The 57671-nt window shown below is 73.0% G+C and carries 49 protein-coding genes, 1 other RNA gene and 1 pseudogene (1 of these 51 running past the window's edge); 14 read left to right on the top strand and 37 right to left on the bottom strand.

What is annotated here, in order from left to right; all coding sequences use genetic code 11:
- Positions 1-1445 carry the 3' portion of an MFS transporter gene (locus VH969_RS28885; protein WP_331979917.1) on the top strand. It extends 70 nt beyond the left edge of the window, so only the last 1445 of its 1515 coding nucleotides appear in the window; its start codon lies off the left edge, out of view; it ends in the stop codon at positions 1443-1445.
- A gap of 4 nt (positions 1446-1449) precedes the next feature.
- On the opposite strand, the gene VH969_RS28880 is transcribed toward VH969_RS28885, so the two are convergent.
- Complete coding sequence (locus VH969_RS28880) at positions 1450-3003, bottom strand: alpha/beta hydrolase (RefSeq protein ID WP_331979941.1); 1554 nt, start codon at positions 3001-3003, stop codon at positions 1450-1452.
- 167 nt (positions 3004-3170) lie between these two features.
- Between VH969_RS28880 and secA2 the strand changes: the two genes are divergently transcribed.
- Both secA2 and VH969_RS28870 read left to right on the top strand, forming a co-directional pair.
- Positions 3171-5498 (top strand): accessory Sec system translocase SecA2, encoded by a 2328-nt coding sequence (gene secA2 / locus VH969_RS28875; protein ID WP_331979939.1) that lies wholly within the window; start codon positions 3171-3173, stop codon positions 5496-5498.
- Positions 5499-5836: 338 nt separating this feature from the next.
- Positions 5837-7540: an NAD+ synthase gene (locus VH969_RS28870; protein WP_331979915.1), complete on the top strand. Its 1704-nt coding sequence runs from the start codon at positions 5837-5839 to the stop codon at positions 7538-7540.
- Positions 7541-7543: 3 nt separating this feature from the next.
- On the opposite strand, the gene VH969_RS28865 is transcribed toward VH969_RS28870, so the two are convergent.
- Entirely contained in the window at positions 7544-8185 is a 642-nt protein-coding gene (locus tag VH969_RS28865; protein WP_331979913.1) for a DUF4232 domain-containing protein, read from the bottom strand.
- A gap of 256 nt (positions 8186-8441) precedes the next feature.
- On the opposite strand from VH969_RS28865, the gene panB reads away from it, so the two are divergent.
- Positions 8442-9320, top strand: a complete 879-nt coding sequence (gene panB, locus VH969_RS28860; RefSeq protein ID WP_331979911.1) for a 3-methyl-2-oxobutanoate hydroxymethyltransferase — start codon at positions 8442-8444, stop codon at positions 9318-9320.
- 147 nt (positions 9321-9467) lie between these two features.
- Entirely contained in the window at positions 9468-10091 is a 624-nt protein-coding gene (locus tag VH969_RS28855; RefSeq protein ID WP_331979909.1) for a dihydrofolate reductase family protein, read from the top strand.
- A gap of 7 nt (positions 10092-10098) precedes the next feature.
- On the opposite strand, the gene VH969_RS28850 is transcribed toward VH969_RS28855, so the two are convergent.
- Positions 10099-11025: a glutathione S-transferase family protein gene (locus tag VH969_RS28850; protein WP_331979907.1), complete on the bottom strand. Its 927-nt coding sequence runs from the start codon at positions 11023-11025 to the stop codon at positions 10099-10101.
- Positions 11026-11104: 79 nt separating this feature from the next.
- Between VH969_RS28850 and pip the strand changes: the two genes are divergently transcribed.
- Positions 11105-12058 carry a prolyl aminopeptidase gene (gene pip, locus VH969_RS28845; RefSeq protein ID WP_331979905.1) on the top strand — a complete coding sequence of 318 codons (954 nt, stop codon included), beginning with the start codon at positions 11105-11107 and terminating at the stop codon, positions 12056-12058.
- Positions 12059-12073: 15 nt separating this feature from the next.
- On the opposite strand, the gene VH969_RS28840 is transcribed toward pip, so the two are convergent.
- Genes VH969_RS28840 through VH969_RS28825 form a run of 4 tightly spaced genes read right to left on the bottom strand, consistent with a single transcriptional unit; the run spans position 12074 to position 15319 of the window.
- A complete protein-coding gene (locus tag VH969_RS28840) occupies positions 12074-12835 on the bottom strand; it encodes a helical backbone metal receptor (protein ID WP_331979903.1) in 762 nt (253 codons plus the stop codon).
- A complete protein-coding gene (locus VH969_RS28835) occupies positions 12822-13223 on the bottom strand; it encodes a DUF4326 domain-containing protein (RefSeq protein WP_331979901.1) in 402 nt (133 codons plus the stop codon). The genes VH969_RS28840 and VH969_RS28835 overlap by 14 nt, the downstream gene beginning before the upstream one ends.
- Positions 13223-13891, bottom strand: coding sequence for an NADPH-dependent F420 reductase (gene npdG / locus VH969_RS28830; protein WP_331979937.1), 669 nt, complete (start codon positions 13889-13891; stop codon positions 13223-13225). The genes VH969_RS28835 and npdG overlap by 1 nt, the downstream gene beginning before the upstream one ends.
- A 21-nt stretch (positions 13892-13912) precedes the next feature.
- Positions 13913-15319, bottom strand: coding sequence for an RNB domain-containing ribonuclease (locus VH969_RS28825; RefSeq protein WP_331979899.1), 1407 nt, complete (start codon positions 15317-15319; stop codon positions 13913-13915).
- A gap of 124 nt (positions 15320-15443) precedes the next feature.
- Between VH969_RS28825 and VH969_RS28820 the strand changes: the two genes are divergently transcribed.
- Positions 15444-16151: a hypothetical protein gene (locus tag VH969_RS28820; RefSeq protein WP_331979897.1), complete on the top strand. Its 708-nt coding sequence runs from the start codon at positions 15444-15446 to the stop codon at positions 16149-16151.
- On the opposite strand, the gene VH969_RS28815 is transcribed toward VH969_RS28820, so the two are convergent.
- The 13 genes from VH969_RS28815 to VH969_RS28755 form a co-directional block, all read right to left on the bottom strand.
- On the bottom strand, positions 16148-16609 hold the full coding sequence (locus VH969_RS28815; RefSeq protein WP_331979895.1) for a hypothetical protein: 462 nt from the start codon (positions 16607-16609) through the stop codon (positions 16148-16150). The two genes, VH969_RS28820 and VH969_RS28815, sit on opposite strands and share 4 nt — an antisense overlap.
- Before the next feature lie 14 nt (positions 16610-16623).
- Positions 16624-17631: a C40 family peptidase gene (locus tag VH969_RS28810; protein ID WP_331979893.1), complete on the bottom strand. Its 1008-nt coding sequence runs from the start codon at positions 17629-17631 to the stop codon at positions 16624-16626.
- On the bottom strand, positions 17631-18275 hold the full coding sequence (locus tag VH969_RS28805) for a hypothetical protein (RefSeq protein ID WP_331979891.1): 645 nt from the start codon (positions 18273-18275) through the stop codon (positions 17631-17633). The genes VH969_RS28810 and VH969_RS28805 overlap by 1 nt, the downstream gene beginning before the upstream one ends.
- 1 nt (position 18276) lies before the next feature.
- A complete protein-coding gene (locus tag VH969_RS28800; protein WP_331979889.1) occupies positions 18277-20409 on the bottom strand; it encodes a magnesium transporter in 2133 nt (710 codons plus the stop codon).
- Positions 20406-23402, bottom strand: a complete 2997-nt coding sequence (locus tag VH969_RS28795; protein ID WP_527249173.1) for an ATP-binding protein — start codon at positions 23400-23402, stop codon at positions 20406-20408. Before VH969_RS28795 ends, VH969_RS28800 begins: the two co-directional genes overlap by 4 nt.
- A gap of 148 nt (positions 23403-23550) precedes the next feature.
- Positions 23551-24072, bottom strand: coding sequence for a hypothetical protein (locus tag VH969_RS28790; protein WP_331979887.1), 522 nt, complete (start codon positions 24070-24072; stop codon positions 23551-23553).
- 36 nt (positions 24073-24108) lie between these two features.
- A complete protein-coding gene (locus tag VH969_RS28785) occupies positions 24109-24378 on the bottom strand; it encodes a hypothetical protein (RefSeq protein ID WP_331979885.1) in 270 nt (89 codons plus the stop codon).
- A gap of 529 nt (positions 24379-24907) precedes the next feature.
- Positions 24908-25291: RNase P RNA component class A (rnpB, locus tag VH969_RS28780), an RNA gene on the bottom strand.
- Between the two features lie 17 nt (positions 25292-25308).
- On the bottom strand, positions 25309-26424 hold the full coding sequence (locus VH969_RS28775) for a bifunctional RNase H/acid phosphatase (RefSeq protein WP_331979933.1): 1116 nt from the start codon (positions 26422-26424) through the stop codon (positions 25309-25311).
- A 16-nt stretch (positions 26425-26440) separates the two neighbouring features.
- Positions 26441-27178 carry a zinc ribbon domain-containing protein gene (locus VH969_RS28770; RefSeq protein ID WP_331979883.1) on the bottom strand — a complete coding sequence of 246 codons (738 nt, stop codon included), beginning with the start codon at positions 27176-27178 and terminating at the stop codon, positions 26441-26443.
- Entirely contained in the window at positions 27175-27978 is an 804-nt protein-coding gene (locus VH969_RS28765; protein ID WP_331979881.1) for a Nif3-like dinuclear metal center hexameric protein, read from the bottom strand. The genes VH969_RS28770 and VH969_RS28765 overlap by 4 nt, the downstream gene beginning before the upstream one ends.
- Complete coding sequence (gene cobC / locus VH969_RS28760; protein ID WP_331979879.1) at positions 27975-29015, bottom strand: Rv2231c family histidinol phosphate aminotransferase CobC; 1041 nt, start codon at positions 29013-29015, stop codon at positions 27975-27977. The genes VH969_RS28765 and cobC overlap by 4 nt, the downstream gene beginning before the upstream one ends.
- Positions 29012-29797, bottom strand: coding sequence for a helix-turn-helix transcriptional regulator (locus VH969_RS28755; protein WP_331979877.1), 786 nt, complete (start codon positions 29795-29797; stop codon positions 29012-29014). Before VH969_RS28755 ends, cobC begins: the two co-directional genes overlap by 4 nt.
- Before the next feature lie 48 nt (positions 29798-29845).
- Between VH969_RS28755 and VH969_RS28750 the strand changes: the two genes are divergently transcribed.
- The 4 genes from VH969_RS28750 to VH969_RS28735 are packed head-to-tail and all read left to right on the top strand — an operon-like array spanning position 29846 to position 32457.
- Positions 29846-30256, top strand: coding sequence for a PTH2-like family protein (locus tag VH969_RS28750; RefSeq protein WP_331979875.1), 411 nt, complete (start codon positions 29846-29848; stop codon positions 30254-30256).
- Positions 30257-30266: 10 nt separating this feature from the next.
- Positions 30267-30725, top strand: a complete 459-nt coding sequence (locus tag VH969_RS28745; RefSeq protein WP_331979873.1) for a low molecular weight protein-tyrosine-phosphatase — start codon at positions 30267-30269, stop codon at positions 30723-30725.
- Entirely contained in the window at positions 30722-31555 is an 834-nt protein-coding gene (locus VH969_RS28740) for a fructosamine kinase family protein (RefSeq protein WP_331979871.1), read from the top strand. Before VH969_RS28745 ends, VH969_RS28740 begins: the two co-directional genes overlap by 4 nt.
- 20 nt (positions 31556-31575) lie before the next feature.
- A complete protein-coding gene (locus tag VH969_RS28735; RefSeq protein WP_331979869.1) occupies positions 31576-32457 on the top strand; it encodes an SURF1 family cytochrome oxidase biogenesis protein in 882 nt (293 codons plus the stop codon).
- 80 nt (positions 32458-32537) lie between these two features.
- On the opposite strand, the gene VH969_RS28730 is transcribed toward VH969_RS28735, so the two are convergent.
- The 8 genes from VH969_RS28730 to VH969_RS28695 all read right to left on the bottom strand — a co-directional run bounded on the left by VH969_RS28730 (position 32538) and on the right by VH969_RS28695 (position 41894).
- Positions 32538-33476, bottom strand: coding sequence for a cobalamin biosynthesis protein (locus VH969_RS28730; protein ID WP_331979931.1), 939 nt, complete (start codon positions 33474-33476; stop codon positions 32538-32540).
- A gap of 237 nt (positions 33477-33713) precedes the next feature.
- Positions 33714-34691: an NAD(+) diphosphatase gene (gene nudC, locus VH969_RS28725; RefSeq protein ID WP_331979867.1), complete on the bottom strand. Its 978-nt coding sequence runs from the start codon at positions 34689-34691 to the stop codon at positions 33714-33716.
- Positions 34688-36049 carry a M16 family metallopeptidase gene (locus VH969_RS28720; protein ID WP_331979865.1) on the bottom strand — a complete coding sequence of 454 codons (1362 nt, stop codon included), beginning with the start codon at positions 36047-36049 and terminating at the stop codon, positions 34688-34690. The genes nudC and VH969_RS28720 overlap by 4 nt, the downstream gene beginning before the upstream one ends.
- Entirely contained in the window at positions 36046-37329 is a 1284-nt protein-coding gene (locus VH969_RS28715; RefSeq protein ID WP_331979863.1) for a M16 family metallopeptidase, read from the bottom strand. The genes VH969_RS28720 and VH969_RS28715 overlap by 4 nt, the downstream gene beginning before the upstream one ends.
- A 334-nt stretch (positions 37330-37663) precedes the next feature.
- Positions 37664-38356, bottom strand: coding sequence for a hypothetical protein (locus VH969_RS28710; protein ID WP_331979861.1), 693 nt, complete (start codon positions 38354-38356; stop codon positions 37664-37666).
- Positions 38353-39672 carry a WXG100 family type VII secretion target gene (locus tag VH969_RS28705; RefSeq protein ID WP_331979859.1) on the bottom strand — a complete coding sequence of 440 codons (1320 nt, stop codon included), beginning with the start codon at positions 39670-39672 and terminating at the stop codon, positions 38353-38355. The genes VH969_RS28710 and VH969_RS28705 overlap by 4 nt, the downstream gene beginning before the upstream one ends.
- Positions 39672-40103 (bottom strand): YbaB/EbfC family nucleoid-associated protein, encoded by a 432-nt coding sequence (locus VH969_RS28700; RefSeq protein WP_331979857.1) that lies wholly within the window; start codon positions 40101-40103, stop codon positions 39672-39674. The genes VH969_RS28705 and VH969_RS28700 overlap by 1 nt, the downstream gene beginning before the upstream one ends.
- A 75-nt stretch (positions 40104-40178) precedes the next feature.
- Positions 40179-41894, bottom strand: coding sequence for a DUF2207 domain-containing protein (locus VH969_RS28695; RefSeq protein WP_331979855.1), 1716 nt, complete (start codon positions 41892-41894; stop codon positions 40179-40181).
- Positions 41895-41983: 89 nt separating this feature from the next.
- On the opposite strand from VH969_RS28695, the gene VH969_RS28690 reads away from it, so the two are divergent.
- Entirely contained in the window at positions 41984-43279 is a 1296-nt protein-coding gene (locus VH969_RS28690) for a neutral zinc metallopeptidase (RefSeq protein WP_331979853.1), read from the top strand.
- On the opposite strand, the pseudogene VH969_RS28685 reads toward VH969_RS28690, so the two are convergent.
- From VH969_RS28685 to VH969_RS28660, 6 genes and pseudogenes are all read right to left on the bottom strand, one after another.
- Positions 43276-44206: pseudogene (locus VH969_RS28685) on the bottom strand (IS481 family transposase). The gene VH969_RS28690 and the pseudogene VH969_RS28685 sit on opposite strands and share 4 nt — an antisense overlap.
- A 122-nt stretch (positions 44207-44328) precedes the next feature.
- Positions 44329-44814: a hypothetical protein gene (locus tag VH969_RS28680; RefSeq protein WP_331979851.1), complete on the bottom strand. Its 486-nt coding sequence runs from the start codon at positions 44812-44814 to the stop codon at positions 44329-44331.
- A 37-nt stretch (positions 44815-44851) separates the two neighbouring features.
- The gene (locus VH969_RS28675; protein ID WP_331979929.1) at positions 44852-45919 is read right to left on the bottom strand and encodes a potassium channel family protein; all 1068 of its coding nucleotides are present in this window, start codon (positions 45917-45919) and stop codon (positions 44852-44854) included.
- 107 nt (positions 45920-46026) lie between these two features.
- Positions 46027-46503, bottom strand: a complete 477-nt coding sequence (locus VH969_RS28670) for a hypothetical protein (protein ID WP_331979849.1) — start codon at positions 46501-46503, stop codon at positions 46027-46029.
- Between the two features lie 348 nt (positions 46504-46851).
- Positions 46852-50082 carry an ATP-dependent helicase gene (locus VH969_RS28665; RefSeq protein WP_331979847.1) on the bottom strand — a complete coding sequence of 1077 codons (3231 nt, stop codon included), beginning with the start codon at positions 50080-50082 and terminating at the stop codon, positions 46852-46854.
- A 166-nt stretch (positions 50083-50248) separates the two neighbouring features.
- On the bottom strand, positions 50249-53467 hold the full coding sequence (locus VH969_RS28660; RefSeq protein ID WP_331979845.1) for an ATP-dependent helicase: 3219 nt from the start codon (positions 53465-53467) through the stop codon (positions 50249-50251).
- Positions 53468-53507: 40 nt separating this feature from the next.
- Here VH969_RS28660 and VH969_RS28655 point away from each other — a divergent pair, with 40 nt between their 5' ends.
- The gene (locus VH969_RS28655) at positions 53508-53795 is read left to right on the top strand and encodes an MGMT family protein (RefSeq protein ID WP_331979843.1); all 288 of its coding nucleotides are present in this window, start codon (positions 53508-53510) and stop codon (positions 53793-53795) included.
- A gap of 17 nt (positions 53796-53812) precedes the next feature.
- Here VH969_RS28655 and VH969_RS28650 read toward each other — a convergent pair whose 3' ends face one another.
- Positions 53813-54802, bottom strand: coding sequence for a pirin family protein (locus VH969_RS28650; protein WP_331979841.1), 990 nt, complete (start codon positions 54800-54802; stop codon positions 53813-53815).
- A gap of 90 nt (positions 54803-54892) precedes the next feature.
- Here VH969_RS28650 and VH969_RS28645 point away from each other — a divergent pair, with 90 nt between their 5' ends.
- Complete coding sequence (locus tag VH969_RS28645; protein WP_331979839.1) at positions 54893-55423, top strand: hypothetical protein; 531 nt, start codon at positions 54893-54895, stop codon at positions 55421-55423.
- On the opposite strand, the gene VH969_RS28640 is transcribed toward VH969_RS28645, so the two are convergent.
- Positions 55410-56198, bottom strand: a complete 789-nt coding sequence (locus VH969_RS28640) for a TIGR02569 family protein (protein ID WP_331979837.1) — start codon at positions 56196-56198, stop codon at positions 55410-55412. The two genes, VH969_RS28645 and VH969_RS28640, sit on opposite strands and share 14 nt — an antisense overlap.
- 129 nt (positions 56199-56327) lie before the next feature.
- Positions 56328-57506 carry an adenylyltransferase/sulfurtransferase MoeZ gene (moeZ, locus tag VH969_RS28635; RefSeq protein WP_331979835.1) on the bottom strand — a complete coding sequence of 393 codons (1179 nt, stop codon included), beginning with the start codon at positions 57504-57506 and terminating at the stop codon, positions 56328-56330.
- Positions 57507-57671 lie beyond the last annotated feature (165 nt).

Here is a 57671-nt window from a genome sequence, read left to right as displayed (position 1 = left end):
TCGCGGTCCTTCTGGGCGCGCTGGACACCTACGTCGTGGTCAGCCTGCTGCGCCAGGTCATCGACGACCTGCAGATCCCGGTGAACCGGCTGGAGCGGATCACGCCGGTCGTCACCGGCTACCTGCTGGGCTACGTCGCCGCGATGCCGCTGCTCGGGCAGGCGTCGGATCGGTTCGGCCGCAAGCTGCTGCTGCAGGCGTGCCTGGCGGGCTTCCTCGCCGGCTCGGTCGTCACCGCGGTGTCCGGCGACCTGTTCCTGCTGGTGACCGGCCGGGTGATCCAGGGCGTGGCGAGCGGCGCGCTGCTGCCGGTGACGATGGCGCTGGTCGCGGACCTGTGGGCGGAGCACCGCCGTTCGGCCGTGCTCGGCGCTGTCGGGGCGGCGCAGGAGCTCGGCTCGGTACTCGGCCCGCTGTACGGGATCGCGATCGCCGCGGTGGCCGGGTGGCGCGGGGTCTTCTGGGTGAACGTGCCGCTGGCGCTGCTGGCGATGGCGGCGGTGCAGTTCACGGTGCCGGCCCGGCGGGTGCCGCGCGCGCCCGTGGACGTCGTCGGCGCAGCGCTGCTCGCCGTGTGCCTGGGGCTCGCGGTGGTGGGGCTGTACAACCCGTCGCCGCGCGAGACCGTGCTGCCGCCGTGGGGCGTGCCGCTGCTCGCGGCCGCGCTGGTCGTGCTCGTGGCGTTCGTGGTGTGGGAGTACCGGGCGCGCACGCGGCTGATCGACACGCGCGGGGTGGCGCTGCGGCCGTTCCTCGCGTGCCTGGGGGCCAGCCTCGCGGCCGGGGCGGCGCTGATGGTCACGCTGGTGAACGTGGACCTGTTCGCGCAGACGCTGCTGGGGCGTGACGACCGCGGCAGCGTGCTGCTGCTCGTGCGGTTCCTGGTGGCGCTGCCCGTGGGTGCGCTGCTCGGCGGCTGGCTGGCGGCACGGTTCGGCGACCGGTGGCCGGCCGTCGGTGGCCTGCTCGTGGCGGCGCTGGGGTTCCTGCTGATCTCGGGCTGGCCGGTGGACGTGCTCACGGCGCGCCACTCGTTCGGGTTGTTCTCGCTGCCGCGGCTCGACGTCGACCTCGCGGTCACGGGCCTGGGGCTGGGCCTCGTGATCGCTCCCCTGTCGGCCGCGGCGCTGCGCGTGGTGCCGGCGGCGCAGCACGGGGTCGCGGCCGCGGGCGTGGTGGTCGCGCGGATGACCGGCATGCTGGTCGGCGTGGCCGCGCTGGCGGCATGGGGCCTGCACCGGTTCCACACGCTGACGGCGTCGCTGAACACCCCGCTGCCGTTCGGCAAGTCGCCGGCGGAGGCGGCGCGCGAGGTGGCCGCCTACCGGGCGGCGGTGAACGACGCGCTGCTGACCCAGTACACGGAGATCTTCCTGATCACGTCGTTCGTCTGCGTCGCGGGTGCGGTGGTGGCCCTGTTGATCGGCGGCCGACGTACCGGCTGACCCGCTACGGCTCGCAGCGGGTGCCTTCCTTCGGCAGCCGCAGGTCGATCAGGTACTTCGCGCCCGCGTCGTCGACGCAGCTGTTGCCCTGCAGGAAGATCGTGTGCTGGGTGGCCTCGTAGGTCAGCAGGCCGCCCTTCAGCGCCTTCGCGAGGGCCACGCCCGCCTGGTACGGCGTCGCCGGGTCGTTGGTCGTCGAGATGACCAGGACCGGGGGCACGCCCTCGACCTTCGGCACGTGCGGCTTGGAAGTCTCCGGCACCGGCCAGAACGCGCACGCGTCGCGCGCCGTGCCCGGTGGGTTGCCGTCGTCGAGGAACGGGGCCGCCTTCTTGTACCGGGTGTTCAGGTCCTTGATCTGCTTCGGGTCGGTGATGCGCGGGTCGTCGACGCAGTGGATCGCGGTGAAGGCGTCCTGCGTAGTCGTGTACGTGCCGTCCTGGCCGCGTTCCAGGTACAGGTCCGCGAGGAACATGAGCGTGCGGCCCTGCTGGTTGCGCAGCTCGTTCAGCCCGGTGTTCAGGTTCTCCCACAGCTGCTGGGAGTACAGCGCCTGCACGACGCCGGTCGTCGCGTCCTCATAGGACAGCGGGCGGCCGTCGACGTCGACCGGGTGCTCGGCGAGCGGGCGGATCAGGTCGGAGAACTTGCCCTGCGCGGCGTCCTTGTCGCTGCCGAGCGCGCAGTCGTCGCGCTTGACGCACCACGCCACGAAGTCGCCGAACGCCTTCTCGAATCCGGCGCCCTGCGCGACCGTGGAGTCGATCTGGTTCTGCGTCGGGTCGACGGCCCCGTCGAGGACGAGCGCGCGCACGTTCTTCGGGAACGCCTCGGCGTACGCGCTGCCGATCCGGGTGCCGTAGGAGAACCCGACGTAGGTCAGCTTGTCGTCACCGAGGGCGGAGCGCAGCACGTCCATGTCCTTGACGACGTCGCGCGTGCCGATGTTCTCGAGCATCTCCTTGCCGTACCTGGTGCGCTCCACGCACTTCCCGGCGTAGTCCTTCGCCTGCCGCTCGACCTTCGCGGTGCCGTCCGGCGACGTGTCGAGCTCGCTGTCGTCGGCGCGCTCGGCGTCGGTCTCCTCGTCGGTCAGGCACTCGATCGTGGGCTCGCTCGAGCCGACCCCGCGCGGGTCGAAGCCGACGAAGTCGAACCGGGCCGCCAGATCCTCGTTGGCCTTGGCGGTCGAGACCGCGGTCGACAGGCCGGCCACGCCCGGGCCACCCGGGTTGACCAGCAGCGAGCCGATCCGCTCGGACCGCGAGGTGGCCGGCTTGCGCAGCACGCCGACGCGGATCGTCGGCCCGCCCGGGTCCGCGTAGTCCAACGGAACCGTGAGATGCGTGCACTGAACGGACTTGTCGGACAGCGGCTCGGCGTCGTAGTCGCCGGTCGCGTACTTCTTGCAGCCTTCCCAGGTCAGCTTCTGTCCGTAGAACTCGTCCAGCCCGTCCGGCACGGCCCCGGCGGGGCCCTTGGTCTCGGCGAACGGCAGTCTTGGCCCCGACGTTCCCGCCACCGTCGACGTGCAGCCCGCCGCGAGGGCGACGAGCATGAGAACGGCAGCGAACCGGCGGGATGTGGTCACGGGCCCGATCCTCCCATCGGGGTGTGAATAGGCTGTTGGGTTGGTTGGAACCATTCAGGTCGGTTCCACCGTTACCGTCAGGGCAGTACAGGTAATCGGGACAGCGAGGAGGTGAGCGTCGGGTGGCGGCGTTCATGCGGCGCGTCAAGGACCGGTTCAGCCGGTTCCTGGATCGTCCGGCCACCGTCGACATCTCCCACTACAAGGAGCTGCTCAAGTCCGTCGAGTGGCGCGAGGAGAAGGTCGGCAAGCTGTCCGACTCCGAGCTCACCGCGGCGGCGGCGAAGCTGCGCGAGGCCGACCCGTTCGGCGAGAAGGAGCTGGCCGAGCTGTGTGCGCTCGGCCGGGAGGCGGCGGTGCGGGCGCTGGACGAGCGGCCCTACGACGTGCAGCTGCTCGGCGCGATGGAGCTGCTGGCCGGGCACGTGGTGCAGATGGCGACCGGTGAGGGCAAGACGCTCGCGGGCGCGCTGGCCGCGGCCGGGTACGCGCTGCAGGGCCGGCCGGTGCACGTGATGTCGGTGAACGACTACCTGGCCCGCCGCGACGCGGAGTGGATGGGCCCGGTCTACGAGCTGCTCGGCGTCTCGGTCGGCTGGGTCGGCCAGACCTCCACGCAGGAGGAGCGCCACGCGGCGTACGCGAAGGACGTCACGTACGGGTCGGTCAGCGAGATCGGCTTCGACGTGCTGCGCGACCGGCTGTGCACGGACGTCGCGGACATGGTCGGCCGGGACCCGGACGTGGTGCTGGTCGACGAGGCGGACTCGGTGCTCATCGACGAGGCCAAGGTGCCGCTGGTGCTCGCGGGCTCGGCGGAGGACACGCAGGCCGACCCGGAGGTCGCCAAGATCGTCCGCACGCTGCGGCCCGGTGCGCACTACGAACGGGACGAGGACGGCCGCAACGCCTGGCTCACCGCGCGCGGCGCGAAGATCGTGGAGAAGGCGCTCGGCGGGGTCGACCTGTACTCGGGCGAGCACAGCGACCGGCTCGCCGCGGTCAACGCCGCGCTGCACGCACACGCGCTGCTCGAGCGCGACGTCGACTACATCGTCCGGGACGGCAAGGTCCATCTGATCAACTCCTCGCGCGGGCGGATCGCGTTGCGCCAGCGGTGGCCCGACGGGCTGCAGGCGGCGGTCGAGGCCAAGGAGCGGCTGCGGCCGACGGAAAGCGGCGAGGTCCTGGACTCGATCAGCGTGCAGGGCCTGATCAGCCGGTACCGGACGGTGTGCGGGATGACCGGCACGGCGTCGGCGGTGGCCGAGCAGCTGCGTGAGTTCTACGAGCTGCGGGTCGCGGTGATCCCGCCGAACAAGCCGTGCGTCCGCGAGGACGAGGCGGACCGGATCTACGACACGGTCGAGCACAAGGAGAAGGCGATCGTCGCCGAGATCGCCTCGACGCACGCCACGGGGCGGCCGATCCTGATCGGCACCGCCGACGTGGCGGAGTCCGAGCGGCTGGCGAAGATGCTCGCCGAGGCCGACGTGCAGTGCGTGGTGCTGAACGCGAAGAACGACGCGCAGGAGGCGGCGATCGTCGCGGAGGCCGGCGCGCACGGTGCGGTCACCGTGTCGACGCAGATGGCCGGGCGCGGCACCGACATCCGGCTGGGCGGCACGGACACGCCGGAGGACCACGACAAGGTCGCCTCGCTGGGCGGGTTGCTGGTCATCGGGACCGGGCGGTACCAGTCGTCGCGGCTGGACGACCAGCTGCGCGGGCGGTCGGGGCGGCAGGGCGACCCGGGCGGGTCGGTCATGTTCGCGTCGCTCGCCGACGACCAGGTCGTGCAGTACGCGCCGGACGCCACCGCGGGCGACAAGCCGGACGACGACGGCCGGCTCGCGGACCCGACGACGCAGCGGTTCGTCGACCACGCGCAGAAGGTCTCCGAGGGCGTGCAGCTGGAGATCCACCGCAACACGTGGCGGTACACGCGGCTGATCGAGCACCAGCGGAAGGTGCTGCTGGAGTACCGCGACGAGCTGCTGCGGACCGACCTGGCGGCGACCGAGATGGCGGCCGTGGCGTCGGAGCGCTGGTCGGAGCTGGCGGAGTCGCACGACGACGACGTGCTCGAGCGGGCCGCGCGGCAGATCATGCTGTTCCACCTGGACCAGCGGTGGACCGAGCACCTGGCGTTCCTGGCGGACGTGCGCGAGTCGATCCACCTGCGCGCGCTCGCGAAGGAGACCCCGATCGACGAGTTCCACCGCACCGCGATCCCGGAGTTCCGCAAGATCTCCGACGAGATAGCGGAGCGGTCGGCGAAGACGCTCAAGACGGTGGAGATCACCGCCTCGGGCGCGAACCTCGAAGCGGAGGGCCTGCGCCGCCCATCGGCGACGTGGACGTACATGGTCCACGACAACCCCTTCGACACCGACGCGGAGCAGGCACTGCAGCGTGTCCGCGCCATGATCAAGAAGGTGCGGGGCGGCGCCCGCCGCTGACCGTCTCGCCACACTTCCACGAGCGTCCGGGTCCGCGAGCGGCCGGCCGCGCCGTGGATGCGAATGCAAACGCGCCGGCGTAGAGGTGTCCGCGTCGCCCTGGGGGACCCCTGGTTTCAGGCTATCCGGGAGGTCCGACGGAATCGGGCCGGCGGCCGTGGGCTGTGGACAACCGGACCGGTTGTGGACAGCTCGCGGATTCTCCGGTCGTCCGGTCGCGGGCGGATCCGGGTCGCGGGTGAGTTCGTCGCGGGTCGTAGCCGGGCGTCGGACGGGTATCCCAGCGGGACAAGTCATACTTTTCGCCTTGGGGGCGAAAACTGTGCGAGGATGGTGGTATGGCTCAACTGCGCATCGCGTTGGCACAGGTCAATGCCACTGTCGGGGATCTCGACGGGAACTCGGCGCTGGTCGCCGAGTGGACCCGCCGCGCGCACGAGGCCGGCGCGCACCTGGTCGTCTTCCCCGAGATGGTGCTCACCGGCTACCCCGTCGAGGACCTCGCCCTGCGGGAGTCCTTCGCAGCGGCGTCCAAGCAGGCGCTGACCACGCTCGCCGCCCAGCTGGCCGAGTCCGGTTGCGGCGACGTCGCGAGCGTCGTGAGCTACCTCGACCGCGACGAGGCCGGGCCCCGCGACGCGGTCGCCGTCCTGCACGGCGGCAGGGTCGTCGCCACGCAGTTCAAGCACCACCTGCCCAACTACGGCGTCTTCGACGAGCGCCGCTACTTCAAGCCCGGCCAGACGCTCGACATCCTGCGCATCCACGGCGCCGAGGTCGGCATGGTCATCTGCGAGGACATCTGGCAGGAGGGCGGTCCGATCTCCGCGCTGGGCGAGGCCGGCGTGGACCTCGTCGTCTCCCCCAACGCCTCCCCCTACGAGCGCGACAAGGACGACGTCCGCCTGCCGCTCGTCGCCCGGCGCGCGGCCGAGGCCGGCGCCCCGCTCGTCTACGTCAACTCCGTCGGCGGGCAGGACGACCTCGTCTTCGACGGCGACTCGATGGTCGTCGCCGCGGACGGGACGCTGCTGACCCGCCTGCCCCAGTTCGTCGAGCACCTCGCGGTCGTCGACCTCGACCTGCCCGCCGGCGCCACCCGCGACGAGGGCCCCATCGGCGAGTTCACCGTCACCCGCCGGACGCTGCACGACGAGCCGCTGCCCGCCTACGAGCCGCTGCGCATACCGGAACCGGCCGAGCCACTGTCCGAGCTCGCCGAGGTCTGGTCCGCACTGGTCCTGGGCCTGCGCGACTACGTGCGCAAGAACGGCTTCCGGTCGGTCGTGCTCGGCCTCTCCGGCGGGATCGACTCCGCGGTCTGCGCGGCGCTCGCGATCGACGCGCTCGGCGCGGACAACGTGCACGGCGTCTCGATGCCGTCGGTCTACTCCTCCGAGCACTCGAAGTCCGACGCGCAGGACCTTGCCGAGCGGACCGGCCTGCACTACCAGGTGCAGCCGATCGCGGACATGGTCGCGACCTTCACCGCCCAGCTCGGGCTGACCGGCCTCGCCGAGGAGAACGTCCAGGCCCGCTGCCGCGGCGTCACGCTCATGGGCCTGTCCAACCAGCACGGCCACCTCGTGCTCGCGACCGGCAACAAGACCGAGCTCGCGGTCGGCTACTCCACGATCTACGGGGACGCGGTCGGCGGGTTCGCGCCGATCAAGGACGTGCCGAAGACGCTGGTCTGGGAGCTCGCCCGGTGGCGCAACGAGCAGGGCGACGCCCCGATCCCGGAGAACTCGATCAGCAAGCCGCCGTCCGCGGAGCTGCGGCCCGGCCAGGTCGACACCGACTCGCTGCCCGACTACCCGCTGCTCGACCGCGTCCTGGACGACTACGTCGAGGGCGACCGGGGCTACGGCGACCTGGTCGCCGCCGGCTTCGCGCCGGAGCTGATCGACCGCGTGCTGCGGATGGTCGACGCCGCCGAGTACAAGCGGCGGCAGTACCCGCCCGGCACCAAGATCACCTTCCGGGCGTTCGGGCGGGACCGCCGGCTGCCGATCACCAACGCGTGGCGCGAGGGCAAGTGAGCGTCAGCGGACGCTGGCGGCCCACGGGCTGACCTGCATCTCCTCGCCGCACAGCGGTGGCATGGAGTCGAAGTCCTCGGGCGGCGCGACCTCGAGCTCCTGCGAGTCGCCGGGCAGCAGCACGCCGGCCGAGGTCGGCGACGGGCAATGGCCGGAGGCGGTGTCCTCGGGCGCGGACCCGTAGTGGACGTGCATCTCGGCACTCTCCCCCGGCCCGACCACGACCGGGTCGTCGGCCGGACCGTCGCCCTCCGGCGCCTTCTGGTCGCGCTCGATCGGCGCGCCGGTCTCGGCGTAGAAGTGCAGGCCGCTCGTGCCCTCGAGCCGGCAGGTGTCGGTGCTGACGTTGGTCACGTAGAGCGTGGTGTCCCACGACTCCTGCCCGGGCGGCTGGTCGCCGACGGCCAGCTCGGGCTCGACGTCCAGCCGCGTGCACGGCCGCGGTCCGGCGCCCTGCTCACCGTCGGGCCGCTCGACGACGACCACGGTGGCGGTGGCCGGTTCCCCCGAGCTCGCGGGCGGCTGCGCGCTCCCGGACGTGCTCGGCGGCGCGCTCGCCTCCGGCCGCAGCCCGCACCCGGCGAGCACGAGCATCGCGCCAGCTGTGACCAGCACCGATGCCGCTATCCGCGTCTTGGTGTCCATGCCGGTTCCCTCATCCCTGTCGGTGTCTCCGCACCCGGGATGACGGTCCGGGCGCGACGCAGTTGCCCGCCCCGGACCGCGCTGCACGGACGATCAAGCCGCGTGCACAGAAGCGCTCGAATCGGGATCGCGCGACCGTGTGAAGCTCGTCGCAGCGCGGTGTATACACGCTCGCTTGGTGCGACGCTGGGGTCGTAACCATCCACGAACACCCGGGGACCCGCGTACGCGGGCCTCGAGGGAAGGACGGTCGACAATGACGTCAGCAGACACCGCTGGTCCGGGCGGCGAGGTGGCGGCCCCGTACGGCACCGGGCCGAGTGCGGCGCCCAAGCCCGCGAAGCGGGTGCGCATCCATCATCTGCGGGAGCTGAAGGAGCGCGGCGAGCCGTGGCCCATGCTCACCGCGTACGACATGTACACCGCCGAGCTGTTCGACGAGGCCGGGATCCCGGTGCTGCTGGTCGGCGACTCCGCGTCGAACAACGTCTATGGCTACGAGTCCTCGCTGCCGGTCACCCTGGACGAGATGGTGCCGCTGGTCCGCGCGGTGACCCGCTCGGTCAAGCGGGCGCTCGTGGTTGCCGACCTGCCGTTCGGGTCCTACCAGCTCTCCCCGGAGCAGGCGCTCGCCACATCGGTCCGGATGATGAAGGAGGGCCACGCGCACGCGGTGAAGCTCGAGGGCGGGCGGGCCTTCGCGCCGCACGTCAAGGCCATCACCACGGCCGGCGTGCCGGTCATGGGGCACATCGGGTTCACCCCGCAGAGCGAGCACAACCTGGGTGGCTACCGGGTGCAGGGCCGCGGCGACGCGGGCGACGACCTCGTCGAGGACGCGCACGCGCTCGAGGAGGCCGGTGCGTTCTCGGTCGTCATGGAGATGGTGCCGGCCGAGGTGGCCAAGCGGATCACCCACGAGCTGCGCATCCCGACGATCGGCATCGGTGCCGGCCCGGACTGCGACGCGCAGGTGCTGGTCTGGCAGGACATGATGGGCCTGCGGCGGGGCAAGGCGCCGCGGTTCGTCAAGCGCTACGCCGACCTCGCGGGCGTGATGGCGGGTGCGGTCGAGCAGTTCGCCGCCGAGGTCCGCGGCCACCAGTTCCCCGGTCCGGAGCACGTCTTCCACTGAGCCGGAACCCGAGTCGAAACCTGACTCGAGAACCACGATCGGCCGCCCCCGCCAGCGGGGCGGCCCGATTTTCTCCGGCGGTCTGTCGATCCGGCGCCGCGCCGACCGACGCGTGGGCAGGAACCGAACGACACCGGAGGAGAACTCATGAGCACGATCGTGGTCGACACCTTCCTGACCCTGGACGGCGTGATGCAGGCACCGGGCGGCCAGGAGGAGGACCCGGAGAGCGGCTTCACCCACGGCGGCTGGCAGGGCCAGTTCTTCGATGACGAGACCGGCGAGTTCGTCGGCAAGGGGATCGCGAAGACCGAGGGTTTGCTGCTCGGCCGCAAGACCTACGACATCTTCGCCGGGTTCTGGCCGCACGTTCCCGACGACCACCCGGACGCGCAGATCGCCCGCAAGTTCGACGCGATCCCGAAGTACGTGGCCTCGCGGACGCTGAAGTCCGTGGAGTGGCAGAACTCCATGCTGCTCGGTGACGACGTGCCGGGCGCGGTGGTGAAGCTGAAGGAGCAGCCGGGCGGCGAGATCCACGTCATCGGCAGCGGTGACCTCGCGCAGACGCTGATCCGGCACGGCCTGGTCGACGAGTACCGGTTGATCATCTACCCCCTGGTGCTGGGTACCGGCAAGCGGCTGTTCGCCGACGGCGTGGTGCCGACCGGACTCGAGCTCGTCGAGTCGCACGCCACTCCCGGCGGCGCGGTCATCTGCGTGTACCGGCCGGGTGGCAAGCTCACGTACTCGTCGATGGCGGACCGCTGACGCGGGCTCAGCCGCGGCCGTGCGGCTCGGACCAGCCCGACAGGTCCGGGCCGCGCGGCACGATCCGCGTCGGGTTGATCGCCTCGTGGGTGGCGTAGTAGTGGCGCTTGATGTGGTCGAAGTCGACGGTCTCGCCGAAGCCGGGCGTCTGGAACAGGTCGCGGGCATAGGCCCAGAGGACCGGCATCTCGGTCAGCTTGTTCCGGTTGCATTTGAAGTGGCCGTGGTAGACGGCATCGAAGCGGACCAGCGTGGTGAACAGGCGGACGTCGGCCTCGGTGATCCGGTCGCCGACGAGGTAGCGCTGGTTCGCCAGGCGCTCGGCGAGCCGGTCCAGCTCGGCGAACAGCGCGTCGTATGCCGCGTCGTAGGCCTCCTGGCCGCGCGCGAACCCGGCCCGGTAGACGCCGTTGTTGACGTTGCGGAAGACCGGCTCGATGACGGCGTCGATCTCCTGGCGCAGCGCCTCCGGATACAGGTCGGGCGCGCCCGGGCCGTGGAACGCGCGCCACTCGGTGGACAGGTCCAGCGTGATCTGCGGGTAGTCGTTGGTCACCACCCGGCCGGACTCGACGTCCAGGACGGCCGGCACGGTCACCCGGCCCCCGTAGCCGGGGTCGGTCGCGAGGTAGGCCTCGGCCAGGTAGCCGATGCCGAGCACCGGGTCGCGATCGCCCTCGTCGAGGGTGAACCGCCAGCCCTTGTCGTCGCGGATCGGGTCGACGACGGCCAGCGAGATGGCGTCTTCGAGCCCGAGCAGCCCGCGCACGATGATCGAGCGGTGCGCCCACGGGCAGGCGCGGCTCACGACCAGCCGGTACCGGCCGGGCTCCGCCTTCCACCCGGACGAGCCGTCGGCGGTGATCCGGTCGGTGAACCGGTTCGGCTGGCGGACGAACTCGCCGCGCTTCGAGGTCACCTTGCCGAACCGCACCAACCCGCCTCCGTCACGGTCCCCTGAGGTCACCTTAGTCCGCACCACACCTCGCACGAGGATCCGCGAAACTGTGCCCATGCGCTTCCTGTACCCGCCGGTGGACCCGCACGCGTCGGGCATGCTCGGAGTCGGTGACGGCCACCGGATCTACTGGGAGGTCAGCGGGAACCCGGATGGCAAGCCGGTGGTGTTCCTGCACGGCGGCCCGGGCAGCGGCAGCTCGCCCCTGCAGCGGCGCCTGTTCGACCCGGCCGCGTACCGGATCGTCCTGTTCGACCAGCGCGGCTGCGGCCGGAGCACGCCGTCGGTCGTCGACCCGGACGCGGACTTGTCCGCCAACACGACGTGGCATCTGGTCGCGGACATGGAGGCGTTGCGGGCGCACCTGGAGATCGACCGCTGGCAGCTGTTCGGCGGCTCGTGGGGCGCGACGCTGGCGATGGCGTACGCGCAGCGGTACCCGGACAGGGTGAGCGAGATCGTGCTGCGCGGGGTGTTCCTGCTGCGGGAGCGGGAGCTGGACTGGATGTACCGGGGCGGCGCGGGTCATCTGTTCCCCGAGGCCTGGGCGTCTTTCGTGTCGTTGGTGCCCTCCGGTGATCCGCTGGCGGGCTATCACCGGCTGGTGAACGACCCGGACCCGGCGGTGCGCGCCCGGGCCGCGGCGGCGTGGAGCAACTGGGAGGGCGCGACGGTGTCGCTCGTGCCGGACCCGAACCTGGTGGCGACCTACGCGGACCCGGCCTTCGCGGTGCCGTTCGCGCGGATCGCGTTGCACTACTTCGTGCACGGCGGGTGGCTGGAACCCGATCAGCTCGTTCGGGACGCGGGCAAGCTGGCCGGGATCCCGGGACGGATCGTGCAGGGGCGGTACGACGCCGTTTGCCCGCCGGTCACGGCTTGGGACCTGCATCAGGCTTGGCCGGACTCGACGCTGCAGCTGCTGCCGCATGCCGGTCATGCGGTGACCGATCGTGGAGTCCTGGATGCCCTGATGGATGCGACAGATGAGTTCCGCGATCGACGCTAGCTTGCCCGCCTGTGGTCAGTCCTTCCCGGCCAGCGCGTCCGACAGTGCCGCGTGAGCGTCCACAAGAGACGGTCCGCACCAGGTCAGGTGCCTGCCGGAACAGAGCACGTACCTCTTGCCGGGAAATGCCTCCGGGCCGTCGTCCTCCGTGAACTCGTACGGCTCGTCCGGGAGGACGACCACGTCGAAGTCCTTGGCGCGCAAGGCTTCCAGCTTCGGTCTTGGATAGCGGTCCGCGTGGTCGGCGTAGGCGTTGGTCACCCCCAGCCGCCGCAGGAGATCGCCCGCGAAGGTGTCCCTGCCCACGACCACCCAGGGGCGGCGCCACACCGGGACGATCGCCGTCAGGTGGCTGGGTGGCACCTCGCGCCACAGCTCTTCCGACTCCACCAGCCACGACGGCTCGGGGATGTCCAGGCCCTGGGTCAGCAGGCGGCGCACCGAACCCAGCCCCTCCGGCACGGTCGCGGCCGCCTCGGTCACCCACACCGGGATTCCGTCCGCGCGGACGCGTTCCACGTCCTCCGGGCGGTTCTCCTCCGCGTTCGCCACGACCAGGTCCGGGCGCAGCGACAACACGTCCTCGACGCGTGGGTACTTCGAGCCGCCCACCCGGGGCACGTCGAGGCCCGGCGGATGGGTGCAGTAGTCAGTCGCGCCGACGACGAGGCCCGGGCGGCTGGCCTCGATCGCCTCGGTGAGCGACGGGACCAGGCTGACCACCGTCCGCGGCGGGCCGGTCAGCGGGACCGGCTCGCCCAGGTCATCGACGTGCATCCGCGGCCAGCTCCGCCAGCACGTCCCCGTGGCACGGCTCCGGCGCGCACCAGCAGCCCAGCGCCCGGCCGGTCAGCTCACCGGCCCGCAGCCGCTCCATCAGCCCCGTCCGGGATGGCAGCCACTCGCGGTACCGGCGCACCATCTCCGGGCGGTTCCCGCGCAGGCCGACGAACGGGTTGCCCCAGTCCGACGCCGGCCACGAATGCCGCCGGCCCGCGCGGCCGATGTAGGTGAGCAGGCCGGCCTCGACCAGCCACGGCACCAGATGCTTGTGCGGGCCGCCCTTGCGCACGTTGACCACGATCGTCTCGCCGCCGAGCACGATCTCCGCCAGCTCGCGTTCGTCCTCGGTCCAGGTGTCCGCACCCGGCGGCAAGGCTTCCATCACAGGTCCGTGATCCGGACCCCGGCGTGTGCCTTGTACCGCCGGTTGATCGCGATCAGGTTCGCGGTCAGCGCCTCGACCTGGTGTGCGTTGCGCAGGCGGCCGCCGTAGATCCCGCGCATGCCGGGGATCGCGTCGGCGAGTGCGCGCACGACGTCCGTCGCCTCGCGGTCGTCGCCCAGTACGAGCACGTCGGTGGCCATCTCGGCGATCGACAGGTCCGCCAGGTGCACCGCCGACACGTGGTGGAACGCCGCCGTCACGCGGGACTCCGGCAGCAGCTTCTCCGCCTGCTGCGCCGCGCTCCCCTCCGCGACCGGCAGCGCGAACGGGCCCTGCTTGTCGAAGCCCAGCGGGTTGACGCAGTCGATCACGATCTTGCCGACGAGCTCGTCGCGCAGCGACTCCAGCAGTGCGGCGTGCCCCTCCCACGGCACCGCGACCAGCACGACGTCGGCGGCCGCCGCGGCGTCCCTGTTGTCCAGCCCACGGCACCGCACGTCGCCCGCCAGCGCGCGCACCTCCGCGGCCGCGGCCTCGCCGCGCTCGGCGCTGCGCGAGCCCAGCACCACGTCGATGCCCGCCCGCGCCCAGCGCAACGCCAGCCCGCGGCCCTGCGGGCCGGTCCCGCCGAAGACACCAACGGTCAGTTCGGTCACGTCGGTCACGTCGGTCACGTGAAAGCCTCCTCAGGCCCGCTCGAAGCTCACCTTCCGCGCCCGCGCGTCCGCTCGCACGAGGCGTACCCGCACGGTCTCACCTTCCGGCAGATTCTCCCCACCGCACTTGGCGATGACTGGAGGATCTGTGAGAAACACCTCGGCCGAGCCGCCGTCCGCGCGCAGCACGATCGCGTCGAACTCGAGGCCGATGCGGTTGCCGAGCACCCACGCCTCGACCTGGTCCAGGCACGCCTTGTCGACCCGCGCGGCCAGCGCGTCCGAGCCCGCCATCAGCTCCGGCAGGGCGGGTAACGCCTCGCGCACCCACTCCGGCACCGGCTCGTCCGCGCACAGCGCGAGGCAGATCTCCGTGCCGAACCGGTCGACCAGCCGCCGCAGCGGCGCGGTGACGTGCGCGTACGACGCCGCCAGCCCGGCATGCGTGGTGAGCTCGGGCTCGGTCCCGTCGAAGACCGTGTACGCGGCGCCGCGCAGCAGCCGGGTGGCGTCCATGAACAGCGCGAGCGCCTCCGGCTGGGCCGGGTCGAGGCCGGCGAGCAGCTCGGCCGCGGTCGTCTCCCTCGGCCACGCGATGCCGAGCGAGCGGGCCGAGCGGCGCAGCCAGCGGACGGCACCGTCGTCGGCCTCGGGCAGCGTCCGCAGCACGCCGACACCGGCGTCGAGCATGAGCCTGGCCGCGGCCATGCCGGTGAGCAGGGAGACCTCCGCGTTCCACGCGTCGACGTCGGTGTGCGGGCGCAGCGCCAGACGCCAGCCGCCCTGCCCGTCCGGCTCGACCTCCTGGTCGGGCAGCTGCAGCTCGACCGCGCCCCGGCTCACCGCCCGCTCGCGGCGCAGCCTGCCGAACGCGGGCAGCTCCGCGAGCGACGGGTGCGGCGCGCCGGCGGCGAGCGCGGCCCGCACGGTGTCGTAGTCGAAGCGGGCGACCGAGCGGACCAGCGCGCGGCGCACGTTGGCCGAGGTGAGCTCGCCGTCGGCGGCGCAGTCGAGCGTCCACAGCGCGGCCGGGCAGACCTGGTCGGGCAGCAGGCTCGCGGCGCCCTCGCTCAGCACGGTCGGGTGCAGCGGCACGTTGCCGTCCGGCAGGTACAGCGTCTGGCCGCGGCGGCGCACCTCCGCGTCGAGCGCGCCGCCGGGCGTGACGAACGTGCCCAGGTCGGCGATCGCGTAGTGCACCCGGAACCCGCCGGCGCGCCGCTCCACGAGCATCGCCTGGTCGAGATCCTTCGCGCCGGCCGGGTCGATCGTGACCAGCGGCAGGTCGGTGGCGTCGAGCCGGCCGGCGCGCGCGACGCCCTCGGACACGGCCCGCTCGGCCTCCTCGAGCACCGGTCCGGGAAACTGCCCGGGCAGTGCGAACTCGTCCCGGATGGGGGCGAAGTCGACCCCGGCAGCGTCGGTCCTGACCACCATGGCCCGCACCTTAACCGGGTGCACCGACAGAAATGGAGCGAGCACGGCGCGTGGTACGTCCAACGGATCGCGGAGGTGACAGATGACGCGACGCCGACCCCGGCAGCGGTCTTGGGAAAGGCGGATGGTGGTGCGGGGCGGCCCGGTCGCACACGCGATCGCGCGGGCAGGCTGGCTCGTGTTCGCGTTGCTCGGCGCCATCGTGATGATCGGTGCGGCGGTGCTGTTCGCGGCCACGCCCGACCCGGAGAGCTCCGCGGCCACCAACTTCGTCGCCGCGCTGATCGTGTTCGTCCCGATCGGCGCCGGCCTGGGTGCGCTGATCGGGCTGCCCGCCCAGTTCGCCGCGCGGTCGTGGCTGCGCTCGCCGAGCAGGGCCGAGCGCGTCGCCGCGCTCGAGCGCCGGCAGTCCACGAAGCGGACCGCGGTCACGAGCCACGGCCTGCGTCCGGACGGCCGCTGGGCCCGGTTCTACGAGGCGTGCGCGCGGTCGGTCGCCAGATACCACCAGGTGGTGGCCACGCTCTCGGACGGCCCGGGCCGGGAGTGGCTGGCCGGCATCGGCAAGACCCTGGACGCCGAGCTGGCCGAGGCGCTGCGGCTGGCGCGACTCGGGGAAAGCCTGGAACCGACCGAGACGGCCGCGCCCGGCGAGACCGTGTACCAGGTGCTGGAGCGGCTGCGCGAGGCGAAGGAGTCGTTCGAGGAGACCACCGAGCGCGCGGCCGCGATCGTCCTCGACCTGCGCGACGACTCCGACTTCGTGCAGGTGCGCACCCAGCTCGACATGCTCGCCGAGCAGGCCCCGCAACTACGCGGCAAGGACGCCTAGCGCCAGGACTGCTGCGCCGGGAAGCCGCGGGGAGGCGTGTCCTCGGTCGCGTTGCGGAACTGCGACGGGATCGGGTCCGAACAGGACACCAGGACCTCCGTCTCCTCCGGGTTCTCGATCCGCTTGCCGCCACGCTCGCGGTAGACCAGCTCCCCCTCGGCGTCCATCTCCACGAGGTAGCCGACCTCGGCCAGCTGCTCCTCGTCGAGGTTGACGAGCCGCTCGCGCCGCGAGGGCACCACCCGGTACTCCGGCCAGTCGAGGTGGGCGAACGCCTGATGGAACTCCGCGAGGATCTGGACCATCGCCTGCTGCCACGGCAGGGGCATCGACGCCACCAGCTGCGCCGGCATGACCACGTATCCGTCCGGCACGCCGGGATGCGGGCCGGCGGCCAGATAGTCGTGCACCGGGGTGGCGGAGGCAGGTCGGCCGACAGGCGGCGGGTACATGGTCATCGCGACCCCCAGATCTACACCCCCGGCCTGACGGCCTGGGGTACCAACTCGTTCTCCGTAAAGCTCACCGGCCGGATGTGCACGGGCACCCCGGTCTGCTGGGCCTCCACGATCTTGCCGTCCCCGAGGTACATGGCGACGTGGTGGATGGTGTCCGGATTGCTCGTGTCGTAGGCCCAGAACAGCAGGTCACCGGGCTTGGCGTCCTTGACGGGGAGCAGCGCGCCCGCCTGGAACTGCTGGCGGGAAACCCTCGGGAGAGTGACGCCCGCCTCGCGGTAGGACTGCAGCATCAGGCTCGAGCAGTCGTAGGAGTTCTGCTGGTTCGTGAGCGCGCCCCACTGGTAGGGCTTGCCCTGCTGGTGCAGGGCGAACTTGATCGCGTTGCCCGCCGCCTCGGTCGGCGCCGGCAGGAGCCGGCCGGTGCCCTCGCCGCAGCCGGTCGGGTCGTCCACCAGGCCGACGTGGCCGATCAGGTGGGCCGCCATCGGCTCCCACTTGTGGTACCGGTCGGGGAACGCGGACCGCTCGACGTCCTGCGCGGACTCGCCGGGGCGCTGCTCGGCCCAGTTCGGCACCTTCTGGAGCACGTCGTAGAACTTGTTGATCGCGTACTGCGGATCGGTGACCTGCTCGGGCGTGCCCCAGCCCATCGACGGGCGCATCTGGAAGATGCCGAGGGAGTCGCGGTCGCCGTAGTCGAGGCTGCGCAGGCCGGACTCGGTCATGCCGGCCTGGATCGCCACCTGCCACGCCCGTGGCGGCATCTTGCGCTTCTTGCCGATCGCGATGATCTGCGCGACCGTGCCGCGCTGCTCGGTCGTCAGCTGGGCCGCGTCGCCCGCCCCGGACCCGGCCGGGCCGCTCGTGACAGGACCGAGCATCGCGTTGCAGGACGTGTTCGCGCGGCGTGCCGCGTCGTGCTCGGCGTCCTGGCTGACCACGGTGGTCACGGCGCTGACGCCGACCACGGCGGCGGTCACCACCGCCACCAGGCTCCCGACCAACACCGCGGACTTCATCACGCCACCTGCTCGTAGAAGGCCACCCGCCAGCCCTGTGGCGTGTCGATGACGGTGATCGCGAGCGTGCCGCCGTCCGTCGGCAGGTTCGCGGTGAGGGAGCTGGTGTAGGACTGCTTGGGCACGGGCGGCCCGGTGACCTTGGTGGCCGGGATGTTCGCCGGGTCCACAGTGGACATCTCGACGAGGTACTCGTCGGTCGTGTACGGCCGCAACCCGTCGAGCCACTTGTCGGTCGTCGTGCCCGTGGGGTGGTTGACCCAGGCCTTGCCCCACGCGGTCGCGACCTTGAGCGCGTCGTCCGCCGGCGGCGCGGACGTCGGCTTCTGGGGCGGCGAGGGCAGCCGGGTGGGCAGGCTGCTCGTGGCCGAGCCGTCCGCGCTGCCCCCGGTGCCGGCCGACGTGCCGCCGTCCTCGCTGGTGCCGGCGCCGCCGGTGGCCGCGGTGGTGCTCTCGGTGGTCTGCGCGGCGGCGCCGGAGCGGTCGCCGCCCGATCCGGTCAGCCGCGGGACGACGATGCCGATCGTGAGCACGACCGCGGCCACGACGAGCACGACGGCCACGAGGTGCGAGGGCGAGCGCATGGGCCAGCCCCACAGCTTGCGGTACACCGCGGCGCGGCCGCGGTTCGTGCGGATCGGCATGTCATCTCACCACCGCGTCGGTGTCCCGCGGACCGTCCCGCAGCGGCATCTGGCGCGGCGTCTGGCGCGGCGCCCGGCGCGGCGTCTGCTCGCGCACCTCGAGCCCGCGCGACGGCCGGTACACGACGTGCACCGGGCGGCCGGCGACCATCTCGACGTCGGCCGGACGCGGTGCGGCCGGGCGAGCCGGTGGCGCCGGCGAGCTCTCGAACCGGCCGGCCGCCTCGCCGCGGCGGCCGGCGACCCGGGACGGGATCACGACGGCGTCCTCGCCCGTGTCGGAGCCCCAGTCGGCGTTGCGGTCCCAGCCGCGGTCGGTGGCGGGCGCGGTGTCCACGACCCGGCTCGTCTGGCGCGGCACGACCTCGGCCGGGCCGCCGCGGCCCGGCGTGCCCGCGGGCAGCAGGGCCGGGTTGGCGTCCGCGCGCTGCAGCGCCGGGTGCCCGCCCGGCAGCGTGCGCCGGGTGTCGAGCCGCTCGGCGGTCGCGGTGACCGGGCCGGTGGCCTCCGGGCGGGGCCGGCGCATGCGCCCGCCGGTGGTGGCCACGGTGTCGCCCGCCAGCTCCTCGTCGCGCAGCTGGTCCCAGAACTCGTCCTGCGGGCCGCGCTGGGCCGGCGTGCCCTTGCGGCGGCGGAAGCGGGAGAAGATCCCACCCGCGTGCGGCACGCTCGCGCCGACCGCGCCGACGGACAGCTCGACCATCTGCCACATGCGCTTGAACGGCCGGCCGACCATCAGGAACACCAGCGTGACGATGCCGGCCAGCAGCATCTGGGTGAGCATCGACAGGTGCACGTCCGGGCCGAAGATCATCTGCAGGAACCGGAAGTGGATGCCCGCGAGCACGGCCAGGATCAGCACGTTCAGCACGACCGCGCCGACCGCGCGGCCGACCTTGCGCAGGATGTCGTGGTGGACCAGCGCCACGAGCCCGATCACCGGGGCCGCGAGCGTGAAGATCCGCAGCAGCAGCTGGGCCAGCAGCACCGCGAGCTTCGCGAGGAACTGGAAAAGCGAGTACACGACCGCCTGGAAGAAGCCCAGGAACCCGGCACCCGTGCGGCTGCCCTCGGTGCCGGCGAAGTAGCCCTGCGCGGCGCCGAGCTCGTTGTAGATCCGCTGGTAGTCGGCGCGTTTCTGCTGCTCGGCCTTGTCGTCGCCGTCCCGCCCGGACACCAGGTCGTCGCGGGTCCACGCCTGCGCCGCGAGCAGCGGGCGGCCGAACTCGAGCGCCTTGGGGTCGTCCGGCTTGCCGAACTCGCCGCGCAGCCAGTTCTCGTAGACCACGCGGGTGTGCAGCTCGTTGGGCAGCACGTGCTGCTGGACGTCGTCGCGGTTCGGGTCCTCGAACCCGTTCTGGATGCCCGTGGTCGTCTCGACGATCAGGTTGTCGACCGTGTCGTAGTTGTTGACCAGCACCAGGGTCGAGGCGGCGAGCCACATGCCGGCGAACGCCCACAGCGTCCGCCTGCTGACCGAGGCGAGGTCACCGCGCCAGATCTGGCGGAACATCGCGACCGCGAGGATGAGCATGAAGATGCTGAACAGCTGCACGAAGACGTTGTCGAAGACCGCGCTCGCGGCCTTGCCGATCTGCTGGTTCAGCCCGCCGAGCACGCCACCCTGGTAGAGCGTGTAGTGCAGCGAGTTGGTGGCGGCGACGATGTTCTTGCCGATGTTGAACAGCTGGTTGCCGGCCCAGGTGTCGATCGTGACGCTCGGGTCGGACAGCGACAGCGGCTCGTTGCAGTTCGGGTCGTAGACGTGCCAGACCATGCCGGCGTAGCCGTGGTCGCGGTACGGGCTGTTCGGGAACTTCTCATCGGTGTAGGGGACGTCGCTGCCCTTGCCGCCGCGCAGGCCGTTGCCCTGCGGCGGGTCGATCGCGCCCGCCATGCCGGTGCCGGGGCGCTCGGGGAACGGCGCGCAGCTGGCGTCGTCGCTCGGCTGCGCCATCGCGGGCGTGCCGATGACCGTGCACAGGCCGAGCAGCGCGGACACGAGGAGCAGGGCGGGCACCCTGCCGGCCCTTCTGCCGGCCAGCTCGCCGGAACCAACCCTGGTGGCGGAATGTCTCCGCCGCCGCCGCGCCAGGATCAGCACGGCGGCCACCACCACCAGGATCGTGATCATGCCGCGTCCACTCGTCCCTGTTTACCGGCCTGCGCCTTGCCACCGTCCGGGCTGGTGCCGCCGCCCGAGCCGTTGCCCCGCTGGTCGACGGGGTGCCCGCCGTTCGCGCCCTGGCCGTTGTTCTGGCCGGTGGCCTGGCCGTTCGCGGGTTCCACGTGGTCGGCGGGGACGTCGTCCTCGGTGAGGCCGAGCTCGAAGTCGGCGGCGATCTCGAACTCGTCGTGCTCCTCGACCTGCTCGTGCGGCCCGCGGTCGTCCTCGACGCTGCCGTCGCGCGGCGGCTCGGGATCGTCGTCGTCGGGCAGTGCCGGGGCGTGCTGGTCCGCCGACGGGATCGCGCCCGGCGTGCTGTCGCGCAGCGCGTCCGGCGTGGTGTCCATGACGGCCCGGACGTGATCCATGTGCGGGCCCGACAGATCGATCCGGATGCGCTCGACGCCACCCGCGCCGTCGCCGAAGATGAACTGCCGCGGCGAGGTGTCGCGCTCGGTGTCGCGGTGCGCGCCCGGGCGCCTGCCCAGGCTCGCGATCACCTGCTCGTACCCGGCGCCGATCGGGACCTTCAGCAGCCGCAGGGCGTCGGTCTGCGCGGACTCGTCGTCCAGGCGCCCGACGAACACGGAGTCGAGCAGCGTGACGAAGCCCTGGATGCGCAGGAAGTCCGCCGGGATCTGCGAGCTCAGCAGCACGCGGACGTTCCACTTGCGGGAGTCGCGGGCGAACCGGTTCATCAGCACGCGACCGGTCGGCACCTCGGACAGGAAGAACGCCTCGTCGATCCAGACGCCCTTGCGCAGGTCCTTCGGCCGCTCGTAGATCGATCGCTGGGTCAGCCACGCGGCGAGGTTGAGCATCTCCACGCCCAGCGCCTCGGCGTCGGTCCAGTGCTCGCGGCCCACGCCGTCCTTGGGCAGCGTGAGGCCGGCCATCGTGAGCACGGTCAGCCGGTCGTCGCGCTGGTCGTGGTAGGGGTCCGCGTCCTCCTCCGGGATGAGCAGCTGCATCCGCTCACGCATCTCGTCGAGGAAGTCGGCCACGACCACGGCGTGCTCGTGGTGCTCGGACGCGTCGCGGCGCAGCGCCTCGAACACCAGGCTCGGGTCCGCGTCCTGCCGCCCGCCGACCATCCGCACGGCACGCAGCAGCACGATCCGCGTCTGGGGCATGCGGGCCACGTCGTAGGGCAGCAGGCCGGTCAGCACGTCCAGCACGAGCCGGCGGCGGGTGGCCGCGGCCAGCGCCTTCTCCCGCCGCCATGCGCGCTCCGGGTCCTCCTCCTCCACGAAGTGCTCGAACTGCGGCTCGGCCACCACGCGGTACGGGTTGAGGATGCCCGGCTGGGCGTTGAGCAGGTTGATCGGCCGCGCGTACGGGCGCAGCTCCGGCAGGTCGCACAGCCGCGACAGCGGGCCGGACGGGTCCAGCACGGTCCAGTGCGCCCCCGCCCGCAGCGTCTTGTAGACGATGCCGCCGCCGAGGAACGACTTGCCGCCTCCGAGCCCGGCGACCATCGCGGTCAGGCCGGACCCGTCGCGGATCTCCTGGGCCATCCACGGGTCCCACGCCACCGGCCGCCGCGTCGCCGTGCACGTCTCGCCGAGCAGGATGCCGCGCCGGTCGCCGACCTCCGCGGTCGCGGTCGGCACCGAGGCCGCCGCCCACACGACCGACCCGCGGCGCAGGTACGCCGAGTTGGCGAGCGCCTCACCCGGGATGAACTCCCGGGCCAGCGCGTACTGGGCCTCCGGGTGCTCGATGGCGACCTTCGGCTTGTACAGCTCCAGCAGCTGCTGGGCCAGCCGCAGCGCGTCGCGCTCGGTCGGGCCGGACACCGCGAGCCGCCACCACGACCGCACGCGGGTGGCGAGCGCGGTGAACCCGGAGGTCATCTCGTCGTCGATCTCCAGCACCCGCGAGGCCTGGCGGGCCAGCGACTGCGGCGGCTCCAGCTCGTGCTCGTCGGTGTAGTGGCGGACCTGCGAGCGGACCTTGTTCATCTGCCGGCCCAGCTCGCCCTGAACCTCCTCCGGGCGGCGCACGTAGATCCGCGCGGACCACTCCACGGACGCGGCGAGCCGGTCGGAGTGCTGCACCCACGGGTCGTCGATCTCGGGGATCTGCAGGCCGTGCATCTGGCCGACGGTCAGCACGGCGACGTGGCGGGTCATGCCGGCGTTCGAGCCGGTGCGCCCGCGCACGGTCAGCGTCGGCGCGTAGGGCTCCTGGTGGAAGTCGGCCGCGTCGGTGAACGAGGCGAGGTCCTCGGGCTCCCACGCCGCCCCCGGCACGGCCGGCAGGTTGCGCGGCGCGGGCAGGCCCAGCGAGCACGAGCGGTGCATGAGCCAGGACATCTCCTCGGCCGTGACCGGCCTGCCCTCCAGGCCGGCGGAGCCGATGACCTGGTCGAGGTGCTCGACCTCGGAGTCGATCGCCAGCAGCTCGGCGTCGACCGCGGTCGGGAAGACCTTGCGCAGCAGCGGGGCGGCCCGCTCCACGGCGCGGTCGACCATGTTCCGGGTCTGCACCTGCACGCCCAGGTAGACCTCCTTCTCCGCCATCGACCGGCCCAGCAGCTGCTGCTGCTCGCCGATCAGGTAGTCGTCGAAGGACATGGCGCCCGCCACGTCGGGCAGCCGGTTGACCGCGTTGTGCACGTGGGCCTCGGCCCACATGCGGATCGGGTACGGCCGGGTCGTCACCCGCAGGTGCAGCCAGCGGCCGGCGAGCTCGGCGTACTGGCCGGCGATCGCCGCGATCAGGTCCTGGCGCTGCGAGTCGGACCGGAACGACCAGCGCTGCGGGGCGAGCCGGTACCACGCGAAGACGTCGTGCCCGTTGCGCAGCAGGTGACCATCGATGCTGCGGGCCGCGATCGTCGGGGTGTACGTGGGAATGGACTGCTCCCCTGGCAGACGTCGGTTGCGCTTTCCGTTGCGGCCGGGTGCGACCGCGGGCCGGTACTGGGCCGGGTAGGCGCCATCCCGCGAGACGATCTTGGCCGGTGGCGGTGGCGGCGGCGCAGGGGGGTCCAGCCGCGGGTCGTGCCGTGGGTCGGCCGGCGCCGCGTGCCGGGGGCGGTAGCCCGGCCGGGCCTGCGGCGGCGGACCGGGGTGGGGCGGCACGTGCTGGGTGGCGGCCCCCTTAGGCCCGCGCTTGTTTCGACGTCCGAACACGGCGGACCTCCTTTCCTCGGGCCGGTTTCCCCGTCGTCCTGCTCTTGCGGTTGTTCATGTGCCGGGCGTGGGCCTTGTGCGCCTTGTCCGCCGGGCGGGGCCGGCTGCCGCGCTTCACCCGCTTTCTGGAGCGGGGCCGCTCGGTCCGCACGCGGACCCGGGTCGCGCTCACCGCGCCGCCCTGTCCCGTGGACACCTCGCGGGGGGCGGTGAGCTCGCGGACCCACATCGCGGTCACCGCCGTGAGCGGCCGTTCGTGGCTGATGCGTGAGCAGATGAGCCTGGTGAGCACGATCGTGATCACGATCCCCCAGGCCACGGACCAGAACAGGGACACGCCTATCCGCCGCTCGACCGTGAGCACGATGAGGAAGACGAACACGCCGACGCCCCACGCCACGTACCGGGCCCGCCAGGGCATCGTGGCCCTGGGCGGACCCAGCCAGACCGCATCGACGCGGTACACCTCGTCATCAGTACGAATGCGCACGCGAAATCCCTACTGAGTCGTGACCGTGGCTCGGGCTCAGCCGGTGAACAGGCCGGCGATCCAGGTGCCGATGTTCTGCCCGGCGTCCGTGGTCACCGCCAACCCGATGATCGCGAGAGCGACGATGACGCCACCCAGGCGGCGCATCACACCGGCGTTGTCACCCTTGCCGCCGCCCAGCCAGAGCAGAAGCAGCGCGACCACGAGCAGCAGGAGCGGGATGATGTTGTTGAGGATCCAGTCGCGGACCCCTCCGGTGCCCAAGCTGCCGTCCTGGGCGAGCTGAAGAGTGGTCATGGCGATCATGTCGTACTCCCAAGTGCGCGGAGCGGGTTCGGTAGCGGGCACCCCGCGGGCCGGTCTTCTGCTGTTCGTTCGGCTGGTTGTTCAACAATCAGTAGAGCACACGATGTGTAGCTGCAAGAGCCCTCAGCGTGATTTTCACATCGCGTAGTGGCGCCTCCTCGACGGCTGACCGGGTGCCATCAGACCACACACCATCATGAATAGAACAAAGCCAATCCCAAGCCGTTTTGCTCAATGGCCTGGTACTTTCACTCGGATGCGGGCCGTTCATCACCGTAGGTGCGGGTGGTCGTAAGTCAAGACGTGCGCTTCGCCACTCGTTCGGCCGCCGTACACGGAACGTGGCTGCTTCGTGACACTTACGTGAGAACCTTTCGACCGGACGCCACCGGCATGCGCCCGGATGCAGCAGTATCTGCGCCGATCGGCCCAGGCGTAGCCACCAACAAGCCCCGCTCGAGCCGCCGTGGCCGGAGCGTGACCGTTGGGAATGGAAGCACGACCACCCGATTAGGTGCAAATAGCGGGGCGGACGAGCCGGTTGGTAAGCCGGATTCTGTCTTCGGCGCCCGGAGGCACCGATGGGCGGTCATCCATCTGGGCCTGCCGTCACCGGCAGGCTCAAGCGGCCTACCCGCAGGCTCGGGCGGGCAGCCCTCGAATGCCTGCGCAGGAAACCCGCAAGTTTCCCTCTTGGCCTTGCTCCAGGTGGGGTTTACCGAGCCACCCCGGTCACCCGGGGTGCTGGTGGTCTCTTACACCACCGTTTCACCCTTACCTGGCGAGCCAGGCGGTTTCTTTTCTGTGGCACTGTCCCGCGGGTCGCCCCGGGTTGCCGTTAGCAACCACCTTGCCCTTTGGAGTCCGGACTTTCCTCGACGGGTTTCCCCGCCGCGACCGCCTCGCCGGCTCGTCCGCGCCTCAAGGATCTCATGCGAGGTGAGAGGTGTCGTTCACCAGGCGGACGGACGCGTGTCCGTCCGGGTAGAACTCCACGATCGACAGCGACGCCAGGTCCAGGTGCAGCCGGAACAGCAGCGACGGACCGACATCGAGACCCATTCGCAACAGCGACTTGATCGGCGTGACGTGGCTGACCACGACCGCGGACCCGCCGCCGATGCGGGCGACCAGATCGTCGCGCACCCGGCGCACCCGGCGGTGGACAGCATCGAAGCTCTCGCCGTCGGGCGCCGGCACCGACGGGTCCGCGAGCCACCGGCCGTGCAGCTGCGGGTCGCGCGCGGCCGCCTGCGCGAACGTCAGCCGCTCCCACGCGCCGAAGTCCGTCTCGACCAGGCCGTCCGCGACCTCGACCGGGCTGGCGACCGCCTCGGCGATGGCGGCCGCGGTCTGCCGGGCGCGGCCCAGCGGCGAGGAGACCACCGCCGTGCCGGCCTCGACCATGCCCGCGACCCGGCCGGCCACCGCCTTCGCCTGCCGCTCCCCCACCTCGGTCAGCGGGACCTCGCCGCGGCCGGAGTACCGGCGCTCCACGGACAGCTCGGTCTGCCCGTGGCGGACCAGCAGCAACCGCGTCGGCGTGCCGGTGGCGCCGGACCAGCGCGCGGGTGCGGGCGTGTCCGCCCGCTCAGCTTTTCCCGAGGCTTGTCCCGGCGCTTGTCCCGGAGCTTGTCCCGGTGGCATTCCCGCCTGCGCGTCCATTGCCTCATTGGCGAGCCGGTCGGCGTGCGAGTTGCGGGCGCGCGGTATCCACTCGTATCGAATCGTTGTAAAGCGATCCGCGAGTTCGCGCGCCTGTGCGGCCAGCGGCTGCAGCGCGGCATGCTTGATCTTCCAGCGGCCGGACATCTGCTCGACGACGAGCTTCGAGTCCATGCGCACGGTGACGTCGGACGCGCCGAGCCGGCCCGCGGCCCGCAAGCCCGCGAGGAGACCGGAGTACTCGGCGACGTTGTTGGTGGTGACGCCCAGCCCTTCGGACCGCTCGGCCAGCACGTCGCCGGACTCCGCGTCCCGGACGACCGCGCCGTACCCGGCCGGCCCGGGGTTGCCGCGCGACCCCCCGTCGGCCTCGACGACCACCTTCACCGGATCACCTTCACAGGCCGGACTCCGGGGTGCGGACCATGATCGCGCCGCACTCCTCGCAGGTGACGACCTCGTCGGCCGGTGCGCCGGCGATCCGCGAGATGGCACTGCGGTCGAGCTCGATCCGGCACGCACCGCACCGCCGCGCCCGCAGCAGCGCCGCGCCGATGCCCTTGTTGCCCCGCACCCGCTCGTAGAGGCCGAGCAGCGCCTCCGGGAACTCCGGCACCAGCTTCGCCCGGTCGGCGTCACGCCGCGCCTGGGTGGTCTCGAGGTCGGCGACCGCCTGGTCGCGCCGCCGGTGCGCGTCGGCCAGCGCCTCCTGCGCCTTCGCGAGCTCCACGCCCGCGTGCTTGCCGTCCAGCTCGACGGCCTCGCGCCGCTCCATCAGCTCGAGCAGGTCGTCCTCGAGCGTGCTCTGCCGGCGCTGCAACGTCTCCAGCTCGTGCTCGAGGTCGGTCATCTGCTTGGCCGACACCGTCCCGCCGGCGAGCAGCCCACGGTCGCGGTCCTCGCGGGCGCGCACCGCGTCGACCTCCTTCTCCTGCCGCTTCACCTCGCGGTCGAGGTCGCCCAGCACGGTCTCGGCGGCCACCTGCGCGTCCCGCCGCGCCCGCACCGCCTTCTCCGCCTCGTCGACCTCCGCGAGCTCGGGCAGCGTGCGGCGGCGGTGCTCGACGCGGGCCAGCTCGGCGTCCACGTCGGCCAGCTCGAGAAGCCGGCGCTGCACAGCGGGATCGGCTTTCACCCTGAGAACCTCCACGGGTCGGTGCAACGGGTGGACACTGTGACGTTGACGTTACCGCCGAGGACGTCGCGGAGGATGGCCGCTACCTGGTCGCACCACGGCCACTCGCTGGCCCAGTGCGAGACGTCGACGAGCGCGGGCGCCCCCGGCTTGGCGAGGTGCTCGCTCGCCGGGTGATGGCGCAGGTCGGCGGTGACGAACGCGTCCACGCCGGCCTGGCTGGCCAGGTCGAGGTAGCCGTCGCCGGCCCCGCCCGACACCGCGACCGTCCTGATCGGACGGTCCGGCTCGCCGGCCGCGCGGACGCCGCCCGCGGTGGCCGGCAGCGCGGTGGCGACCCGCTCGGCGAACTTCTCGAGCGGCTCGGCGGCGGCCAGCTCGGCGATCCGTCCGATACCGGTGCGCCCGTCCGGGTTGCGCTGCAGCGGTCCGACGACCGTGAGGCCGAGGGCGTCGGCGAGCGCGTCGGACACGCCGGGGTCGGCGGCGTCGGCGTTGGTGTGCGCGCAGAACAGGCCGGCGCCGCCGCGGACGAGCCGGTGCACGAGGCTGCCCTTCGGCGTGCTCGCCGGCACGCCGTGCACGCCACGCAGCAGCAGCGGGTGATGCGCGACGACCAGCTCCGCGTCCATCGCCAGCGCCTCGTCCACGGTGGACTCGACGGGGTCGACGCAGACGAGGATGCGGCTGACCTGCTCGGCGGGGTCGCCGCACACGAGCCCGACCGCGTCCCACGACTCGGCGAGCTCAGGCGGGTAGGCGGTCTCGAGCACCTCGACGACATCGCCGATCGTCGTCATGTGGACACCTCCGTGGTCAGTTCGGACCGCAGCGCCGCGACCAGCAGCGCCGTGCGCGCGGCGTCGCGGACGGCCACCCGGAGGTGGTCGGCGGTCAGGCCCGGGAACGTGTCACCGCGCCGGACGGCGATGCCGCGGCGGCGCAGCCCCTCCCGGACCCGCTCGCCCTCGCGCACCCGCAGCAGCAGGAACGGCCCCGCCGCCGGCTGGTGCACCTCGACGCCGGGCAGGCCGGCGAGCGCCTGGGCCAGGTTTGCCCGGTGCCGGGCCGTCTCGGTGGCGGCGGCGCCGGCCGCCGCGACGGCGATCGGCGACGCGCACGCCTCGACCGCCGCGAGCACGAGCGTGCCGACCGGCCAATGTGGACGGTGGGCGGCGAGGCGGCCGAGCAGGTCCGGGTCGCCGAGGGCGTAGCCGGCGCGCAGGCCGGGCAGCGCCCACGTCTTGGTGAGGCTGCGCAGCACGAGCAGGCCGGGCAGCCGCTCGCCGGTGAGCGTCTCCGGCTCGCCGGGCACCGCGTCCATGAACGCCTCGTCGACCACGAGCGTCCGGCCGTCCCGGACCAGCTCGCGGATCGTGGCGGCGGGGTGGAGGACCGACGTCGGGTTGGTCGGGTTGCCGAGCACGACGAGGTCGGCGTCGCCGGGTACCAGCTCCGGGCGCAGCGCGTACCCGTCGGCCGCGTCGAGCATGACGTGATGCACCGGGACGCCGGCCTGCCGCAGTGCCACCTCGGGCTCGGTGAACGACGGGTGCACGAGCGCCGCCTTCGCCGGACCGAGCGCGGGCAGCAGCGCGAAGCCCTCGGCCGCGCCGGCCAGCACGAGGACCTCGTCGGCGCCCCGGCCATGCCGCGCGGCGACGGCCCGGCGCGCCGCCCGGTCGTCCTCTGTGGACGGATAGGTGCCGATCCGGTCGAGGGCGTCGACCAGGTGCTCGCGCAGCCAGGCCGGGGGCGCGCTGCCGCGGACGTTCACCGCGAAGTCCTCGAGGCCCGGCCGGGCGTCGACGTCCCCGTGGTGCCGCAGGTCGGTCATCCGCCGGATCCTACGTACCGGGCCGGGCCGACGCCGAGAAGGCGCGTGAAGTGTCGCGTCAGATGCGCCTGGTCGTAGAAGCCGGCGCGGACCGCGGCGTCGGCCGGCGGGTGGCCGTCGAGCAGGTAGCCGCGGGCGAGCTCGAGGCGGCGGCCGGTGACGTAGCGGTGCGGCGGGATGCCGAACTCGCGGCTGAACGCGCGGACGAGCGAGGCGGGGTGCACCCGCAGCTCGGCGGCGGCCTCGTCGAGCGGGACGCCGGCGGGGAGCCGGGCGTCGAGCAGGTCGCGCAGCAGGTGCGCGACGCCGCGCCGCGCGGGTTCCGGCCGGGTGGGCCGCAGGTGGCCGGTGAGCCGCTCGGCCACGAACGCGAGGCGACCGGCGGCCTCGAAATCCTCGGTGCGGGCGGTGAGGACCTGGTGGAGCTGGTGGATGCGGGCGCGCAGCAGCGGGTCGGCCAGCGTCGGGCGATCGACGGCGGCGCCGACGAGGTCCGCGCCGAGCACGGTGCGGTCGAGGTAGAGGACGCGCTTGCGGAACGGCTGCCTCGACCGGCCGTCGTGCGGGACACCCGGCGGCAGCAGCGTCACGGCGTCGCCCGTCGCCCCGTGGTCGTGGCGGTCGAGGTCGTAGCGGACGAGCCCGTCGTCGACGATCAGCAGCGTCCAGTTGTCGTGCGTGTGCGACGGGTAGGCGTGGGTGGTGAAGCGCGCGTGGAACACCTCCTGGATGCCCGCGACCGAGGGGTGCCACGCGGTGATGTCCGGACGCGCGCCGGTCATGCAAGGAACGTACAAGACGCCGGCCCGCCGCGGGGCGACGCTGACCTCGTGCGATTCGAGACCAAGATCGCGGTGGTGATCCGCGACGACCTGGCGGGCTGGCAGCGGCTGAACGTGTGCGCGTTCCTGGTGAGCGGCGTCGCGTCGGCCGTGCCGGAGCTGATCGGCGAGCCGTACGAGGACGCCGACGGCACGAAGTACCTGGCGATGTTCCGCCAGCCGGTGGTCGTGTTCGAGGCGCCGGCGTCCGTGCTGACGGCCGCGCACGCCCGCGCGCTAACCCGCGGCCTGCCTATGTCGATCTTCACGGCGGACCTGTTCACGACGGGCAACGACGAGGACAACCGGGCCGCGGTCCGGGCCGTGCCGCGCGACTCGCTCGACCTCGTCGGCATCGCCGTGCACGGGCCCCGCAACGCGGTCGACAAGATCGTCAAGGGCGCCCGGATGCACCCCTAGACTCGCCGGAGTGCACGTCTGCTTCGTCTGCTCCGGCAACATCTGCCGCTCCCCCATGGCCGCCGTCGTGTTCCGCGAACACCTGCGGCGCGCCGGGCTCGACGACACGGTGACGGTGTCCAGTGCCGGCATCGGCGGCTGGCACGTCGGGGAGCCGGCGGACAAGCGGGCCGCGCGGACGCTCTCCGGCGCCGGCTACCCGACCGAGCACGTCGCCGCGCAGGTCGGTCCCTCCCACCTCGACGCGGACCTGCTGGTGGCGATGGACTCCGGCCACCACGAGGCGCTGGTCGACCTCGTCGGCGCGGACCGGGTGCGCATGTTCCGCTCGTTCGATCCCGCCGCCACCGGCGGCGATCTCGACGTACCCGATCCTTACTACGGCGACCGGGACGGCTTCACCGTGGTGCTCGCCATGATCGAGGCCGCGACCCCAGGGCTGGTCGACTGGGTCCGGGCGCGGCTGTGAACCTCGAGGCGCTGACCGGCTCCCCGGCCGTGGCGACCACGCCGCTCGGTGGCACGGCGCGGCGGGTCGAGCTCGCCGACGGGCGGGTCGTGGTCGCCAAGCGGCACGACCACGCGACGGCCGTGCGGGCGGAGGTGGCCGGCCTGCGGTGGCTCGCGCCCGCCATGCCGGTGCCCGACGTCCTGGGCTATGACGACGAGTGGCTCGTCATGTCGTTGGTGGCGCCTGGCGCGCCCTCGGTGGCCGCCGCGGAGTTGTTCGGGCGGGAGCTGGCCGCCCTGCACGCGGCGGGTGCCCCGGCGTTCGGCTCGCCGCCACCGGACGGCCCGGCCGACGCGTGGATCGGCCTCGCGCCCATGTCCAACACGCCCGGCGCGTCGTGGCCGTCGTGGTACGCGTCGTACCGGGTGGAGCCGTACCTGCGGACGGCCGTCGACCAGGGCCTGCTCGGCGGCGCCGACGCGCGGGCGGTGGAGTCGGTGTGCGCGCAGCTGCCGTCGCTTGCCGGCCCGGCCGAGCCGCCCGCCCGGCTGCACGGCGACCTGTGGAGCGGCAACGTGCGTTGGGCCGCGGACGGGCGGGCGTGGCTGATCGACCCGGCCGCGCACGGCGGGCACCGGGAGACCGACCTGGCGATGCTGGCGCTCTTCGGGTGCGCGCAGCTGGATCGGATCGTCGCGGCGTACGACGAGGCGGCGCCGCTGGCGGACGGCTGGCGGTCGCGGGTCGGGCTGCATCAGCTGTTCCCGCTGCTCGTGCACACGGTGCTGTTCGGGGGCGGGTACGCCGGTCAGGCCGCGGCGGCCGCCCGGTCGGCACTGCGCGGGTGAGCCTGGCCTACCGTTGAGGGGTGCGGTTGCGGTTCCTGCTCCGGCCCGGGTGGCTGGCCTTGACGCTGGCGGTGCTGATGTTCGCCGTCGCGTGTTTCGCCGTGCTCGCACCGTGGCAGTTCAGCCGGCACGCGGAACGCAAGGCGACCAACGACGCGATCGCCCGTTCGTTCACCGCGGCGCCCGTGCCGCTCGGCGACCTGTCGCCGTCGGGCAACGAGTGGCGAACGGTCGAGCTGACCGGCACGTACCTGCCTTCCGCCGAGGTGGCCGCCCGGCTGCGCGCGGTCGAGGGCGAGGCGGCGTTCGAGGTGCTGACCCCGTTCCGCCTGAGTTCCGGTGGGGTGGTCCTGGTCGACCGCGGCTACGTCCGCCCGGTGCAGGGCCACGAGGAGCTGCGGCTGCCGTCCTACCCGGCGCCGCCCTCGGGCACGCAGACGCTGACCGCCCGGCTGCGGGTGGACGAACACGATCCCCGGTCGCGGTCCGCGCTGCCGGGTCCCCCGCCGCAGGTCTACGCGGTGGACTCGCGAGCGGTCGCGTCGGTGACGGGGTTGGACATCCGGCCGGGATACGTGCAGCTGCTGGGCCGGAGCCCGGGCGTGCTGGGGGTGCTGCCGCTGCCGGAGCTGGACGCGGGGCCGTTCCTGTCGTACGCGTTCCAGTGGATCACCTTCGGCGTGATGGCCCTGCTGGCGTGGCTGTACTTCACCTGGCGCGAGATCCGGCCGGGTGGCGTCCTGGCCACGCCGCGCCAGCCCGTGGCGGACCGTCCCAAGCGCCAGTCGGTGGCACAGCAGATCGCGGAGGAAGAGGCCCGCGAACGCGAGGAAGCCGCGCACGTGTCGCCCGGCTCTCCGGCGGACGCCCGTCCCCGCGCGGAGGCGGACCAGGTCCGCTGACCGTCCGACCGGCGCCCAGCGGGATCGCCGGCGCGACGCGTTTCGCCGAACCCGGCCGATCGGGTTCCGCGTCGAGGGCTCTAGCGGCGGGAGCGGAAGAGGGCGATCAATGCGGTGACCGCCGCCGTGAGGCCACCTACCACTCGGGACAGTTCGACCGCGCGGGTCACGTGGCCGGAGTCCGGCATGCGGCCGTCGCCCAGGACGGGGCGTTCCTCGGTGCCGTGGGCGTACACCGTGCGGCCGCCGAGGCGGATCTCCAGTGCGCCCGCGAACGCCGCCTCCACGCGGCCGGCGTTGGGGCTCGGGTGGGCGGCGGCGTCGCGGTGCCACGTCTGCCAGGCGCCGCGCCAGGAACCGCCGACCACCGGCGCGCCGGCGACCGTCAGCAGGGCGGCCAGCCGGGCCGGCAGGAGGTTGACCAGGTCGTCCGCCCGGGCGGAGGCCCAGCCGAAGCGGCGGTAGCGCGGCGAGCGGTAGCCGACCATCGCGTCGAGGGTGTTGATCGCGCGGTAGCCGAGCAGCCCCGGCACGCCCGCGACCGCGCCCCACACGAGCGGCGCGACGACCGCGTCCGAGGTGTTCTCCGCGACCGACTCGACCGCGGCGCGGGCGAGGCCGTCGGCGTCGAGCTTCTGCGGATCGCGGCCGCAGAGGTGCGGGAGCCGCCCGCGCGCGGCGTCCAGTTCGCCGGCGTCCAGCTCCCGTCCGATGGCGGCACCGTGCACGGCGAGCGACCGTCCACCGAGGACAATCCAGGTGGCGACCGCCGTGCCGAGGGTCTGCACCACCGGCCGCCCGCGGCCGGCCCGCTCGACGAGCACACCGAGCCCGACCGCCCCGCCGCCGAGCACCGCGGCGTGCACGACGCCGGGAAGCTTGCTGTCCCGGTAGAGAACGCGCTCGACACGCTCCGCGACCTCGCCGAAGCCGGCCACCGGATGCCCCCGCCGCGGATCGCCGAGAGCTCCGTCCGCGGCGACACCGAGCAGGAGCCCGATCGCCCGCGCAACACCCACCACGCCGCTCACCCCCGTCACCCGACCGGACGTCGGGTTCCGGCTCCAGACGGTAGCGCGACGACACGGCGTGGCGGCGGGTGGCCTCCGGCCCCCGATAACCAGAGTACGGATCACCACTGACGACTCCGGGTCTCTGTCCACAGGGGCCCGTGAAATCCGGCCTGTGGACGGGGAACCGGGAATTGTCGGTGGTCGGCCGTAGCATGGATTCCGGGGGCAGGAGGCCGTCCCGGCTCAGTCGGCGGTGGCCCAGCCTGTCAGCATCATTCGGGCTATCGAAGTCGGGCCTGGGAGTTTCAGGCCTGCTATCTCACCGCCCGCGTCGATCGCCCTGCGGAGGTCCGGACGGGAGACCCAGCGGGCTTCCTCGATCTCGCCGTCTGCCGGGTGTATCGGGGCGCCTTCGGAGGCCACCGCGGCGAAGCCGACCATGATCGAGCGTGGGAAGGGCCACGGCTGGCTTCCGAGGTACCGGATGCCCGACACCTCGATGCCTACCTCCTCGCCGATCTCCCGCGCCACGCAGGCCTCCAGCGACTCGCCCGACTCCACGAAGCCCGCCAGCACCGAGAAGCGCTCCGGCGGCCAGATCGGCTGGCGGGCCAGCAGCACGTTGGCACCGTTCACGCCGATGTCGTCGTGGACCAGGCAGATCACGGCCGGGTCCGTGCGCGGGTACTCCTCGCGGCCGCAGCCCGTGCAGTGTGTTGCCCAGCCGGCGTTGGCGCGCTCCGCCGGCGAGCCGCACTTCGCGCAGAAGCCGGCCCGGGAATGCCAGTTCGTCAGGCCGACGGCCGTCGTGTACAGGCCCGCCGACGTGTCGTCGAGCAGCGCGCCCACCGTGCGCAGGTCGTGCCACTCCTCGCCGTCCTCGGACGCCGCGCCGGTCCACAGACCCCACGCGCTGTCCGGCGACGCCACGCCCTCGCGCAGCCGCTCCGCCCGCTGCAGTGCCCAGTACCCGACGCCGTCGTGCTCACCCAGCAACAACGCGTCCGGCGGTATCTCCGCCGCGAGCTGGACCGCCGGCCGCGTCGCGAGCGACCGCGCGCCGTTGCCGACCGGGGTCCGGCCCTTCCCGTCCAGCAGGATGACCCGGCCGGTGGCCCACAGCTTGGCCAACCGGGCCGGGTCGGTGCGCACCATCTCGTAGCGGTCCACAGTGGACCGCGAGAGTGTGGGCAGCGCGGGAAGCTGGAACGGCTCGCTCATGCGGACGTGACGCCGCCCAGCGACCGCAGCAACGGCAGCTGCGCCGCGTCGCCGACCACGACACCCGTGTACCGGGTCGGCGAGAAGAACTCCAGCGCGGCCTCGGCGATCGCGTCCGCGGTGACGTCCGCCAGCCGGGCCGGGTGCTCCACGAGCCAGTCCACGCCCAGCCCGAGCGAGGCCAGCGCCGCCAGCTGCGAGGCGAGCCCGGTCTGCGACGCCGTGGCGATCAGCAGCGACCCGATCGCGTACTGCCGCACGGAGTCCACTTCGGACGCCGAGGGCGGCACCACGCCGAGCCGCGCCAGCTCGTAGCGCGTCTCCAGCAGCGCGGGCGCGGTGACCTCGCTCGCCGTGTCGGACTCGACCAGCAGCGTGGCGCCGCTCGGCGTGAACTCCACAGAGGACCGTGCGTGGTAGGTGTATCCCTTGTCCTCGCGGATGTTCTCCACCAGCCGCGAGGAGAAATACCCGCCGAACGCCAGGTTCGCGAGCTGCAGCGCCGGATACTTCGCGTCCGTGCGCGAGACGGCCTGCGCGGTGAGCCGCAGCTGCGACTGCACGGCCCCGGTGCGCGGCACGAACAGCACGTCGCCGCCGGTGAGCTCGGGCAGGTCGGGCAGCACCACGGCCTCGCGCTCGTCGGACCACACGCCCAGCGCCGCGCCCAGCCGCGCGACCGCGTCGGCCGGCTCGATGTCGCCGACCAGCACCAGCACCGACCCGCGCGGCAGGACACCGTCGGCGTGCAGCTGGCGCACCTGCTCGACGGTCACCTGCGCGACGTCGGCCGCCTCGGGCATCTCGCGGGTGTACGGGTGGTCGCCGTAGCGGTGCTTCTGCAGTGCCTCGCGGGCGATCACGCTCGGCTGCGACCGGGCGACCGCGATCCGCTCGACGAGCCGCGCCCGCTCGCGGCCGACCTCGTCGTCGGCGTACACCGCGCCGGTCAGCACGTCGGCGAGCACGTCGAGCAGCGTGTCGAAGCCGCTCGCGAGCGCGTTGCCGCTGATCGACAGCCGCTCGGGGTCGACGCCGGCGTCGAGCTCGCCGCCGACCAGCGCCAGGTCGGTGTCGATGGCGACGCGGTCACGCTTCTTCGTGCCGGTGAGCAGCGTGGAGCTGAGCACCTCGGCGCGGGCGGCGTGCATCGGGTCGGTGCCGGCGAACGGGATGCGCAGCCGCAGCTCGACCATCGGCACGGTCGGCGCGTGCACGGCGACGACGCGCAGCCCGTTGTCCAGCACGGTGTCCACGGAGGACAGACCGGTGGCCGCGCGCTGCTCGGCGAGCTCCGGCAGCGGCCGCGGGCCGAGCTCGGTGTGGGCGATCTCGGCGGCGGTGCGGTACGTCGTCACTGGTCTCCTCCAGCCGGGGTCACGGTGAGCACGGCGCGCGCGTCGGGCCGCAGGGCCTTGGCCGCGGCGGCGACCGCGTCCGGGGTGACCGCGGAGATCTTGTCGGGCAGGGTGTGCACGAGGCCGGGATCGGCGTAGAGCAGCTCGAGCGAGCCGTACGCGAGGGTGCGGGCGATGAGCCGGTCGTTCTCGCGGTGCAGGCCGGCGACCCAGCGGGCCTTGACCTTGGCGAGCTCCTGGTCGCTCGGCGGTGTCGAGGCGAGCTTCTCGAGCTCCTCGTCGACGGCGGTGACCACGCGGTCCTGGCCGACCTCGGGCGAGTGGACCGCGGTCACGATGAACGTGTCGGGGTCGCGCGCCTCGAACGGGCCGAACAGCCCGCAGGCGGCGTTGACGTCGGTGACCAGCGGCTCGCGGTGAACCAGGCGCTGCTGCAGGCGCGAGCCGTCGCCCTCGGAGAGGACCGCGGCGAGGACGAGGTTGGCGAGGTAGCCGTCGAGGTCGTTGATCGGGTCGGGCATCCGGTAGCCGAGCGCGAGCGCGGGCAGCGGGGCGTGCGGGTCGGTGTGCTCGCCGCGCAACTCGCCCGCGGGCGGCGGCTCGGCGAAGGACGGCCGGTCCGGCGCGGGGCGGGCGGGGACGTCGCCGAAGTGCTTGTCGACCAGCGTCTTGGTGCGCTCGATGTCGATGTCGCCCGCGACCGTGAGCACGGCGTTGGCCGGCGCGTAGTAGGTGTCGAAGAACTGCGCGCAGTCGTCTAGGTCGGCCTGCTCGAGCTCGGTGAAGTCGCCGTAGCCGTTGTGGGCGTTGGGAAAGGTCTTGTAGAGCACCGGCGGCAGGAGGATCCAGGGGAACCCGCCGTAGGGCCGGTTGAGGACGTTGAGGCGGATCTCCTCCTTGACCACGTCGACCTGGTTGCGGAGGTTCTCCTCGGTGATCTTGGGCGCGCGCATGCGGTCGGCCTCGAGGAACAGCGCGCGCTCGAGGCCGCCGGAGGGCAGCACCATGAAGTAGTCGGTGTAGTCGGGGTGGGTCGACCCGTTGAAGGTGCCGCCGGAGGACTGCACGTGCCGGAAGTGGGCGAGCTTCTCGAGGCTCTCGCTGCCCTGGAACATCAGGTGCTCGAACAGGTGCGCGAAGCCGGTGCGGCCCTCCGGCTCGGAGCGGAACCCGACGTCGTAGTGCACGCTCACGCCGACGACCGGAGCGGTCGCGTCCGGGGCGAGGACCACACGCAACCCGTTGGGCAACGTGAACCTGTTCAGCTCGGTTGCTGGCATGTCCGCAGCCTACGTGGCGGGGCGGACATCCGGCCGCCAGCCCGCCGAGTCGATCATCGCCGTCGGCGAACGGCTCGCCGGGCCGTGTCCGGGGACGTGCCCTGGGGTGCTGCTTGCCTTGCCAATCCGCGTGTTGGGCGGCCGTGGTGCGCGTCGCCCCGTGGATGGCGGCCCCACCCTCTCCGGGGGCACCCCGTCATCCAGTCTATCGGGGGTCGCCGACAATTCGGGGGTTCAAGATCCACTTGTGGACAGGTTCGGCGGTTGTGGACAACCTCGCGGCCGGGCGGCGCCGGCGGGCCGGGGTTTCCGGGCCGGCGGTCGGCCGCGGCGGTCAGTCGGCGGTGCCGGTCAGCGCTGCCTGGCCTGCCTCGTTCGTCTGCAGGCGGGCCCAGGAGCCGTCCGTGAAGTGGACCTGCACGTGGCGCGGGCCGCCGCTCAGCTGCGGGATCAGCGGCTGCTTCCACCTCTCCACGGCGGCGAGCGCCTGGCGTGGAGCCTCGAACTCGCAGAGCAGTTCCGCGTCCGCGGGGCGTTCGTGCAGGGGCGGGCGGCGCATGCTCCTCGCCAGCTCGGTGGCCGACGCCTTCACGAACTTGCCCAGGCCGCGGAGCGCCCCGCCGACCGAACCCTTCGCCTCCGACAGGAGCTCCTGCGTCGCACCCTCCTGGCCGGCCGCCCGGTCGCGCAGGCGCAGCACCGCGACCCGGGCCGAGGTCACCACGAACCAGGCGTGGTCGTAGCGGACCGCGCCGTACAGGCCGACCGCCGCGCAGGTCGGGCTGTCGCCTCGGACGGCCACGTACGCACCGGCGCCGGCCGCGTCCACCCAGGCGTCGAGCACGGCGTTCGCACCACGCTCGGCCGCGCGCGTGGGGTGGCCGTCCTCGTCGAGGCCGCGGACCTTGTAGCGCTCGCGATCGAGGGCGCCCGCCGACGCCAGCACCTGGAGCGCCTCCCCGCGTAGCCAGGCGGCGGCCAGGGAGACGACCAGTGCGGACTCGGCTTCCGCGAAGGGGTTCATCACGCGAACCCGCGCTCCATGGCCTCCTGGTTGTGCTCGTTGCGCCGGTTCTCGCCCGCGGCCTCCTCGCCGGCCTCCTGCAACACGGTGTCGGTGGCGAGCTCCGTGCCATCGTCGATCGCGGTCGTGCCCGGAGTGCCGGTGAGGCCGGTGGCGCCCCGCACGAGCACGGCCATCGGGTCGAGGTAGCGCAGCGCCTTGTTCGCGCCGGCCGCCCGCAGGCCGAGCCGGACCATCAGGCTCTGCGCCTTGATCAGCTCCTTGATCGCCTTCTGGATCTCCTTCAGCACCCGCAGCGCCTTCACCAGCCACTGCAACGCCTTGCTGATCTGCGTGAGGATCCGCGACAGCGTGACGCTGATCCGCGCCGCCGAGGTGGCCCACGCCGCGGCCACCGACGACCCGAACGAGATCGCCGACGTCGCGAGGGCGGCCAGCCACGTGATGATCAGGCCCTCGACGAACTCGCGGACGATGTCGACCAGGATGTCCCACAGGCCCTCGAAGAAGTCCGCGACCTGGTTGAGGTGCCCCTGCAGCTGCCGGCAGCAGTCCGCGAGCGAGCGCAGCCCGTCCTGGAACTCCGTCTTCTGCGCGTTCTGCCGCTCCGCCGCCTGCCCCTGCCAGTACTGCCCGAGACTCTGCTGCTCGTCGGCGTCCGCGCCGGCGAGCTGCTCGACGAACTGCGCCATCCGCGCCCAGCCCTCGCCGGTCGCGCGCATCTGGTCGGGGTCACCGGTGACCTGCTCGAACAACGGCCGGAACGGGAACATGCACCACTCGACGAGGAACCCGAGCCCGTTGTCCCAGAAGCCCTGCATCGGGTGCTGCAGCAGGTCGTCGGCGGTCCGCTTGACCTGCACGCCGGCCACGAAGATCGCGGGCAGCGAGGACGCGTTGCGGAAGTCGCCGACCGCGTCGGCCAGACCGTCGACATCGGACGCCGCGTCGACCTCGGGCGTCGCCGCCTGGAGCACGCCGACGTCCGTGAACATCGTGTTCGGCAGCATGTCGACGACGCTCTCGAAGTTGCCGGCCCAGCCGCTGTCGATCGCCGCGTACTGGTCGGCGCTCGCGGTGAGCCGGTCGGCGCAGCTGCGCAGGTACTCGGCGGCCTTGCCGACGTTGGCGTCCACGTCGTCGACCATGTCGTCGTACCCGGTGAAAAAGCCCGCGTTCATGCCGATCAGGCCGAAGCAGTCCTCGGTCGTGCGCGCCTGCTGGATCTGCCCCTTGAGCCCGTCGAGCACGCCTGCGCGGTCCTCGTCGTAGCCCGCCTTCGCGCGCAGCGCTCCCGGGACGACCTGGAAGTCCCCCATCAGTTGTCCCTGCCTCCGAACACGTTCTCCTGGCTCAGGTCGTCGTCGGCCTCGTCCGCGAGCGGCCGGTGCTCGTCGAGCTCCGGCAGCTCGGGCATCTGCGCGCCCGCGGCCTTGAGCGCCTCGTCGTAGCGGTCGCCGATGACCGGCCGGACGGCCTGCTCGAGCTGCGCCGCGGCGTCCGCACCCGCGCGGCGGATCGTGTCCACGATCGCGTGCTGCAGCGCGTGCGCGGTCCGGTCCATGACCCGCTCGTCGAGCTCGAGCGACACGAGCGCCCCGCCCGGCGCGACGACCGCCGACACCAGACCGTCGGCACTACGCGCCCGGCCCTGCGTCGTGGTCACGACCGTGCGGAGGTCGGCTGCCTCCGCCAGCGCCTCGCCGGTCTGCTCCTCCAGCTGCCGTAGCCATTGCTCAGCGCTCGACACAGGGCCTCCCCCAAAGATCGATCCGTTCGGCTGTCGCGCAGAAAGTACCCAACACCACCGACGACCGCCGACGAATCAGCGAAGCTGACCGCAAGCCGTGAGGAGCGCGTCGAGCTCGCGCAGGAACGTCGGGAAGTCGCGGGTCAGGTTCTCGCCGTCGTACCAGTACAGGCCCGGGGTGCCGTCGGCCGCGGTGTCCAGGTCGGCGAAGCGGGCGAGCCACTGCCCGGTCTCGCCGAGCACCACCGCGTACGGCAGCGACCGGGACAGCACCATCTCGCGGTCCGCGGCCGGCACGGCCGACGCCGCACCGCCGCGCAGGAAGCCGGAGAGGCCGCGGACCTGCCGCACGAGCACGCTGCCGCGCCTGGTCCGGGCCGGCATGAACCGGGCACAGAGCGCGAGGCCGAGCCCGCCGATCACGACGGCGACGCCGAGGAGCGCGTGCCCGATCGTCAGCGCCAGCACCACGGTCGCGCCGGCGCCGAGGGCCGCGAGCACGACGCCGGCGAGCAGCCACCGGGTGCGCTCGTGGTCGGGCCGCCGGGCGAACCAGTCGCGCCGGACGACCCCCGCGTACAGCTCCTCGCGGACCGCCGACAGGTCGAGCCGCCGCCCGCGAAGCGCGGCGAGCGACACCTCGGCGGCGTCGCCGAGCAGCGCCTGCCACACGGCCCGCTCGTACGCGGACAGCGAGCCGTCCGGCGGGTTCCGGCGCAGCAGCAGCCAGTCGTCGCCGGCGCGGCGGACCGACAGGTAGTTGCGGACGGCGAGGTCCACGACGGTCGCGGTCACGTCGGCGGCGTCCACGCGCTCGTCGACGACCGTGCCGATCTCGCCGGGCAGCACGCCGTCGGGCGACGCGAACGTGACCCGGCCGCCGTCGGAGCTCAGCAGCTCGACCGGCCCGACGTCGGCGGCGAGCGCCTTGGCGTCGCGGCCGCGGGCGAGCCACAGCAGCACGAACCCGCCGACGAGCACGACCGCGAGCACGCCGAGACCGATGCCGCTGACCGGGGTGAGCGCGAACGCGCTCGGCGACAGGGAGCCGAACTCGGCAGCGCCCGCCGCGCCGACCGTGCCGTCCGGGAGCAGCACCGACAGGTCGACGGGCTCCCCGGCCGGCAGGTTCTCCTGCACGACGCGCAGCACCTGGCCGTGATCGACGAGCGCCGAGGAGCACGGCAGGAAGGAGCCGCGCGAACCGGCCAGGCAGACGATCTTGACGGGCAGGTCCGGCGCGACGAACGACGCGCGCAGCAGCCGGACGTCGACGTCCCAGCCGCCGGCGATCTGCCAGTACACCTCCTGGCGGCCGCCCGCGTCCCGGACCGCGCCGTCGACGGTGTAGGTGACCGTACTGGCCCCCTCGCCGAGCTTCATGACGAGCTCGTCGCCGGTGACCTCGGCGCTGCCCGTGCCCTTGACGCCGACGTGCTCGACGCGGAACTCGCGGTAGGTGCCGCCGCCGGCGTCGACGCGCAGCGGCTGGTGCCGGGTCATCGTCCTGCGGGCCTGGACGAACACCTGCTCGCTGACCGACAGCTTGCCGTCGCGCTCGACCTTCAGCGCGAGGTTCACGCTCTGCGGCAGCAGCGGCGCGGGTCGCGGGCCGGGCGGCGGGGTGCTCGGCTTCGTGGGCTCGATCGACGGGACGCCGGTCGGCAGCGGGAAGTCCACAGTGGGCGCATCGGGTGGCGGCGAGGGCAGCGACGGCGGCTGGGCCGCGCCCAACAGCGCGCCGCCGGACAGCGCCACCGCGGCGACCGCGGCCCCCCACTTCGCCAACACGCCTGCGGAGGATAGCCGAGTGCCCATATGCTCACCGCCTGTCCGGCGGATCGGGCGCCGGGCGTCGATGAGCGTGGGGGACCAGGGAGATGACGCAGCCACCGCCGGGCCCGTGGCGGCCCACCGGTCCGCTGCCGCCGCCCCGTCCCCTGCCGCCGCCGGGCTACCGGCCGACCGCGCCGTATCCCGTGCAGCGCCCCGCCGGCCCGCCGCCGGGCTGGGCCCCACCGCCCGGTCCGCCACCGGGTCCGCCGCCCGGCCCGCCTGGTCCACTCGGTTCGCCGCCCGGTTGGGGGCCGCCGCGCCCGCCGTACGCGCCCTACCCGCCGCCCGCGCACACCGCTCCCCCGTGGACGGTCGGCTACCCCGGCCACCCGGGCATGCTGCGGCCGCGGCCGAAGTCCAACACCGGCCCGCTGGTCGCGACGATCGTCATCGCCGTGCTCGTCGTGAGCGCGGGCATGATCGGTTTCCTGGCGCTGCAGGACCGCGGCGACCACGTCGCCGACTCCGGTTACGACGCCCCCGCGAACACCGGCGAGGAGACCACCACCGACACGACGACCACCACCACGACGGCGTTCCCGACCGCCACCACGACCACCGACGCCCCCGTCACGACCACTCGGGACACGCCGACCGAGACCACACCCGCGGGCCCGCGGCCGGTGTACGAGCTGGCCGACAACCCGCTGTTCGCGGGCGACGCCGGCACCCCGGCCGTGACGTGCAACCTCACGCGGTGGCAGACCACGCCGGCGGGCGCGGAGGCGTTCTTCCGCAGCGCGCTGCCGTGCCTGGACGCCGCGTGGGGTCCGGTGCTGGCGCGGGCGGGCCTGCCGTTCTCGACCCCGGCGATCGAGTTCCCGCAGGGCACGAACTGGTCGAGCCCCTGCGGCTCGGTGAACGGCGGCGAGGGCGCGATCGCGGCGTTCTACTGCGGCGAGGACAACACGCTCTACATGCCGTTCGCGGGTCTGCAGACGGACCTGTACGGCGCGCACCCCGGGGTCTACCTGGCGTTGTTCGCGCACGAGTACGGCCACCACGTGCAGGCGATGGCCGGCGTGCTGGACGCGTACTCGCAGGCTCGCTACGACGCGGGCGCCGACACCGAGCCCGGGCTGGAGCTGTCACGCCGGCTCGAGCTGCAGGCCCAGTGCTTCTCCGGCATGTTCCTGGCGGCGACGTACGGCCGCGGCTCGGTGGACGACAACATCCTCAACGAGGCCCGCACGACGCAGGACCGCGGCGACCACACGACCGGCCTGCCCCGCGACCACGGCACGGACGCGCACACGGCGGCGTGGTGGGAGCAGGGCGCGCAGAAGAACCGCACCTACCAGTGCAACACGTGGCAGAGCGCGGCCGCCGACGTGGCCTAGATGTGATGTCCAGGGAGATTGGTTAGTCGGCTGATCGGCGGTTGGCCTCCGATGGCGCTGTGGGCTCGGTGGTGATTGTAGAAGTGAAGCCATGTGGGCAGGGCTTGTCGCCGCTGTGTCTCTGAGCGGTAGTAGCGGGCGTAGGCCCATTCCTCGGCGAGGGTGCGGTGGACGCGCTCGATTTTACCGTTGGTCTGTGGCCGGTAGGGGCGGGTGTGTTTGGGTTTGATGCCGAGAGCGGCGCAGCTGTCGCGCCAGGCGAAGGACCGATAGGCGCTGCCGTTGTCGGAGAGGACTCGTTCGACGGGCACGCCGCGGTCGGCGAACCAGGCGACGGCGCGTTCGAGCACTCCGATGGCGGTGACGGCTGTCTCGTCGGTGCAGATCTCGGCGTAGGCGACGCGGGAGTGGTCGTCGATCACGGTGTGCAGGTAGGCCGTCCCCAGCCGGGCGCCGTAGTGGCGGTCGCGCTGGCCGGTGCGGCGCGCTGTCGCAGCACGGTTCGATTTGCCCTGCAGTCGGCCGACAAACCTGTGTCCGCACCGTCAGGGATATCGCCGAACTTGGTGACCTCGACATGGATCAGCGAGCCGGGGTGGTCGTGTTCGTAGCGGCGGATCGGTTCGCCGGCGACCCGGTCGATGTGGCTGAGCCGGTTGATCCGGCAGCGAGCCAGCACGGCATGCACGGTCGAGGCCGGGATCCCGAGCCGGCCGGCGATCTGCACCGGCCCGAGCCGCTTGCGCCACCGCAACCGCACGATTTGTCGCTTGACCTGCTCCGGCGTCTTCGTCGGGCTGCGGTGCGGCCGCGACGAGCGGTCGGCCATTCCCCCGGCCCCGCCGAGTACGTCCAGCTGGCCTCAACGACGAGCCGAGCAAGCCGCAGACGAGCTCGCGGGGTCAGCAGCGCATTAGCGTGGGACACGAAGGCCTCCAGGTTGATGAAGCGGTTCCTCGACAGCTCCACTTCACAACCGGAGGCCTTCGTCTGTCATCACGACAGACCACGATCAACTCAGCCTCGAACAACGTCCCTGGACATCACACCTAGACCAGCCGAAGCGCAGGTGGCAGCGCCTTGTTCCGCGGTCCCCGGCGCACCAGGAAGGCGTACCCGGCCCCGGCCAGCCCGGCGCCGACGAGCAGCACCGACGCGAGACCCCGCCCCGGCGTGCCGCCCCCGATGGCCGTGCCGGCGGACTGCACGACCATCGACTCCACCACCGGCCCGGGCGGCAGGATGATGTCCACGGGCTCGCCCTTCGCGTGCCCGCAGCCGTCCAGCTTTGCGCGCAGGTTCTCGCCGTTCCGCTTGAACGTCACGGTCTCGTAGGCGGTCGCGCCGCTGCACGGCTGCGCCGTAGCCACCGTCGCGGACACCTTCGTGCCGGCGTCGTCGGCCGTCGTCGCGAACCCGAACAGGCCCAGCAGCCCCACGATGACCGTGAGGACGATGCTGAGCAGCAGGATCCCCAAACCGGCGGCTGCCCAACGTAGGTAGCCGGGAGGAACCTGCCAACCGGAGATCCGCACCCGACGATGGTGGCAGATCGCGTCCCGTGGCAGTACCTCAGTCGGTATCGCTCGCGGGCGTGACCTTCTTGACGTAGAGCAACCGGTCGCCCGGCTCGATCGCGTCCGCCTCCGGGTGGTCCACGCGGAAGAGCTTTCCGTTGCGCACCACGCCGAGCACGATGTCCGACAGGTGCCGCGGCGAGCCGCCGACCTCACCCTGGTCGACGTCGCGCTCGGCGATGGCGAGGCCCGACTCCGGCGTGATGAGGTCCTCGACCATGTCCACGACGGTTGGCGTGTGGGTGGCCATGCCGAGCAGGCGGCCGGCCGTCTCGCTGGAGACCACGACCTGGTTCGCGCCGGACTGGCGCAGCAGGTGGACGTTCTCCGCCTCCCGCACGGACGCCACGATCTGCGCCTTCGGCGCGAGCTCGCGGGCGGTCAGCGTGATCAGCACGGCCGAGTCGTCCCGGCTCGCGGCCACGACGATCGCGCGCGCCCGCGGCACGCCCGCCACGCGCAACACGTCCGACCGGGTGCCCGAGCCGTGCACGGTCACCAGCCCCAGCGCGGAGGCGGCGTCGAGCATCGACTGGTCGGTGTCGACGACGACGATGCGCTCCGGCTCGATCCCGTCGGAGAGCACCGAGCTGACCGCCGAGCGGCCCTTGGTGCCGTAGCCGACGACCACCACGTGATCGCGCACCTTCGACCTCCATCGTTGCAGCTTGAAAGCCTGGCGGGAGCGCTCGGTGAGCACCGCGAGCGTGGTGCCGACCAGGACGATGAGGAAGAGCACCCGCAGCGGGGTGATGACCAGGATGTTGACCAGCCGCGCCGCCTGGCTGACCGGCGTGATGTCGCCGTAGCCGGTGGTCGAGAGCGAGACGGTCGCGTAGTAGACGCAGTCGAGGAACGTCAGCGGGGTGCCGTCCGCGTCGCGGTAGCCGTCGCGGCCGACGTACACGAGCACGACGGCGGCGAACAGCGCCACGAGCGCCCAGATCACGCGGCGCACGATCGACGTGATCGGGCTGACCGTGCTCTCCGGCATCCGGATCACGCCGACCAGGGAGTGGTCGGGGCGTTCGGTGAGCCCGCCGGTGCCGAGCCGCCGGCGCAGCTTGTGCGACAGGCCGGGCTCGGGGTCGTCAGGGCTGGTCACGGCGGCGACAATAACCGTGGGGGCCACCGATGTGCCGGTGACCCCCACGGTTGTTGTGATGTTGTTCAGTAGTACGTGATGTCCCAGTGGTTGCCCTCGTCGAAGTAGACGTTTCCGGCCGAGGAGCGCCACTTGGCGCCGCCGATGTAGTGGAAGTTGCGCTTGATGTAGCCGGTGGCGCAGGACGTCTTGTTGATGTCGACCTTGTAGCCGTTCCAGTGGCTGTACGTGCCCGACGCGTGGCCGGTCTCGGTGCCGCCGGTGATCGTGATCTTGCACTTGCTGGACTTCTTGAACGTGATGATGCCGCTGACCGTCCCGGACTTGATGCCGCTGAACGACGTGCAGTGCGGGTTGTTGCGGTTGCTGCAGTGACCGCTCGAGGTCCAGCCGATGTTGGCCTTGCGCAGCTTGGCGGCGGCGGCCTTGTGGCTCAGCTCCTTGCCGCTCGCGTCCGCGTCGCCCCCGGGCAGGAACATCACCAGCCCGACGGCCACCGCCACGGCGGCCGCGAGACCGATCAGCACCTTGCGCATCCCCATGTCGTTCCTCCTCTTCAGGTTGCCCTCAGGGAGGAACGTGTCACTGCTCGTTGCCGCGGCCGAGCGGGTGTGCACGCGCGGCAAGCCCGACTGCACGTGGCGACAAGACGTTCGTAGGCCGGTTGCCCTTCCTCGCGGGCCCGGTCCTCGCGGGCCGGGACCCCGCCGGTGCCGTGTCGTTGGCGGTCACGTTGTCCACAACCCGGCCGGTTGTCCACAGCCGGCCCGCGCTCGCCCGGAATCGTCGGGGTTCGGGACTATCGTGAACGCCGGGGTCCCCCTTGCCGGCCTGGGACGGGTCTGAGCAGGGACGTTTGCATTCGCACCAGGCGCGGGGCGCCGGCGGTGTCAGGCCGTCGGGACCTCGCGGAGGAGTGCTTCCAGGCCCCTCGCGTCCAGGAGGTCCGCGGCGCGGATCGTGCGGTTCTGGCGTACGTAGTGGAACGCCGCGCGGACCTCCTCCACCGCCGCGCCGGTCAGGCTCGCCCACGCGAGCCGGTACGCGGCCAGCTGCACGGTCAGCGCCGGCATGTCCTCCTCGCGCGGGAGCGCGCCGGTCTTCCAGTCGATCACCGTCCAGCCGCCGTCGGTGTCGGCGAAGACCGCGTCCATCCGCCCGCGCAACGAGATCCCCGCTACGTCGCACGTGAACGGGACCTCCACCTCGTGCGGCACGCGCTCCGCCCACGACGAGGCAAGGAACGCGTCCTTCAGCACGTCGAGGTCACCGTCCGGGGCGGCCCCCGAGTCCGCCGAGCCGGGCAGCTCGTCCAGGTCCAGCAGCGCCCGCGAGCCGAACCGCTTCTCCAGCCACGCGTGGAACGCCGTGCCCCGCCGGGCGGTCGGGTTCGGCGGGAACGGCAGCGGCCGGCGCAACCGCCTCGCCAGCGCGTTCGGGTCCGCGGCCAGCTCGACCAGCTGGCTCACCGACATCGACGGCGGCAGCGTCACCTGCTCGCGGCGCGCGGCGGCCGCGGCCCGCTCGGCGAGCAGCACGTCGGTGTCCGCCTCCCAGCCCTCCGGATCCTCCTCGAGCAACAGCAGCTGGCCCGCGCCCGAGCGCAGCGACTCGAGCTCGGCCCGCACCATCGCCGCGCCCTCACGGACGTCGGTGCGGCCCAGGGCCAGCGGGTCGGCGGGCCAGACAGCGGTCCGGTCGGCGGTCGCGAGCGGGTTCTCCTCGTCCTCGGGCGGCGGCGGGGCCGCGTGCGCCGGCGGCACCAGCTCGGCGATCTCGGTGAAGAACGGCGACGGGCCCTTCGGCTTCGAACCCGTGCGGCCCCACCAGTGCGCGGACACCAGCAGCGTGCCTTCGGACCGGGTCAACGCCACGTAGCACAGCCGCCGTTCCTCGACGAGGTCCCGCTCGGCGAACTCCTCCGCGTGCCGGGTCAGCTCCTGCTCGACCTCCTTGCGGTTCGCCGCCCCGGCAAGCGACAGCGTGGGCAGGTCGGCCGCGTCGCCACGCAGCGGCGCGGGCAGCTCGGTCACCGCACGCAGCCAGCACGACGTCCGCTTGCGGCTCGGGAACACGTCGTTCACCAGGTGTGGCACCGCGACGACCTGCCACTCGAGGCCCTTCGCCGCGTGCACGGTCAGGATCTGCACCCGGTCGTCGGCGACCTCGACCTCGCCCGGCTCGAGCCCGTCCTCGGCCGCCTCCGCCGCGGCCAGGTAGTCCAGCAGCGCGGGCAGGCTCGCCGACGGGCTCGTCCGCGCGTAGTCCGACACGACGTCGGCGAACTTGTTCAGGTGCGCCCGGCCCGCCCCACCCGGCCGGGCCTTCGCCTCGACGTCGAGCAGCATCGCCCGCTCCACCTCGGCGACCAGCTCGGGCAGCGGCTGGTCGAGCCGGCGGCGCAGCCCGCGCAGCTCCGCGCCGAGCGTGCGGATCCGCCGGTAGCCCTCCGCCGAGTACGCCGCCACCTCGCCCGGGTCGTCGATCGCGTCTACCAGGCCGGCCTGCTCGGCGCCCTCGCCGGGCACGGTGTCCACGAGCCGGCCCTCGTTCTCGCCCGCCTCGTACGCCTTGCCGAGCTCGGCCGCGCGCCGCCACAGCGCCGCCAGGTCCGCGGCGCCCAGCCGCCACCGCGCGCCGGTCAGCACCCGGGCGGCCGCCGTGCCGGCCAGCGGGTCGATCAGCACGCGCAGCGCGGACACCAGGTCGCGCACCTCCGGCTCGTCGAGCAGCCCGCCGATGCCGACGACCTCGACCGGCAGCCCGCGCTCGCGCAGCGCCGCGGCGAGGTCGGTCATGTCGGCGCGGCGGCGGACGAGCACCGCGGCGGTCGGCGGCCGGCCGGTCTCCTCGACGTCGGCGCGCCAGCGCGCGGCGACCGCGTCGGCGACCCAGGTGACCTCCGCCTCGGCGTCCGCGAACAGTCCACATCGGACATCCGCGCGGCCGGTACCGTCCGGGGCACGCAGCTCGTCGACCTCCAGGCCGGCCGTGCGCAGCGGCCCGGCGATCGCGTTCGCGAGGTCGAGGACCTCCGGCGGGTTGCGGAAGCTCGTCAGCAGCCCGTAGCGGGTGGCGGGCCTGCGGCCATGCTTGGGGAAGTCGGTGGCGAAGCGCGGCAGGTTCGCCGCGCTCGCGCCGCGCCACCCGTAGATCGCCTGCACCGGGTCGCCGACCGCGGTCACCGGCATCGGCTCGCCGTCCGGCCCGCCGAACAGCGACCGCAGCAGGATCCGCTGCGCGTGCCCGGTGTCCTGGTACTCGTCGAGTAGCGCCACGCCGTAGCGCTCCCGCTCGCCGCGCACGACCTCCGGGTGCGTGCTCGCGAGCCGCGCGGCGAGCGCCATCTGCTCGGCGAAGTCCAGCGCGCCCTCGCGGCGCTTGCTCTCCGAGTACGCGTGCACGAGCGGCAGCAGCGCGAGCCGGAACCGTTGCGTGGCAACGACCTCGCGCAGGTTCTGCGACAGCTCGTCGCGCTGGCGGGGCGCGCGGGGCGCGTTCTCGATCGCGGCCGCGACCTCCTCGGAGTACGCGGCGAGCTCGTCCTCGTCCACGAGGTGCTCGGCCAGCTCGCCGGCCAGCTCGAGGAGGTAGCGGGTCACGGTGACCGGCACCCGGTCGGTGTCCAGGTCCCGGGTCCAGGTCGACACGACGCGGTGCGCGAGCTGCCAGCAGGCGGTCTCGGTGAGCAGCCGCGCGCCGGGTTCGACCGGCAGCCGCAGCCCGTGCTCGGCGACAAGCCGCCCGGCGTACGCGTGGTAGGTCAGCACGGTCGGCTCGCCCGCGTACACGGCCGCGAGCCGCTCGCCGCTCGGGTCGATGCGGGCCAGCAGGCCCGATCCGGCGAGGCGGCGCAGCCGGGCGCGCACGCGGTCGGCGAGCTGGCGGGCGGCCTTGCGGGTGAACGTCAGGCCCAGCACGCGGTCCGGGGTGATCAGGCCGTTCGCGACGAGCCAGACGACGCGGGCGGCCATGGTCTCGGTCTTGCCCGCGCCGGCACCGGCCACGACGAGCGCGGGCTCGGCCGGCGCGGCGATGACCGCGACCTGCTCCTCGGTCGGCGCGGGCAGCCCCAGCTCCGCGGCGAGCAGGCGCGGGCTGATGAGGTCGCCGGCCGTCACTCGCGAGTCCGACGTTCAGGCGGGGTGAGTCCAACGCTCGGAGCGGGCCAGGCGGCGCCGGGCGTCGGACTCGCGGGGGCCCGGGGTTGGACTCGCAGGGGCGGGGGGTTGGACTCGCGGGGGCCCGGGGTTGGACTCGCGGGGGCTGGGGGTTGGACTCGCGGGGTCATTCGGTCACCTGGCGGCCGCTGGGGTTGACCGGGCAGGAGAACCGGACCGGGCAGCGCGCGCAGTCCGGGTTCTGCCGCGCCACGTACTCCGGGCCGGTGCTCGCCGCGGCGGCGTCGGCCACCACGCCGGTCCAGTGCTTGAGGCCCTCCTCGTCCAGGGCCTCCTGGTTGCGCTCGGTCGCGAGCTTGCGGCGGTTCGCCTTGGACACGTACAGCAGCCGCGCGCCACCGGGTTCCTGGTCGAGGCCCAGCCTGCGGAACGCGCCGTACGCGGCCGCGAGCTGGTAGACGGCGAGCTGCGGATGCTCCTTCGCGTCGTTCTCGGTGACCGGCTGGCGGCCGGTCTTCACGTCGACGACCACCGGGTGCCCGTCGGCGTCGGCCTCGAGCCGGTCGACGCGGCCGCGCACGCGCACCGGCGTCTCCGGCACGTCGACGCTGAACTCCTGCTCGGTGGCGACCTGTGTCAGCTCGCCGCGGGTGACGCGCAGCCAGCCGAGGAAGGTGTCCATCATCGCGTGCACCCGCGCCCGCTCGCGGCGGGAGAACCACGGCGCGCCCGCGTCCACGGCGTCCCAGGCGCGGTCCAGCTCCGCACGCAGCGCCACCTCGTCGGCGCCGTCCGCGGCGGCCTGCGCCAGCGCGTGCACGAGCACGCCGGTGATCGACGCCAGCTCGGCCGGGTCCGCCCCGCCGTGCCGCTCGACCATCCAGCGCAGCGGGCAGCGCGCCAGGACCTCTACTGTGGACGGTGAGACGACGATCCGCTCGTCGGCCACGCGCAGCGGGCGGTCGCTCGACAGCTCGGGCAGGCCGTACCAGACGTCCGGATCCGCACCGGGCACTCCGGCCTCGGCGAGGCGGGCGAGCTGGCGGGCGGCGCGCCGCCGGCGCTCGGCCGGGGCGGTGCCGTCGCAGACCGCACGGCGCAGCTCCCCCACCAGGTCGGCGAGCACGAGCGCGCGGTTGGAGCCGAGCCGTACGGGACGGGCCGCCTCCTCGACGTCACCGCCCGCGATCTCGGACAGGAACCGGGACGGCTGCTCGTCCTCGCCGCGGATCGCGGACAGCAGCAGCGTGTGCCTGGCCCGGCTCGCCGCGACGAGCAGCAGCCTGCGCTCCTCGGCCAGCAGCGGCGCGGTCGCGGACAGCTCCGTACCGTCCACTCCGGACAGCAGGTCGGTTAGCCGCTCGACGCCGAGGAGCGAGCCGCGCAGCCGCAGGTCCGGCCAGGTGCCCTCCTGCACGCCGAGCACGGCCACGACCGTCCACTCGCGACCGACCGCCGCGTGCGCGGTGAGGATCGAGACGGCCTCGCCCCGCTGCGCGGACGGCGCGAGCGTGTCGCCCACGATCCGTTGCGCGGCGAGGTATTCCGCGAAGCCGGTGACGCCGGCGCCGGGCAGCCGGTCGGCGTAGCGGCCGGCGGCGTGGAAGAGGCCGACGATCGCGTCGAGGTCGCGATCGGCCTGCGCGCCGAGCGGCCCGCCGCGCCGGGACTGGGCGACCCAGCGCTCCTCGAGCCCGCTCTGCTGCCAGATCAGCCAGAGGACCTGCTCGATGCCGGCGTGCTCGGCGATGGCCTCGCGGGCCGTGTGCAGCAGCCCGCCGACCCGGTGCACGCTCGCGGCCTCGTCGTCGGCCAGCGCGGCGAGCACGTCGTGCCGGCGCAGGACCTCGACGAGCAGCTCGTCGCTGGGCCGGTCCCGGCCGGACGCGAGCTCGAGGCGGCGCAGCGCGCGGCGCAGGCGGCGCAGCGCCAGCGGGTCCGCGCCGCCGAACTGGGACGACAGCAGCATCTGCGCGCGGGCGGGGTCGAGCAGGTACGGGTTGGCGGCGACGCGCAGCAGCTCGAGGAAAGGGCGGACCGCGGGCTGGCGGGCCAGCGGCACCTCGTCGGCGTCGGTGGTGACCGGGACGCCCGCGGCGGCGAGCGCGCGCTGCAGGATCGGCGCGGAGCGTTCGGCGGAGCGGACGAGGACGGCCATCTCCGACCACGGCACGCCGTCGATCAGGTGGGCGCGGCGAAGCTGGTCGGCGGCCCACGCGGCCTCGGCGGCGTCGGTGGCGTGCAGGCAGACGGTGACGCGGCCGTCCGGGATCGGCGGCTCCCCGGAGTCGACGCGGCGGTCGAGCGCCGGGCGTTGCGGTGCGAGGCCGGGCAGCCGGGCGGCGAGGCGGGCGACGGCCTGGCGGACCGCGGGCGCCATGCGGTGGGTCTCGGTCAGCACGACGGTGCCGCCGTCGGGTTGGGTGTCGGCGAGCAGCCGGGGATCGGCGCCCCGGAAGGAGAAGACGGCCTGGTCGGGGTCGCCGGCGAGGACGAACTCCTTGGCGGCGAAGCCGAGCCGGGCGAGCAGGCGGTACTGCAGTGGGTCGAGGTGCTGGGCGTCGTCGACGAGCAGGTAGCGGACCCGCGCGCGCTCGCTCGCGAGCAGGTCGGCGTCGGTCTCGAACGCGAGCAGGGCGCTCGCGACGAGCTCGGCGGCGTCGAGCGCGGGCGCGGACTCCTGCGCGGCGGCGCCGTCCGCGCCGGCGAGGAGCGTCACCTGCTCGTACTGGCGCGCGAAGCGACCGGCGGCGACCCACTCGTCGCGCTTGGCGTCCCGGCCGACCTTGATCAGGTCCTCGGGCCCGAGCCCGCGCTCGGCAGCGCGGAGCATGAGGTCGCGCAGCTCCTCGGCGAAGCCGGGCACGGCGAGGGCGGGCCAGAGGCGGTCGGGCCAGTAGTGGGCCTCGTCCTCGACGTCGCCGGCCAGCAGCTCGCGGACGACGGCGTCCTGCTCGGGCCCGGACAGCAGGCGCGGGCCGGGGACGTCGCGCATGGCGGCGTGCAGGCGCAGGACGGCGAAGGCGTAGGAGTGGACGGTGCGGACGAGGGGTTCGCGGACCGCGCGCATGTCCGCGCGCATGTCCCCGGTGCTCAGCAGGCCGCTGATCGTCTCGCGGACGTGGGCGGCGGCCCGGCGGTTGGCGGTGATGACGAGGAGCTGGTCGGGCTCGACGCCGCCGCGCCGGATCCGGTCGGCGGCCACCTCGGCGAGCAGCGTGGTCTTGCCCGTGCCGGGGCCGCCGAGGACGCGGACGAAGCCCTCGGCGCCGTCGAGCACGCGCTGGGCCGCGGCATCCCACCGGAAGGGGCGTCGGGGTGCCACCGGCCGGCGCACGAGCCGAGGAGCCGTCGTGACCACGCCGTCGATGAAAACACGGCGCACCGACCTTCCTCACATCGGCACGCCGTCCATACTTGGCCGTGTGGACGAGGCACTGCACGAACGCGTCCGGGAGCTGGTCGCGTCGATCCCGGCCGGGCGGGTGTCCACCTACGGCGACATCGCCGCTCTCGCCGGTGCTTCCACGCCCCGTCTGGTGGGCCGGATCCTGGGCGAGGACGGGCACGACCTGCCGTGGCACCGCGTCCTGCGGTCGAACGGGACGCCCGCGCCGCATCTGGTGCACCGGCAGCTGGAGCTGTTGCGGGCGGAGGGCGTGCTGGCGGACGGGCAGCGGGTGAGCATGCGCGAGTACCGCTGGCAGCCCTGACGCGCCGGCTCCGTCGGTTACAGGGTCTCGTCCGCCTGGGTGCGGTGTGCCATGTGTTCCGCGGGGATCTGGCCGAGGCGGCCGGCCTGGAAGTCCTCGAAGGCCTCGACGATCTCCTGCCTCGTGTTCATCACGAACGGGCCGTAGCGCGCCACCGGCTCGTTGATCGGCAGCCCGCCCAGCACCAGGATCTCCCAGCCCGTCGGGCTGTTCGCCGGCTGCGTGTCCGCCGCCCGCATGGTCAGGGCCTCGCCGTGGTTGAAGACCGCCAGCCGGCCCTCCTCGATCGGCCGGCGTTCCGGGCCCACCGTGCCGCGGCCGGACAGCACGTACACCAGCGCGTTGTAGTCCGCCGGCCACGGCATCGCCAGGCGCGCGCCCGCGCTGACCGTCGCGTGCAGGTACGTGATCGGCGTGTGCGTGGCACCCGGACCGTCGTGACCCGCGAGCGAGCCGGCGATCACGCGCACCAGCGCACCGCCGTCGTCGCTCGACAGGAGGGTCGCGTCGCGGGCCTCGATGTCCTGGTAGCGCGGGGTCGTCATCTTCTTGGCGCGCGGCAGGTTGACCCACAGCTGAACCCCGTGGAAGAGACCGCCATGAGCGACCAGCTCCTGCGGCGGCACCTCGTTGTGCAGGATGCCGGCCCCGGCGGTCATCCACTGCGTCGCACCGTCGGTGATCAGGCCGCCGCCGCCGATCGAATCGGTGTGCTCGAACGCACCGTCGATCATGTACGTCACGGTCTCGAAGCCCCGGTGCGGGTGCCACGGCGCGCCCTTCGCCTCGCCGGGGCCGTACTCGACCGCACCCATGTGGTCCAGCAGCAGGAACGGGTCCGCCATCGACAGCTCGGTGCCCGGGAACGGGCGGCGGACCTGGAACCCCTCGCCCTCCAGGAACCGCTGCGCGGTGACGATCCGGCCGACGCCGCGCCACTTCGTGTCGGGGTCGGGCAGTTCCGGAAGCCGGGGCAGGGTCAGCGTGTCCGCGATGATCGCCGGCATGACACCCTCCTCTGGGTCAGGTGTTGAGTCTATATGCCAGCGGCAAGGTAGTTGCACCTTCAAGTATTCCCGGGGGACGAGTTGAGTCTGGTGGCACGGCAGCTGGTGGGCACGTGGGTGGTCGGCTCGGCAGCGACCGGCACACTCGCGGTCCTCTTCACGCTCGACCGCGGACCGCTGCCGGTGCGGTCGCTCGACACGTTGCCGACGATCTCCCTGCTCGGTGTGCTCGGCATGCTCGCCGCGCTGGTCGCCGCGTTCGGGCTGCTGGCGTGGGGCACGCTCGAGGTCACCTGGCTGCCGGCGACCCGGCGTGCCGGCGCGCTGTGGGTCGTGGTCGTGGCCGCGGGCGGGTTCGCCGGCTGGGGCTACGCGGCCGCGGCGACGTTCACCGGCGAGTACTCGCTCACCGCCCAGCTGGTCCTCGCCTACCTGGCGGGCGGGCTGCCGTTCGTGCTGATCGCCGCGCTGCTGCTCGAGTCGCGGCAGGCCAACGTCACCGCGCTCGTGGTCACCGGGATCCTGCTGCTCGCCGGCGCCGTGATCATGGACGGCGACCCGCTCGAGGCGTGCGCCGAGCTGCTCTGGTGGCTCTTCGGGTCCAACCTCACAATTCTGTGATCTGGCGCGCCGCGCGCTCGAGGCCACGCAGCGACTGCTCGGTTGAGTGCGGGTGCAGCGCGTGCACCGCGAGCCGGAAGAGCAGCGCGTGCAGCAGCGCCTGCGACCACTCGGGCAGATGCGACCAGCGGCGCACGATGCCGGCGTCCGCGCCGCCCCACGCGAGCGCGTCGACGACGACCACCGCCGCCGCCCACTCGGCGGGCCGGTGGTACGCGGTGAAGTCCTTGATGCCCGGCGCGGCGTCGCCCGCGAACAGGACGTTGCCGAACAGGTCGCCGTGCACGACCTGCGAGCGCAGCGACAGCGGCTTGCGCGCGCCGACGAGGACGTCGAAGAGCCGGCCGCCCTGCGCCGGGGCGAGCGGCACCTCCTCGGTACCGGCGGCCGCCCGGTCGGCCACGGCGAACACGTCGGTCCGCGCGGCGACGAAGCGCGGTACGCGCAGGTCGGCAGTGGCCTTGTGCAGCCGCAGCGACGCCGCGACGACCTCGTCGTAGCGCGGCTCGGGCCGGCCCTCGAGGTGCCGGAACGCCGCCCAGCCGCCGACGACCCAGCGCCCGTCGCTCGCGCGCACCGGCCGCCCGATCCGCAGCTCGGGAACCTGGAGGTCACCGAGCGTCTGCGCGACCCACGACGCCTCCGCCGGATTGGTCACCGGCCGCAGCGCGACCTCGCCACACCGCCACTGCGGCCCCGCGTCGAGCAGCGCGGGCTCGATCTCCTTGACACCGAAGGCCGCGCGGACGTGCAGGGGCGGTGGGGACGTGCTCACGCCCTCGCACAGTACTGCCTCCCCGGAGTTCAAAGTGTTGGTCGCGTTCCGAGGCGACGTATCGATCGGTCGTTCATCGTGGGCGGCTACCGTCACGGTCCCCTGAGGTTCCGCCGGTCCGCAGCGGACTCAGTAGGTGGGCAGGCTCGGGTCCACGTCCCGTGCCCAGCCGAGCACCCCGCCGCCGACGTGCACCGCGTCGCGGAAGCCCGCCTTGTGCAACGCCGCCAGCGCCTCCGCGGACCGGCCGCCCGACTTGCAGTGCAGCACGATCGGCTTGTCCTGCGGCAGCTCCACGAGCGCCTCGCCCGACAGGATCCGGTCCTTCGGGATCAGTACCGCGCCCGGGATGTTCACGATCTCCCACTCGTGCGGCTCGCGGACGTCGACCAGCGCGAAGTCCTCGCCCCGGTCGAACTTCTCCTTGAGCTCGCGCGGGGTGATCGTGTGTCCGGCCGCCGCCTGCTGGGCGTCGTCGGACACCACGCCGCAGAAGGCGTCGTAGTCGATCAGGCCCTCGATCGGCTTCGTCTCCGGGTCCTTGCGGATCCGGATGGTCCGGTACGACATCTCCAGGGCGTCGTAGACCATCAGCCGGCCCAGCAGCGGCTCGCCGATGCCGGTGATCAGCTTGATCGCCTCGGTCACCATCACCGAGCCGATCGACGCGCACAACACGCCCAGCACGCCGCCCTCGGCGCACGACGGGACCATGCCGGGCGGCGGCGGCTCGGGGTAGAGGTCGCGGTAGTTCAGGCCCTGGCCGTTCGGCGCGTCCTCCCAGAACACGCTTACCTGGCCCTCGAACCGGAAGATCGAGCCCCAGACGTACGGCTTGCCCAGCAGCACCGCCGCGTCGTTGACGAGGTAACGGGTGGCGAAGTTGTCCGTGCCGTCCAGGATCAGGTCGTAGCGCGCGAAGATCTCCAGCGCGTTGTCGGACGTGAGCTGCTCCTGGTGGAGGTTCACGATCACCAGCGGGTTGATCTCGGCCACGGACTCCTTGGCGGACACGGCCTTGGGCTTGCCCAGATCGGACTGACCGTGGATCACCTGGCGCTGCAGGTTCGACTCGTCGACGACATCGAAGTCGATGACGCCGAGCGTGCCGACACCGGCGGCGGCCAGGTACAGCAGCGCTGGGCTGCCGAGCCCGCCGGCCCCGACCACGAGCACCTTGGCGTTCTTCAAGCGTTTCTGACCGTCCACCCCGACGTCCGGGATGATCAGGTGCCGGCTGTAGCGGGCGACCTCTTCCTTGGTCAGCTCCTCGGCCGGCTCGACCAGCGGCGGCAGAGTGCCTGCCATGGTTCCTCCTCGACGCGCGTTCCGGTGCTCCCCAGTCTGCTCACTTCAACGCGTTCGTCCCACCATGGCTTCCCCCGCTCCCACATAGCGGGACAGCACGCCCGCCCCGGCTCAGCGCGCCTGGGGGTTCGGCCAGGGGTTGTACGTGCAGGTCTTGCCGTCGGC

It is taken from the genome of Actinophytocola sp. (genome assembly GCF_036555685.1).
Lineage (GTDB): Bacteria > Actinomycetota > Actinomycetes > Mycobacteriales > Pseudonocardiaceae > Actinophytocola.
This window is presented reverse-complemented; position numbering and strand designations above follow the sequence as displayed.

Excerpts from the sequence above, each read along its gene's own strand:
- VH969_RS28800 (WP_331979889.1), bottom strand. The coding sequence starts at position 20,409 with ATGATCACGATCCTGGTGGTGGTGGCCGCCGTGCTGATCCTGGCGCGG.
- VH969_RS28855 (WP_331979909.1), top strand. The coding sequence starts at position 9,468 with ATGAGCACGATCGTGGTCGACACCTTCCTGACCCTGGACGGCGTGATG.
- moeZ (WP_331979835.1), bottom strand. The coding sequence starts at position 57,506 with ATGGCAGGCACTCTGCCGCCGCTGGTCGAGCCGGCCGAGGAGCTGACC.
- VH969_RS28705 (WP_331979859.1), bottom strand. The coding sequence starts at position 39,672 with ATGGGGGACTTCCAGGTCGTCCCGGGAGCGCTGCGCGCGAAGGCGGGC.
- VH969_RS28765 (WP_331979881.1), bottom strand. The coding sequence starts at position 27,978 with ATGACGACGATCGGCGATGTCGTCGAGGTGCTCGAGACCGCCTACCCG.
- VH969_RS28715 (WP_331979863.1), bottom strand. The coding sequence starts at position 37,329 with ATGCCAGCAACCGAGCTGAACAGGTTCACGTTGCCCAACGGGTTGCGT.
- secA2 (WP_331979939.1), top strand. The coding sequence starts at position 3,171 with ATGCGGCGCGTCAAGGACCGGTTCAGCCGGTTCCTGGATCGTCCGGCC.
- VH969_RS28835 (WP_331979901.1), bottom strand. The coding sequence starts at position 13,223 with ATGGAAGCCTTGCCGCCGGGTGCGGACACCTGGACCGAGGACGAACGC.
- VH969_RS28690 (WP_331979853.1), top strand. The coding sequence starts at position 41,984 with ATGACGCAGCCACCGCCGGGCCCGTGGCGGCCCACCGGTCCGCTGCCG.
- VH969_RS28815 (WP_331979895.1), bottom strand. The coding sequence starts at position 16,609 with ATGACCATGTACCCGCCGCCTGTCGGCCGACCTGCCTCCGCCACCCCG.
- VH969_RS28840 (WP_331979903.1), bottom strand. The coding sequence starts at position 12,835 with ATGCACGTCGATGACCTGGGCGAGCCGGTCCCGCTGACCGGCCCGCCG.
- VH969_RS28670 (WP_331979849.1), bottom strand. The coding sequence starts at position 46,503 with ATGGGGATGCGCAAGGTGCTGATCGGTCTCGCGGCCGCCGTGGCGGTG.
- VH969_RS28785 (WP_331979885.1), bottom strand. The coding sequence starts at position 24,378 with ATGATCGCCATGACCACTCTTCAGCTCGCCCAGGACGGCAGCTTGGGC.
- VH969_RS28825 (WP_331979899.1), bottom strand. The coding sequence starts at position 15,319 with ATGGTGGTCAGGACCGACGCTGCCGGGGTCGACTTCGCCCCCATCCGG.
- VH969_RS28870 (WP_331979915.1), top strand. The coding sequence starts at position 5,837 with ATGGCTCAACTGCGCATCGCGTTGGCACAGGTCAATGCCACTGTCGGG.
- nudC (WP_331979867.1), bottom strand. The coding sequence starts at position 34,691 with ATGAGCGAGCCGTTCCAGCTTCCCGCGCTGCCCACACTCTCGCGGTCC.
- VH969_RS28650 (WP_331979841.1), bottom strand. The coding sequence starts at position 54,802 with ATGCCGGCGATCATCGCGGACACGCTGACCCTGCCCCGGCTTCCGGAA.
- VH969_RS28880 (WP_331979941.1), bottom strand. The coding sequence starts at position 3,003 with ATGCTCGTCGCCCTCGCGGCGGGCTGCACGTCGACGGTGGCGGGAACG.
- VH969_RS28820 (WP_331979897.1), top strand. The coding sequence starts at position 15,444 with ATGGTGGTGCGGGGCGGCCCGGTCGCACACGCGATCGCGCGGGCAGGC.
- VH969_RS28805 (WP_331979891.1), bottom strand. The coding sequence starts at position 18,275 with ATGCCGATCCGCACGAACCGCGGCCGCGCCGCGGTGTACCGCAAGCTG.
- pip (WP_331979905.1), top strand. The coding sequence starts at position 11,105 with ATGCGCTTCCTGTACCCGCCGGTGGACCCGCACGCGTCGGGCATGCTC.
- VH969_RS28755 (WP_331979877.1), bottom strand. The coding sequence starts at position 29,797 with ATGACCGGCGCGCGTCCGGACATCACCGCGTGGCACCCCTCGGTCGCG.
- panB (WP_331979911.1), top strand. The coding sequence starts at position 8,442 with ATGACGTCAGCAGACACCGCTGGTCCGGGCGGCGAGGTGGCGGCCCCG.
- VH969_RS28810 (WP_331979893.1), bottom strand. The coding sequence starts at position 17,631 with ATGAAGTCCGCGGTGTTGGTCGGGAGCCTGGTGGCGGTGGTGACCGCC.
- VH969_RS28865 (WP_331979913.1), bottom strand. The coding sequence starts at position 8,185 with ATGGACACCAAGACGCGGATAGCGGCATCGGTGCTGGTCACAGCTGGC.
- cobC (WP_331979879.1), bottom strand. The coding sequence starts at position 29,015 with ATGACCGACCTGCGGCACCACGGGGACGTCGACGCCCGGCCGGGCCTC.